Origin of the sequence: Pseudomonas sp. A-RE-22, assembly GCF_019956035.1 — a bacterium.
Classification (GTDB): Bacteria; Pseudomonadota; Gammaproteobacteria; order Pseudomonadales; family Pseudomonadaceae; genus Aquipseudomonas; species Aquipseudomonas brassicacearum.
Genome location: NZ_JAHBCZ010000001.1, coordinates 113330 through 167315 on the forward strand (window position 1 = coordinate 113330; position 53986 = coordinate 167315).

At 60.4% G+C, this 53986-nt stretch carries 64 protein-coding genes (2 of these 64 cut by a window edge); 13 read left to right on the top strand and 51 right to left on the bottom strand.

What is annotated here, in order from left to right:
- Window positions 1-1205: the end of a bifunctional lysylphosphatidylglycerol flippase/synthetase MprF gene (mprF, locus tag KGA89_RS00535; protein WP_223470197.1), read on the top strand. 1438 nt of this gene lie to the left of the window's left edge; 1205 of the gene's 2643 nt are visible here — the last part of the coding sequence; its start codon lies off the left edge, out of view; the stop codon is at window positions 1203-1205.
- Window positions 1205-2494, top strand: coding sequence for a virulence factor family protein (locus KGA89_RS00540; protein WP_003198382.1), 1290 nt, complete (start codon window positions 1205-1207; stop codon window positions 2492-2494). Before mprF ends, KGA89_RS00540 begins: the two co-directional genes overlap by 1 nt.
- A 261-nt stretch (window positions 2495-2755) precedes the next feature.
- Here the strand turns inward: KGA89_RS00540 and KGA89_RS00545 are convergent, their stop codons facing one another.
- A complete protein-coding gene (locus KGA89_RS00545) occupies window positions 2756-4597 on the bottom strand; it encodes a potassium transporter Kup (RefSeq protein WP_373557702.1) in 1842 nt (613 codons plus the stop codon).
- Between the two features lie 333 nt (window positions 4598-4930).
- Between KGA89_RS00545 and rimO the strand changes: the two genes are divergently transcribed.
- The 5 genes from rimO (at window position 4931) to tsaA (ending at window position 9156) form a co-directional block, all read left to right on the top strand.
- Complete coding sequence (gene rimO / locus KGA89_RS00550; RefSeq protein WP_003198379.1) at window positions 4931-6271, top strand: 30S ribosomal protein S12 methylthiotransferase RimO; 1341 nt, start codon at window positions 4931-4933, stop codon at window positions 6269-6271.
- Between the two features lie 228 nt (window positions 6272-6499).
- Window positions 6500-6973 carry a GNAT family N-acetyltransferase gene (locus KGA89_RS00555; protein ID WP_003198377.1) on the top strand — a complete coding sequence of 158 codons (474 nt, stop codon included), beginning with the start codon at window positions 6500-6502 and terminating at the stop codon, window positions 6971-6973.
- Between the two features lie 83 nt (window positions 6974-7056).
- Entirely contained in the window at window positions 7057-7767 is a 711-nt protein-coding gene (locus KGA89_RS00560) for an rRNA pseudouridine synthase (protein ID WP_003198375.1), read from the top strand.
- A gap of 57 nt (window positions 7768-7824) precedes the next feature.
- Entirely contained in the window at window positions 7825-8286 is a 462-nt protein-coding gene (locus tag KGA89_RS00565) for a DUF1456 family protein (RefSeq protein WP_003198373.1), read from the top strand.
- Between the two features lie 171 nt (window positions 8287-8457).
- The gene (gene tsaA / locus KGA89_RS00570; RefSeq protein WP_223470198.1) at window positions 8458-9156 is read left to right on the top strand and encodes a tRNA (N6-threonylcarbamoyladenosine(37)-N6)-methyltransferase TrmO; all 699 of its coding nucleotides are present in this window, start codon (window positions 8458-8460) and stop codon (window positions 9154-9156) included.
- Window positions 9157-9365: 209 nt separating this feature from the next.
- Here the strand turns inward: tsaA and fpr are convergent, their stop codons facing one another.
- A complete protein-coding gene (gene fpr / locus KGA89_RS00575; protein ID WP_003198368.1) occupies window positions 9366-10145 on the bottom strand; it encodes a ferredoxin-NADP reductase in 780 nt (259 codons plus the stop codon).
- Window positions 10146-10266: 121 nt separating this feature from the next.
- Between fpr and KGA89_RS00580 the strand changes: the two genes are divergently transcribed.
- Window positions 10267-11193 (top strand): LysR family transcriptional regulator, encoded by a 927-nt coding sequence (locus KGA89_RS00580; RefSeq protein ID WP_063322709.1) that lies wholly within the window; start codon window positions 10267-10269, stop codon window positions 11191-11193.
- A gap of 4 nt (window positions 11194-11197) precedes the next feature.
- Here the strand turns inward: KGA89_RS00580 and KGA89_RS00585 are convergent, their stop codons facing one another.
- The 3 genes from KGA89_RS00585 to KGA89_RS00595 form a co-directional block, all read right to left on the bottom strand.
- Complete coding sequence (locus tag KGA89_RS00585) at window positions 11198-11560, bottom strand: diacylglycerol kinase (RefSeq protein ID WP_003184792.1); 363 nt, start codon at window positions 11558-11560, stop codon at window positions 11198-11200.
- Between the two features lie 72 nt (window positions 11561-11632).
- Window positions 11633-12286 carry a response regulator transcription factor ErdR gene (erdR, locus tag KGA89_RS00590; RefSeq protein WP_223470199.1) on the bottom strand — a complete coding sequence of 218 codons (654 nt, stop codon included), beginning with the start codon at window positions 12284-12286 and terminating at the stop codon, window positions 11633-11635.
- Window positions 12287-12499: 213 nt separating this feature from the next.
- Window positions 12500-13246, bottom strand: a complete 747-nt coding sequence (locus tag KGA89_RS00595) for a tRNA-uridine aminocarboxypropyltransferase (RefSeq protein WP_003198361.1) — start codon at window positions 13244-13246, stop codon at window positions 12500-12502.
- 184 nt (window positions 13247-13430) lie between these two features.
- Here KGA89_RS00595 and KGA89_RS00600 point away from each other — a divergent pair, with 184 nt between their 5' ends.
- Complete coding sequence (locus KGA89_RS00600) at window positions 13431-13853, top strand: quorum-sensing-regulated virulence factor family protein (protein WP_003198359.1); 423 nt, start codon at window positions 13431-13433, stop codon at window positions 13851-13853.
- Here the strand turns inward: KGA89_RS00600 and KGA89_RS00605 are convergent, their stop codons facing one another.
- Both KGA89_RS00605 and KGA89_RS30480 read right to left on the bottom strand, forming a co-directional pair.
- Complete coding sequence (locus tag KGA89_RS00605) at window positions 13854-14048, bottom strand: hypothetical protein (RefSeq protein WP_003198357.1); 195 nt, start codon at window positions 14046-14048, stop codon at window positions 13854-13856.
- Between the two features lie 85 nt (window positions 14049-14133).
- Complete coding sequence (locus KGA89_RS30480; RefSeq protein WP_263292966.1) at window positions 14134-14259, bottom strand: hypothetical protein; 126 nt, start codon at window positions 14257-14259, stop codon at window positions 14134-14136.
- 255 nt (window positions 14260-14514) lie between these two features.
- Here KGA89_RS30480 and KGA89_RS00610 point away from each other — a divergent pair, with 255 nt between their 5' ends.
- Window positions 14515-15633 (top strand): TIGR00730 family Rossman fold protein, encoded by a 1119-nt coding sequence (locus tag KGA89_RS00610; protein WP_003198355.1) that lies wholly within the window; start codon window positions 14515-14517, stop codon window positions 15631-15633.
- A 45-nt stretch (window positions 15634-15678) separates the two neighbouring features.
- On the opposite strand, the gene recX is transcribed toward KGA89_RS00610, so the two are convergent.
- From recX to KGA89_RS00820, 42 genes are all read right to left on the bottom strand, one after another.
- Window positions 15679-16146 (bottom strand): recombination regulator RecX, encoded by a 468-nt coding sequence (gene recX / locus KGA89_RS00615; RefSeq protein ID WP_003198353.1) that lies wholly within the window; start codon window positions 16144-16146, stop codon window positions 15679-15681.
- Between the two features lie 8 nt (window positions 16147-16154).
- Window positions 16155-17207: a recombinase RecA gene (recA, locus tag KGA89_RS00620; protein WP_003198351.1), complete on the bottom strand. Its 1053-nt coding sequence runs from the start codon at window positions 17205-17207 to the stop codon at window positions 16155-16157.
- 83 nt (window positions 17208-17290) lie between these two features.
- Complete coding sequence (locus tag KGA89_RS00625; protein WP_003198349.1) at window positions 17291-17791, bottom strand: CinA family protein; 501 nt, start codon at window positions 17789-17791, stop codon at window positions 17291-17293.
- Window positions 17792-17862: 71 nt separating this feature from the next.
- Complete coding sequence (locus tag KGA89_RS00630) at window positions 17863-18399, bottom strand: lysis system i-spanin subunit Rz (RefSeq protein ID WP_223470200.1); 537 nt, start codon at window positions 18397-18399, stop codon at window positions 17863-17865.
- Window positions 18381-18944, bottom strand: coding sequence for a glycoside hydrolase family 19 protein (locus KGA89_RS00635; protein WP_223470201.1), 564 nt, complete (start codon window positions 18942-18944; stop codon window positions 18381-18383). The genes KGA89_RS00630 and KGA89_RS00635 overlap by 19 nt, the downstream gene beginning before the upstream one ends.
- A gap of 24 nt (window positions 18945-18968) precedes the next feature.
- Entirely contained in the window at window positions 18969-19400 is a 432-nt protein-coding gene (locus KGA89_RS00640; RefSeq protein ID WP_223470203.1) for a phage tail assembly chaperone, read from the bottom strand.
- Window positions 19401-19413: 13 nt separating this feature from the next.
- Window positions 19414-20325, bottom strand: a complete 912-nt coding sequence (locus KGA89_RS00645) for a phage tail protein (protein WP_223470205.1) — start codon at window positions 20323-20325, stop codon at window positions 19414-19416.
- Between the two features lie 111 nt (window positions 20326-20436).
- Complete coding sequence (locus KGA89_RS00650) at window positions 20437-20997, bottom strand: tail fiber assembly protein (protein ID WP_038858952.1); 561 nt, start codon at window positions 20995-20997, stop codon at window positions 20437-20439.
- 7 nt (window positions 20998-21004) lie between these two features.
- Entirely contained in the window at window positions 21005-22105 is a 1101-nt protein-coding gene (locus KGA89_RS00655; RefSeq protein WP_038858951.1) for a phage tail protein, read from the bottom strand.
- Window positions 22106-22108: 3 nt separating this feature from the next.
- Window positions 22109-22642 carry a phage tail protein gene (locus tag KGA89_RS00660; protein WP_223470207.1) on the bottom strand — a complete coding sequence of 178 codons (534 nt, stop codon included), beginning with the start codon at window positions 22640-22642 and terminating at the stop codon, window positions 22109-22111.
- Window positions 22639-23793, bottom strand: a complete 1155-nt coding sequence (locus KGA89_RS00665) for a phage tail protein (RefSeq protein WP_223470209.1) — start codon at window positions 23791-23793, stop codon at window positions 22639-22641. The genes KGA89_RS00660 and KGA89_RS00665 overlap by 4 nt, the downstream gene beginning before the upstream one ends.
- An 11-nt stretch (window positions 23794-23804) precedes the next feature.
- Window positions 23805-24404, bottom strand: coding sequence for a YmfQ family protein (locus tag KGA89_RS00670; protein WP_028237195.1), 600 nt, complete (start codon window positions 24402-24404; stop codon window positions 23805-23807).
- Window positions 24392-25432 (bottom strand): baseplate J/gp47 family protein, encoded by a 1041-nt coding sequence (locus KGA89_RS00675; protein ID WP_028237196.1) that lies wholly within the window; start codon window positions 25430-25432, stop codon window positions 24392-24394. The genes KGA89_RS00670 and KGA89_RS00675 overlap by 13 nt, the downstream gene beginning before the upstream one ends.
- Window positions 25422-25820, bottom strand: coding sequence for a phage GP46 family protein (locus KGA89_RS00680; protein ID WP_028237197.1), 399 nt, complete (start codon window positions 25818-25820; stop codon window positions 25422-25424). Before KGA89_RS00680 ends, KGA89_RS00675 begins: the two co-directional genes overlap by 11 nt.
- A complete protein-coding gene (locus tag KGA89_RS00685; protein ID WP_028237198.1) occupies window positions 25820-26329 on the bottom strand; it encodes a phage baseplate assembly protein V in 510 nt (169 codons plus the stop codon). The genes KGA89_RS00680 and KGA89_RS00685 overlap by 1 nt, the downstream gene beginning before the upstream one ends.
- A 399-nt stretch (window positions 26330-26728) precedes the next feature.
- Window positions 26729-27769, bottom strand: coding sequence for a phage baseplate assembly protein (locus KGA89_RS00690; protein ID WP_028237199.1), 1041 nt, complete (start codon window positions 27767-27769; stop codon window positions 26729-26731).
- 3 nt (window positions 27770-27772) lie between these two features.
- The gene (locus tag KGA89_RS00695) at window positions 27773-29011 is read right to left on the bottom strand and encodes a DNA circularization protein (RefSeq protein WP_038857192.1); all 1239 of its coding nucleotides are present in this window, start codon (window positions 29009-29011) and stop codon (window positions 27773-27775) included.
- The gene (locus tag KGA89_RS00700; protein ID WP_223470211.1) at window positions 28998-30572 is read right to left on the bottom strand and encodes a phage tail protein; all 1575 of its coding nucleotides are present in this window, start codon (window positions 30570-30572) and stop codon (window positions 28998-29000) included. Before KGA89_RS00700 ends, KGA89_RS00695 begins: the two co-directional genes overlap by 14 nt.
- Before the next feature lie 130 nt (window positions 30573-30702).
- Complete coding sequence (locus KGA89_RS00705; RefSeq protein ID WP_003198316.1) at window positions 30703-30999, bottom strand: phage tail assembly protein; 297 nt, start codon at window positions 30997-30999, stop codon at window positions 30703-30705.
- The gene (locus tag KGA89_RS00710) at window positions 30996-31343 is read right to left on the bottom strand and encodes a phage tail tube protein (protein WP_003198314.1); all 348 of its coding nucleotides are present in this window, start codon (window positions 31341-31343) and stop codon (window positions 30996-30998) included. Before KGA89_RS00710 ends, KGA89_RS00705 begins: the two co-directional genes overlap by 4 nt.
- Before the next feature lie 65 nt (window positions 31344-31408).
- On the bottom strand, window positions 31409-32905 hold the full coding sequence (locus KGA89_RS00715; protein WP_038857195.1) for a phage tail sheath subtilisin-like domain-containing protein: 1497 nt from the start codon (window positions 32903-32905) through the stop codon (window positions 31409-31411).
- Window positions 32905-33087: a DUF2635 domain-containing protein gene (locus KGA89_RS00720; protein ID WP_003198311.1), complete on the bottom strand. Its 183-nt coding sequence runs from the start codon at window positions 33085-33087 to the stop codon at window positions 32905-32907. The genes KGA89_RS00715 and KGA89_RS00720 overlap by 1 nt, the downstream gene beginning before the upstream one ends.
- Window positions 33084-33668 (bottom strand): hypothetical protein, encoded by a 585-nt coding sequence (locus KGA89_RS00725; protein ID WP_038857199.1) that lies wholly within the window; start codon window positions 33666-33668, stop codon window positions 33084-33086. Before KGA89_RS00725 ends, KGA89_RS00720 begins: the two co-directional genes overlap by 4 nt.
- A gap of 179 nt (window positions 33669-33847) precedes the next feature.
- Window positions 33848-34864: a contractile injection system protein, VgrG/Pvc8 family gene (locus KGA89_RS00730; protein ID WP_038857201.1), complete on the bottom strand. Its 1017-nt coding sequence runs from the start codon at window positions 34862-34864 to the stop codon at window positions 33848-33850.
- A 9-nt stretch (window positions 34865-34873) separates the two neighbouring features.
- On the bottom strand, window positions 34874-35086 hold the full coding sequence (locus KGA89_RS00735) for a tail protein X (protein ID WP_038857204.1): 213 nt from the start codon (window positions 35084-35086) through the stop codon (window positions 34874-34876).
- Entirely contained in the window at window positions 35079-35462 is a 384-nt protein-coding gene (locus KGA89_RS00740; protein ID WP_038857206.1) for a phage tail protein, read from the bottom strand. The genes KGA89_RS00735 and KGA89_RS00740 overlap by 8 nt, the downstream gene beginning before the upstream one ends.
- Window positions 35462-37639: a phage tail tape measure protein gene (locus KGA89_RS00745; protein WP_223470213.1), complete on the bottom strand. Its 2178-nt coding sequence runs from the start codon at window positions 37637-37639 to the stop codon at window positions 35462-35464. Before KGA89_RS00745 ends, KGA89_RS00740 begins: the two co-directional genes overlap by 1 nt.
- A 128-nt stretch (window positions 37640-37767) precedes the next feature.
- On the bottom strand, window positions 37768-38334 hold the full coding sequence (locus KGA89_RS00750; RefSeq protein ID WP_038857209.1) for a phage tail assembly protein: 567 nt from the start codon (window positions 38332-38334) through the stop codon (window positions 37768-37770).
- Window positions 38335-38424: 90 nt separating this feature from the next.
- Window positions 38425-38931, bottom strand: coding sequence for a phage major tail tube protein (locus tag KGA89_RS00755; protein ID WP_223470215.1), 507 nt, complete (start codon window positions 38929-38931; stop codon window positions 38425-38427).
- Window positions 38931-40097, bottom strand: a complete 1167-nt coding sequence (locus KGA89_RS00760; RefSeq protein ID WP_014336823.1) for a tail protein — start codon at window positions 40095-40097, stop codon at window positions 38931-38933. Before KGA89_RS00760 ends, KGA89_RS00755 begins: the two co-directional genes overlap by 1 nt.
- Window positions 40098-40099: 2 nt before the next feature.
- A complete protein-coding gene (locus KGA89_RS00765; protein ID WP_223470217.1) occupies window positions 40100-40327 on the bottom strand; it encodes a hypothetical protein in 228 nt (75 codons plus the stop codon).
- A gap of 86 nt (window positions 40328-40413) precedes the next feature.
- On the bottom strand, window positions 40414-40671 hold the full coding sequence (locus KGA89_RS00770) for a tail fiber assembly protein (protein ID WP_223470219.1): 258 nt from the start codon (window positions 40669-40671) through the stop codon (window positions 40414-40416).
- A gap of 9 nt (window positions 40672-40680) precedes the next feature.
- Entirely contained in the window at window positions 40681-41301 is a 621-nt protein-coding gene (locus KGA89_RS00775; protein ID WP_223470221.1) for a hypothetical protein, read from the bottom strand.
- 24 nt (window positions 41302-41325) lie between these two features.
- Window positions 41326-41856 (bottom strand): phage tail protein, encoded by a 531-nt coding sequence (locus KGA89_RS00780; RefSeq protein ID WP_223470222.1) that lies wholly within the window; start codon window positions 41854-41856, stop codon window positions 41326-41328.
- Window positions 41853-42497 carry a phage tail protein I gene (locus KGA89_RS00785; protein ID WP_223470224.1) on the bottom strand — a complete coding sequence of 215 codons (645 nt, stop codon included), beginning with the start codon at window positions 42495-42497 and terminating at the stop codon, window positions 41853-41855. The genes KGA89_RS00780 and KGA89_RS00785 overlap by 4 nt, the downstream gene beginning before the upstream one ends.
- Window positions 42494-43489, bottom strand: a complete 996-nt coding sequence (locus tag KGA89_RS00790; RefSeq protein WP_027912175.1) for a baseplate J/gp47 family protein — start codon at window positions 43487-43489, stop codon at window positions 42494-42496. Before KGA89_RS00790 ends, KGA89_RS00785 begins: the two co-directional genes overlap by 4 nt.
- Window positions 43486-43818, bottom strand: a complete 333-nt coding sequence (locus KGA89_RS00795) for a phage baseplate protein (protein WP_223470226.1) — start codon at window positions 43816-43818, stop codon at window positions 43486-43488. The genes KGA89_RS00790 and KGA89_RS00795 overlap by 4 nt, the downstream gene beginning before the upstream one ends.
- Before the next feature lie 11 nt (window positions 43819-43829).
- A complete protein-coding gene (locus KGA89_RS00800; RefSeq protein WP_223470228.1) occupies window positions 43830-44441 on the bottom strand; it encodes a phage baseplate assembly protein V in 612 nt (203 codons plus the stop codon).
- A 3-nt stretch (window positions 44442-44444) separates the two neighbouring features.
- Window positions 44445-44957, bottom strand: coding sequence for a hypothetical protein (locus tag KGA89_RS00805; RefSeq protein ID WP_027912172.1), 513 nt, complete (start codon window positions 44955-44957; stop codon window positions 44445-44447).
- A 36-nt stretch (window positions 44958-44993) separates the two neighbouring features.
- The gene (locus tag KGA89_RS00810; RefSeq protein ID WP_003198302.1) at window positions 44994-45344 is read right to left on the bottom strand and encodes a phage holin family protein; all 351 of its coding nucleotides are present in this window, start codon (window positions 45342-45344) and stop codon (window positions 44994-44996) included.
- A gap of 131 nt (window positions 45345-45475) precedes the next feature.
- A complete protein-coding gene (locus KGA89_RS00815; protein ID WP_027912171.1) occupies window positions 45476-45904 on the bottom strand; it encodes a hypothetical protein in 429 nt (142 codons plus the stop codon).
- A 545-nt stretch (window positions 45905-46449) separates the two neighbouring features.
- The gene (locus KGA89_RS00820; RefSeq protein ID WP_003198297.1) at window positions 46450-47184 is read right to left on the bottom strand and encodes a helix-turn-helix transcriptional regulator; all 735 of its coding nucleotides are present in this window, start codon (window positions 47182-47184) and stop codon (window positions 46450-46452) included.
- 554 nt (window positions 47185-47738) lie between these two features.
- Here KGA89_RS00820 and KGA89_RS00825 point away from each other — a divergent pair.
- The 3 genes from KGA89_RS00825 to fdxA all read left to right on the top strand — a co-directional run bounded on the left by KGA89_RS00825 (window position 47739) and on the right by fdxA (window position 51885).
- Entirely contained in the window at window positions 47739-48098 is a 360-nt protein-coding gene (locus KGA89_RS00825; RefSeq protein WP_223470230.1) for a DUF6124 family protein, read from the top strand.
- Between the two features lie 753 nt (window positions 48099-48851).
- Window positions 48852-51419 carry a DNA mismatch repair protein MutS gene (mutS, locus tag KGA89_RS00830; RefSeq protein WP_167331288.1) on the top strand — a complete coding sequence of 856 codons (2568 nt, stop codon included), beginning with the start codon at window positions 48852-48854 and terminating at the stop codon, window positions 51417-51419.
- Window positions 51420-51561: 142 nt separating this feature from the next.
- Window positions 51562-51885 (top strand): ferredoxin FdxA, encoded by a 324-nt coding sequence (fdxA, locus tag KGA89_RS00835; RefSeq protein WP_003198291.1) that lies wholly within the window; start codon window positions 51562-51564, stop codon window positions 51883-51885.
- A 907-nt stretch (window positions 51886-52792) separates the two neighbouring features.
- Here fdxA and rpoS read toward each other — a convergent pair.
- Complete coding sequence (gene rpoS / locus KGA89_RS00840; RefSeq protein ID WP_003198289.1) at window positions 52793-53800, bottom strand: RNA polymerase sigma factor RpoS; 1008 nt, start codon at window positions 53798-53800, stop codon at window positions 52793-52795.
- A 106-nt stretch (window positions 53801-53906) separates the two neighbouring features.
- Window positions 53907-53986: the 3' end of a peptidoglycan DD-metalloendopeptidase family protein gene (locus KGA89_RS00845; protein WP_100264191.1), read on the bottom strand. 769 nt of this gene lie beyond the right edge of the window; 80 of the gene's 849 nt are visible here — the last part of the coding sequence; its start codon lies off the right edge, out of view; it ends in the stop codon at window positions 53907-53909.

The window sequence follows — 53986 nt, forward strand, 5'->3', positions numbered from 1 at the left end:
TCCTGATCGCCAGTATCTGCGTGCTCGGCGCGTCGATCTGGCTGCTGCTGTTTGCTTACCAGGATGTGCCCTACAGCCATCAACTCTGGTGGCAGTTCACTCTCGACGCCGACGCCCCTCGCGGCCTGCGCTCCCTGCTGGGCGCCGCGGTGCTGCTGGTGGTGGTGTCCCTGACCTGGTTGCTGCGCACCGCGCGACCGGTGATCCATTTGCCGACGGCAGAAGAACTGGAGCGGGCCAAGACGATTCTCATGACGTCTTCGCAACCCGACGGCGGCCTGGCCCTGACCGGCGACAAGGCGTTGCTGTTTCACCCCAATGACGAAGCGTTCCTGATGTACGCCCGCCGTGGTCGCAGCCTGGTGGCGTTGTACGACCCGATCGGTCCTACCCAGCAACGGGCTGAAATGATCTGGCAGTTCCGCGACCTGTGTGACATCCACCATGCCCGCCCCGTGTTCTATCAGGTACGTGCAGAGAACCTGCCGTACTACATGGACATCGGCCTGACAGCCATCAAGCTGGGCGAGGAAGCACGGGTCGACCTCAAGCGTTTCGATCTCGAAGCCAAGGGCAAGGAGATGAAGGACCTGCGCTACACCTGGAACCGCGGCACACGTGACGGCCTGTCGCTGGAGATCCATGAACCGGGCCAGGCGCCGATGGATGAGCTCAAGGTCATTTCCGATGCCTGGCTGACCGGCAAGAACGTGCGTGAGAAAGGTTTCTCCCTGGGCCGTTTCAGCGATGACTACCTCAAGCATTTCCGCATCGCGGTAATTCGTTTCGAGGGCCGGCCGGTGGCGTTCGCCAACCTGCTGGAAACCCACAGTCACGAACTGGCCAGCCTCGACCTGATGCGCGCCCACCCCGAAGCCCCGAAACTGACCATGGAATTCATGATGGTCGGCCTCATCCAGCATTACAAAAACCATGACTACGCCCGCTTCAGCCTCGGCATGGTCCCGCTGTCGGGCCTGCAACCGCGTCGCGGCGCACCGTTGACCCAACGCCTGGGTTCGATGGTGTTCCGCCGTGGCGAGCAGCTCTATAACTTCCAGGGGCTGCGCCGCTTCAAAGACAAATTCCAGCCTGACTGGGAACCTCGCTACATGGCCGTGCCCGCCGGACTCGATCCGCTGGTGGCGCTGGCTGATACCGCCGCCCTGATTGCAGGCGGCCTGACTGGATTGGTGAAACGCTGATGATGCAACGCTCCTGGCGATACGTAGTGGCCGCCCTGCTGGTGCTGGCGGTAATTCTCGGTGGCGGTTACTGGTACTTGAAACGCCCGGCCCCGCAACCAACCCTGGAACAGCTGGCGCCCACCGATGGCGTGGCGATGACGCGGGTCATCCCCGGCACCAAGCCGCGCGCCCAGGTGCTGGTGGCGGTCAATGAAGACCAGAAGCTCAGCGACACGCAGTTGACGACCCTCAGCCGCAGCGGCTCGGCGCAGATCGTCCAAGTGATCCTGCCCAAGGACTGCATGTTGCAAGGTCGCGCCCTGCAGACGGGCCTGCGGCAGCTCCAAGGGCCAGCCACGCTGGTCAGCGGCATCGGCCCTGGCGCCGTGCTGGCCTGGCGCTGGCTGGCCGAGCAGAAGGATGACAAGGCCAAGGCCGTGTCGGTGGACCTGGCCCTGGAAAAACCCGGCTGCACACACTTGCTGCCCAAAAGCGCAGCCCACGGCCACTGGCTGGTGGCCTGGAACGATAACCCCGACGACACCAGCGCCGGCTTCGTACGCGATCAGCGGAATGCCGAGACCAGCATCAGCGACTACGACATCAACCTGCCGCAAGTACTGAACAACGAGCTGCGCAAGATCCTGGTCGGCACTGACAAGGCCAAGGGTGGCCTGAGCATCCCGGTGGTGGAAGTCCCAGCCAGCCAGACGCGGGATACCGTGACCCTGTTTCTCTCCGGAGACGGCGGCTGGCGCGACCTGGACCGCGACGTGGCCGATGAAATGGCCAAGATTGGCTACCCAGTGGTCGGCATCGACACCCTGCGCTACTACTGGCAGCACAAGAGCCCGGAGCAAAGCGCGGCGGATCTGACCGAACTGATGCAGCACTACCGTCAGGTCTGGGGCACCAAGCGCTTCGTCCTGACCGGCTACTCCTTCGGTGCCGACGTGTTGCCAGCCATCTACAATCGCCTGCCAGCCACCGAACAACAGCGGGTCGATGCGATCATCCTGCTGGCTTTCGCCCGCACAGGCAGCTTCGAGATCGAAGTCGAAGGCTGGCTCGGTAACGCCGGCACGGAAGCCGCCACCGGCCCGGAAATGGCCAAGCTGCCAGCCGAGAAAGTGGTGTGCATCTACGGCGGTGAAGAAGCCGACGAAAGCGGCTGTACCGACAAGACCGCCGTGGGCGAGGCCATCAAGCTGCCTGGCGGCCACCACTTCGACGAAAATTACCCGGCCCTGGCCAAGCGCCTGATCGATGAGATCAACAAGCGGCAGAACAAGACAACCGAACAGTGATCTGACGCAGAACAGAGAAAAGCCCCGGCAACCTTACGGTTACCGGGGCTTTTTTGTGCCAGCTCGACTGCACATAGGGCCCCTTGTGGGAGCGAGCCTGCTCGCGATGACGGCAGCACAGTCAACATAACTGCCAACTGACCCACAACCATCGCGAGCAGGCTCGCTCCCACAAAGGTTCACTGGTCATCTTGCATTTGTGCGACCGACAAAAAAGCCCCCGCCGCCGCAAGGCAACGAGGGCTTTTTGTTTTCTGGTCGCTACATCTCCACCTGCGTCCCCAGTTCAATCACCCGGTTCAACGGAAGATTGAAGAAGCGCAGATTGCCGTTGGCGTTCTTCAACATGAAGGCGAACAACGCCTCGCGCCAGCGCGCCATACCTTCGAGTTTCGACGCGATGACCGTTTCGCGGCTGAGGAAGTAGGTGGTGCGCATCGGGCTGAAGTCCAGGTCATCCAGATGGCAGAGCTTGAGTGCCTGCGGGACGTCCGGCTCGTCGGTGAAGCCAAAATGCAGGATCACCCGGAAGAAGCCTTCGCCATAGGCATCGACCTCGAAGCGCCGCTGCGGCGGTACCCGGGGGATGTCTTCGTACACCACCGTCAGCAGCACCACTTGCTCATGCAGCACCTGGTTGTGCAGCAGGTTGTGCAACAGCGCATGGGGCACGGCGTCCGAACGTGCGGTCAGGAACACGGCTGTGCCCTGTACGCGATGGGGCGGTTGCACGCGAATACTGCTGATGAAGATCGGCAGCGGCAGCGCGCCTTCGTCCAGGCGCTCCACCAGCAATTGCTTGCCGCGCTTCCAGGTGGTCATCAACACAAACAAGGCGATACCGGCGATCACCGGGAAAGCGCCGCCCTGAACGATTTTCGGCACGTTAGCGGCAAAGTACAGGCCATCGACCAGCAGGAAACCGATCAATACCGGCACCGCCAGCAGCGGCGGCCATTTCCACAACAACAGCATGACCGCCGAGACCAGGATCGTGGTCATCAGCATGGTACCGGTCACGGCCACGCCATAGGCCGAAGCCAATGCGCCGGAAGATTCGAAACCCAGCACCAGCAGCACCACGCCAACCATCAGTGACCAGTTCACCGCACCGATGTAGATCTGGCCCTGCTCGGCGCTGGAGGTGTGCTGGATATACATGCGCGGGATGTAGCCGAGCTGGATCGCCTGGCGCGTCAGGGAGAATGCGCCGGAAATCACCGCTTGCGAAGCGATCACCGTGGCCAGGGTCGACAGACCCACCAGCGGAATCAGCGCCCAGCTCGGTGCCAACAGATAGAACGGGTTGCGCGCCGCTTCCGGGTCACCCAGCAACAACGCGCCCTGACCGAAATAATTGAGTACCAGCGCCGGCAGCACCAGGATGAACCAGGCCCGTGCAATGGGTTTGCGCCCGAAGTGGCCCATGTCGGCGTACAGCGCTTCGGCACCGGTCAGCGCCAGCACCACGGCGCCGAGGATCGCCACGCCCATGCCCGAATGGACGACGAAGAAACGCACGGCCCAGACTGGGTTCAACGCCTGCAACACTTCCGGGTGTTGGCTGATGCCGTAGACACCGAGCGCGCCGAGCACCAGGAACCAGGTGACCATGATCGGGCCGAACAGGATGCCGATCCGTGCGGTACCGTGGCGCTGGATGATAAAGAGCCCTACCAGCACGACCAAGGACAGTGGCACGACCCAATGATCGATGCCCTCGAACGCCAGGCCAACGCCTTCGATCGCCGAGAGCACGGAAATCGCCGGGGTGATCATGCTGTCGCCATAGAACAACGCCGCCCCGATCAAGCCGCAGACCACCAGCAATTTGCGCAACCGCGCCCGCCCCGCCGCTGCCCGCCGCGCCAGGGCGGTGAGCGCCATGATCCCGCCCTCACCCTGGTTGTCGGCGCGCAGGACGAACATCATGTACTTGATCGACACGACCCAGATCAGCGACCAGAAAATCAGCGAGAGGATCCCCAGCACCCCATCGTGGTTGACAGGTACGCCGTAGGCACCGGAAAACACTTCCTTGAGGGTGTACAGCGGGCTCGTGCCGATGTCGCCATAAACCACTCCGACCGCCGCGACCAGCATGCTCAGCGGTTTCGCTGCCGAATGCTCGGCACCCACCGCCTGACTACTTGCATGACCCATCCAACACTCCTGATTCCAGACCTGGCTTCTTGAACGAAGCACTATGCTTTGTTGAGGCAGCATGCGCTGTTTTACGTATTGTTACAGACGTTTTGTTGACTGTAGCAATCGTCAGAACGCAAAGGCGCGAAGCATAGCGCAGCACTCGTCGCATTTCCCGGTATAAAGCTGGTCAAGCAGCCCGGCCACAGATAGAATTGCGCACTTTTTGATCAGAGGCGCGCCAGGCGCCCTGTCTCGGCAAGAGACGATCCCCCTACACCGAGGTTAGACATGTCCACCACTACCGCGCCAGCCAATCCGAAGGTTGGCTTCGTATCCCTGGGTTGCCCGAAGGCTCTGGTCGACTCCGAGCGCATCCTGACCCAGTTGCGCATGGAAGGCTATGACGTTGTGTCCACCTATCAGGACGCCGACGTGGTTGTGGTCAACACCTGCGGCTTCATCGACTCGGCCAAGGCCGAATCCCTGGAGGTGATCGGCGAAGCCATCAAGGAAAACGGCAAGGTCATCGTCACCGGCTGCATGGGTGTGGAAGAAGGCAACATCCGCAACGTGCACCCGAGCGTGTTGTCCGTGACCGGTCCGCAGCAGTACGAGCAGGTGGTCAACGCCGTGCACGACGTGGTGCCGCCACGCCAGGACCATAACCCGCTGATCGACCTGGTGCCGCCACAAGGCATCAAGCTGACCCCGCGCCACTATGCCTACCTGAAGATTTCCGAAGGCTGCAACCACAGCTGCAGCTTCTGCATCATCCCGTCGATGCGCGGCAAGCTGGTGAGCCGCCCGGTGGGCGATGTGCTCGACGAGGCCCAGCGCCTGGTCAAGGCCGGCGTCAAGGAACTGCTGGTAATCTCCCAGGACACCAGCGCCTACGGCGTCGACGTGAAATACCGCACCGGTTTCTGGAACGGCGCGCCGGTGAAAACCCGCATGACCGAACTGTGCGAAGCCCTCAGCACCCTCGGCGTCTGGGTTCGCCTGCATTACGTCTACCCATACCCGCACGTCGACGAACTGATCCCTCTGATGGCCGCCGGCAAGATCCTGCCGTACCTGGACATCCCGTTCCAGCACGCCAGCCCGAAAGTCCTCAAGGCCATGAAGCGCCCGGCGTTCGAAGACAAGACCCTGGCCCGCATCAAGAACTGGCGCGAGATCTGCCCGGACCTGATTATCCGTTCGACCTTCATCGTCGGCTTCCCCGGTGAAACCGAGGAAGACTTCCAGTACCTGCTGGACTGGCTGACCGAAGCCCAGCTCGACCGCGTCGGCTGCTTCCAGTACTCCCCTGTCGAAGGCGCACCGGCCAACGACCTGGACCTGGACGTGGTGCCGGACGACGTCAAGCAGGACCGTTGGGAGCGTTTCATGGCGCACCAGCAGGCCATCAGCTCGGCGCGCCTGCAAATGCGCATCGGCCGTGAAATCGAAGTGCTGGTGGATGAAGTGGACGAGCAAGGCGCGGTGGGCCGCTGCTTCTTCGACGCTCCGGAAATCGACGGCAACGTCTTCATCGACAATGGCAGCAACCTCAAGCCGGGCGACAAAGTCTGGTGCAAGGTGACCGACGCCGATGAGTACGATTTGTGGGCTGAGCAGATCGGTTGATCCGCGGCTTCACAGATTCAATGTGACACCTGTGGGAGCCGAGCTTGCTCGCGATAGCGGTGCATCAGCCAACATCAACATTGGCTGACACGACGCCATCGCGAGCAAGCTCGGCTCCCACAGGTGTTTTCACAAGCCGAAAAATTGAAAAGCCCCGTCATCATCACAAGATGCGGGGCTTTTTTGCAGCTATCGTATGGAGATATCCAGCACAAGGAACAGGCGGGCATGCGTCAGCATTCGGTCATCCACACACCGAAACCGAGCGATTACCAGGAACTGACCCAGGTGTGGGAGGCATCGGTACGAGCCACTCACGACTTCCTGCCGGACAGCTACATCGAGCTGCTGAAAAACCTGGTGCTCACCCGTTACCTGGATGCGGTGATGCTCATCTGCACCCGGGACGCGCGCCAGCGGATCACCGGTTTCGCCGGCGTCGCGGCCGGCAAGATCGAGATGCTCTTCATCGACCCGCAGCACCGTGGCCAGGGCCTGGGCAAGCAACTGCTGCGCTACGCCATGGAACACCTGAACGCCGATCAACTGGACGTCAACGAGCAGAACCCGCAAGCCCTGGGCTTTTACCTCAAGCAAGGCTTCGAAGTGGTCGGGCGTTCGGCAAAAGATGGCATGAACCAACCCTACCCGCTGCTGCACATGCGCTACAAGCAGCCCGACCTGAAGGCTGGGCGCGGCTAAAAGCGGCATGAGGCAAATGGACCCGCGATTAACCGGCGCCAGGCAGGTACAATGCCCACCCTCTTTTTGTTACGGCCCCCGTCATGACTGACCCGATTCGTCTCTCCAAACGCCTCATCGAACTCGTCGGCTGTTCCCGTCGGGAGGCTGAGCTGTTCATCGAGGGCGGCTGGGTCACCGTGGATGGCGAAGTGATCGATGAGCCGCAGTTCAAGGTCACCACCCAGAAGGTCGAACTCGACCCCGAGGCCAAGGCCACCGCGCCGGAACCGGTGACGCTCCTGCTCAACGTCCCGGCCGGCACGGATGTGGACACTGCCATGGCCTCCCTCGGACCGCAGACCCTGAGCGAAGAACATCGCTTCGGCAAACGCCCGCTCAAGGGCCATTTCCTGCGCCTGACCGCCAGCGCCGACCTGCAGGCCAACGCCAGCGGGCTGCTGGTGTTCACCCAGGACTGGAAAATCTTGCGCAAGCTCACCGCCGACGCCGCCAAGATCGAGCAGGAATACGTGGTGGAAGTCGAAGGCGAGATGGTCGCCCATGGCCTCAATCGCCTGAACCATGGCTTGACCTACAAGGGCAAGGAGCTGCCGGCGGTCAAGGCCAGCTGGCAGAACGAGAACCGCCTGCGCTTTGCCATGAAAAACCCACAGCCCGGCGTGATCGCTCTGTTTTGCCAGGCGGTCGGGCTCAAGGTCGTCGCCATTCGCCGCATTCGCATCGGCGGCGTGTCCATCGGCAAGGTGCCGCTGGGCCAGTGGCGCTACCTCTCTGCCAAAGAGAAATTCTAATTTTCCGGCGCCGCACCGAACCGGGGCGCCCACTGCCGATTGATCAGGACTGCACACATGATTCACAACGACGTACTGCGCAGCGTGCGCTACATGCTCGACATCAGCGACAAGAAAGTCATCGAGATCATCAAGCTGGGCGGACTGGAAGTCTCCCTGGCGGACCTGACGGGCTACCTCAAGAAAGACGAGGAAGAAGGCTTCGTGTTCTGCCCTGACGAGGTCATGGCGCATTTTCTCGATGGCCTGGTGATCTTCAAGCGTGGCAAGGACGAAAGCCGTCCGCCGCAGCCGATCGAAGTGCCGGTGACCAACAACATCATCCTCAAGAAACTGCGAGTGGCCTTCGAGCTGAAGGAAGACGACATGCACGCCATCCTCAAGGCCGCCGAGTTCCCGGTGTCCAAGCCGGAACTGAGCGCGCTGTTCCGCAAGTTCGGCCACACCAACTACCGCCCGTGTGGCGACCAGTTGCTGCGCAATTTCCTCAAGGGCCTGACGCTGCGCGTGCGCGGCTGACCTTGAAGGGCTGCTGAACCTGATCGTTCCCACGCTCTGCGTGGGGAACGCAGCCCGGGAACGCTCCGCGTCCCCAAAAGCGTAACGCGGAGCGTCACTAGAGGCGTTCCCACGCAGAGCGTGGGAACGATCGATCTACTATCTTCCCGACTACCGCATCGATCCCAACCCATGACTTACAGCGTCTCTCCCATCGGCTTCGTCCGCTCCTGCTTCAAGGAGAAGTTCGCCATCCCCCGCCAACCGCAGTTGGCGCCGGCCGCACGTGGTGTGCTGGAGCTGGTGGCGCCGTTTGATCAGGGCGAGGCAGTGCAGGGGTTGGAGCAGGTCAGCCATGTCTGGCTGCTGTTCCTGTTCCACCAGGCGCTGGAAGACAAGCCGCGGTTGAAAGTGCGCCCGCCGCGCCTGGGCGGCAACAAGTCCATGGGCGTGTTCGCCACCCGCGCCACCCACCGCCCCAACGGCATCGGCCAGTCGGTAGTTAAGCTGGAGCGGATCGAAGCCGGGCGGCTGTGGATCTCGGGTATCGACTTGCTGGACGGCACACCGGTGCTGGACATCAAGCCCTACGTGCCCTACGCCGACATCATCGGCTCGGCTTCCAACAGCATCGCCAGCGCAGCGCCTGAATTGATTCCGGTGCAATGGGCGGACACTGCCCTGCTTCAAGCCCGCGAGCACGCCATGCGCCTGGGAGAGCCCCTGGTGGAACTGATTGAACAATGCCTGGCCCAGGACCCGCGCCCGGCGTACCAGGTTCCTACCGCCGAACGGGAATATGGCGCGCAGTTCTGGGACCTGGACGTTCGTTGGCATTACCCGCAGGCGGGGTTGATTCGGGTGTTGGAAGTGATTCCGGCGAAACCGTAGACACCAGAAACGAAAAAGCCCGCGCGGCCTTTATCAGGCGGCGCGGGCTTTTTTTGGTCTGTCATTTGGACCGAGTCGCTACCATCGCGAGCAGGCTCGCTCCCACATTTGATCTGCAGTGACTACAAGAGTGTGTGGTCACACATGCTCCATTGTGGGAGCGAGCCTGCTCGCGATAGCTTTCGGTCAGCCACCGCATAAACCGAGGCTTACTTCTCTACAAACGCCCGCTCGATCAGGTAATCACCCGGCTCGCGCATACGTGGCGAAACGGTCAGGCCGAAGCTGTTGAGCACCTCGCTGGTCTCGTCGAGCATGCTCGGGCTGCCGCACAACATGGCGCGGTCGTCCTGCGGGTTGATCGGTGGCAGGCCGATGTCGCGGAACAGCTTGCCGCTGCGCATCAGGTCGGTCAGGCGGCCTTCGTTCTCGAACGGCTCGCGCGTCACGGTGGGGTAGTAGATCAGCTTTTCACGCAGCGCTTCGCCGAAGAACTCGTTCTGCGGCAAGTGTTCGGTGATGAACTCGCGGTAAGCGACTTCATTGACGTAACGCACGCCGTGGCACAGGATCACTTTTTCGAAACGCTCATAGGTTTCCGGATCCTGGATGACGCTCATGAACGGCGCCAGGCCAGTACCGGTGCTGAGCAGGTACAAATGCTTGCCAGGCTTGAGATCGTCCAGCACGAGGGTGCCGGTGGGTTTCTTGCTGATGATGATCTCGTCGCCTTCCTTCAGGTGTTGCAGCTGGGAAGTCAGCGGACCATCAGGCACCTTGATGCTGAAGAATTCGAGATGCTCTTCCCAGTTCGGGCTGGCAATCGAGTAAGCGCGCATAAGCGGGCGGCCATTGGGCTGTTGCAGGCCGATCATCACGAACTGACCGTTCTCGAAGCGCAGGCCCGGATCGCGGGTGCACTTGAAGCTGAACAGAGTGTCGTTCCAGTGATGAACACTGAGGACACGCTCGTGGTTCATGTTGCTCATGTACGGGGACTCCTGGGAATAATGCCTGCGCCGATAATCTGCGCAATTGCATCGCATTCTAATGGCGGCGACAATATCTGTTAAATGGATTATTAAGATAAGGGTTATCGGTTATATCGATATGCGATTTACTCTCCGTCAACTTCAAGTCTTTGTCGCCGTCGCCCAGCAGGAAAGCGTGTCTCGCGCTGCGGGCCAACTCAATCTGTCGCAGTCGGCGGCCAGCACCTCCATCACCGAACTGGAGCGGCAATCGAGCTGCCAATTGTTCGACCGTGCCGGCAAGCGCCTGAGCCTCAACGCCCTGGGCAAACAACTGCTGCCCCAGGCAGTGGCGCTGCTGGACCAGGCCAAGGAAATCGAAGACCTGCTCAATGGCAAGTCCGGTTTCGGCTCACTGGCGGTCGGTGCCACCCTGACCATCGGCAATTACCTGGCGACCTTGTTGATCGGCGGTTTCATGCAGCGCCATCCAGAAAGCCAGGTGAAGCTGCACGTGCAGAACACTGCCAATATCGTGCACCAGGTTGCCCACTATGAAATTGATCTGGGTCTAATCGAAGGTGACTGCAGCCATCCGGACATCGAGGTACAGAGCTGGGTCGAGGACGAACTGGTGGTGTTCTGCGCCCCTCAACACCCGCTGGCCAAGCGCGGCCAGGCGACCATGGAGGAGCTGACCCATGAGGCGTGGATCCTGCGGGAACAGGGTTCCGGCACGCGCCTGACCTTCGACCAGGCCATGCGCCACCACCGCAGCGCGCTGAATATCCGCCTGGAGCTGGAACACACCGAAGCGATCAAGCGCGCCGTGGAATCCGGCTTGGGCATTGGCTGCATCTCACGCCTGGCCCTGCGCGACGCTTTCCGCCGCGGCAGCCTCGTCGCAGTGGAAACCCCGGACATGGACCTGGCGCGGCAGTTTTATTTCATCTGGCATAAACAGAAGTACCAGACCTCAGCCATGCGCGAATTCCTCGAACTGTGCCGGGCTTTCACCGCCGGGGCCCAGCGCAGCGACGAAATCGTGCTGCCGACCATTGCCTGAGCCGTTACAACAGCACCACGCCCCACACCAACGCGATCATCGTCAGGGCGACGAACTGGGCGGCGCTGCCCATGTCCTTGGCGTTTTTTGACAATGGGTGCAGCTCCAGGGAGATGCGGTCGATAGCCGCCTCCACCGCCGAGTTGAGCAATTCCACGATCAATGCCAACAGGCACACGGCAATCAGCAGTGCCTGCTCGACGCGACTGACGTTCAGGAAGAATGACAACGGAATCAGCACGACGTTGAGCAGCACCAACTGACGGAAAGCCGCTTCGCCGACAAAAGCTGCACGCAGCCCGTCCAAGGAATAGCCGGAGGCGTTGAGGATGCGTTTCAGGCCGGTCTGGCCTTTAAAAGGTGACATAGAGTGGGCAACTGATCGAAAAGGAGTGGAGAAGCTAATGCAAACCCGGTCAAAAAAGCGTGAACCGGAACACTAAACCTGCGGCGAAATTGACTCAAGTTGTTGCAACAGCAAGGCCGCCTGGGTCCGGGTACGCACGTTCAGTTTACGAAAAATCGCCGTGACGTGAGCCTTGATGGTGGCCTCCGACACGTTCAGTTCGTAGGCAATCTGCTTGTTCAGCAAGCCTTCGCAGACCATGGTCAACACCCGGAACTGCTGCGGCGTGAGGCTGGCCAGCCCTTCGCTGGCGGCCTTGGCTTCCTCGGACACGCTCACCGCTTCGAACGCCTGGGGCGGCCAGCAGACATCGCCGTCCAGGACGGCCTTCACGGCCTTCTGAATCATCTCAAGGGAACTGGACTTGGGTATGAATCCACTGGCGCCGAACTCGCGGGCCTTGACCATCACCGAAGCTTCTTCCTGGGCCGAGACCATGACCACGGGGATCTGCGGGTATTGGCCCCGTAACAGCACCAGCCCTGAAAAGCCATAAGCGCCGGGCATGTTCAGGTCCAGCAGCACCAGGTCCCAATCGGCCTTCGCCGTCAACTGGACCTCCAGTTCCGCGATACTGGCCACCTCCGTCAACCGGACAGCCGGGCCGAGGCCCAGGGTCACAGCCTGATGCAACGCGCTGCGAAAGAGCGGGTGGTCATCGGCAATCAGGATTTCGTATGTGGCCATTTTTCAAATGATCCTGTTTTTAATGGCAGGCCCGAAGCATTCGCACCTCGCCAAGACAACTCAAGACACCGCCGTTCAGCGGCATCCACAGGGGCACATTCAACGCCAAACACGGCGTTTCAAACATTGGCGGCGCCCTGGTCGGCGCCAAGCATGCCCAGCGAAGCCGGGGTGGTCAAGCAGCACGGCCGCCACAGTGTCCAGTATGGGCCACTATTGGGCCAATACTGCTTGCGGGGTACGGATAAAGGGTTGCAACTCGGCGTGGGCCGGGGTCGACACGTTCACCTCCTGCTGGCCCTTGGCGCCCAGGTAATGCTGGCTGAACACATCGAAATAGGCGTCCAGGGCCGAAGCGGCATCGCTGTCCCCCGCCAGCTCCAGACACAATGCCGCCACTTCGGCGGTGCACAGGTGCTCGCTGCGGGTCGAACGGCGCAGACGGTAACGCGACAGTCTGTCGGGCAGCAGGCTCAGGATCGGCAGTCGGTCGAAATACGGGCTTTTACGAAAAATCTTCCGCGCCTCGGTCCAGGTCGCATCCAGCAGAATGAACAGCGGGCGCTTGGAATGATCGAGGTCAACCGTGTGGGTAACTCGCGATGGCTCGACGTATTCGCCCGGAAACACCAGGTACGGTTGCCATTGCGGATCGTTCAGCAGCGCCAGCAGTTGCTCGTCGACGTCGGTGCGCGACCAGATGAACGCGTGATTGTCGCGCACCACATCGGCAATCAGCCAACCGGTGTTGCTCGGCTTGAACACTTCCTTGTTGGTCATGATCAGGCAGACCCCGGAGCGGGTCTCGACACTCGGACGCCAGGCGCACAGGCAATGGCTCTCGATCACTCGGCAGGCGCTGCAACGGGGCGCGCGCCAGCCACGGGCCTGGATCGGCCTGATCCCTTCATCGATGCGCTGGTCGCGCAAGCGGGCTACGGCGTTAGGGGCGTGATTCATCATGGGCAACGCCGGCAGGCAGGAAAACTCGACACGAACAACACTCGGCAGGGCAATAAAGGCCGGCAGTCTACCAGAGCGCACGAGCCTGTACCGTCCGCCCGGGCTCCCCTATAATTCCCCGCCACTGAACGCACAGTCATGTGATCGGTCGAACCACCAGTCACTGAACCAGGAGAGTTTCATGCTGCGCCTTATCGTCCCTACCGTTGCCGTTCTGCTGGCGACGTCCTTCAGCGCTCAGGCTGCTTCGCTGAAAGAACTCGAACTGAACAAGATGCTGCAGAACGTCGCCAAGGAAAGTAGCGTCGGTACGCCGCGGGCGATCAACGAAGACATTCTCGACCAGGGTTATACCGTCGAAGGCACCGAGCTGATCAACCACCTCAGCGTGCAAAGCAGTCACGCCCAGAAAATGCGCGCAGACCCCAAGGCTGTGTATTTCCAGTTGGGCTCTACGGTGTGCACCAATCCAGGTTTCCGCAAGTTGATGGCCAAGGGCGCAACCATGCGCTACGAGTTCACCGAGGTTAAGACCAACCGCCCAGTCGCGACCGAGCGCTTCCAGGAATCGGATTGCCCGAAACCGGCCAAGACGAAGAAGTAATCAACCTGAGCTTGCGCGCCGCTGCTCATCGTCGGCGCGCAACTCCGCCACCAGCGCCTGCAAGTAACGCGAGCGCCATGCTCGCCCTCCCAGCCGACGACAGCATTCTTCCTCAAGACTCACCCGATTGGCCTGTGCCGATTCCAACAGCATCAAGTACAACTGCCTGTCGAGCTCCAGAGTGACCCTGGTCATTTCTCCCGCCTCCCTGCCCCGATCCGCTTCAATCCATCACGTGGCACCCAACCCTGGGCGTCAAATTGCATTGGCACGCTTGTTATCAGTAAATCAGAGCGGCACGCACCCGGCCGGCGATCTGACGAGCGGTGCGATAGTCCAGGGCATGTATCAGCGGTTGCCAACGGTCACTTTTGAGCGCCATGATCAGGGCAGCAAAGATCGGCATGACGGTCTAGATTCAAAAGTATCCATAGTATTTTCATCGGGCAGAAAGAGGCTGCCCGGCCAACACCTTGGCGCGTGATTGTTTTTATCAAAGGGAAAAGCAGAACCCGCTGGATGGCTTGGTCGCCTTGCTGCAGACCGCGTCAAGCCAGGTCACCCTCCAGGCCGATGCCTGGGCTGACAACGACACACGGAGTGTCGTGGCCTCGATGAATCTCTCGTCCGGGCCGGGGTCCTGTTAAGAAGGAGAAGCTGAATGCCTTACAAACCGAATGACCTGCTCAGTCGTCATTTTGAGAACCACGGCCACGACCTCACCCGCAAGGTCGAAGAACAACTCAACCTGGTCTCCCCCAACAGCCCCAACCTCCCCATTTACCGAGACATGATCCTGACTGTGCTGCGCATGGCCCAGGAAGATCACAACCGTTGGAATGCCAAGATCACGCTACAAGCCCTGAGGGAACTGGAACACGCCTTCCGTACCCTCGAGCAGTTCAAGGGCCGGCGCAAGGTCACGGTCTTCGGCTCGGCCCGAACGCCTATCGAACATCCACTGTATGGCCTGGCCCGAGAGCTGGGGGCTGCACTGGCCCGCTCGGACATGATGGTCATCACCGGCGCCGGCGGTGGCATCATGGCCGCCGCCCATGAAGGCGCAGGGCGTGACCACAGCCTGGGATTCAATATCACCCTGCCTTTCGAGCAACACGCAAATCCGACCGTTGAAGGCACGCCGAACCTGCTGCCGTTCCACTTCTTCTTCACCCGTAAACTGTTTTTCGTCAAAGAGGCCGACGCACTGGTGCTCTGCCCCGGCGGTTTCGGCACGCTTGATGAAGCGCTGGAAGTCCTGACGCTGGTACAGACAGGCAAGAGCCCGCTGGTGCCGGTGGTCCTGCTGGATGTCCCGGGCGGCAAGTTCTGGCAAGGAGCCCTGAACTTTATCCGCGAGCAATTGGAGGAAAACCGCTACATCCTGCCCACCGACATGAAGCTGATGCGCCTGGTATACAACGCCGAAGAGGCCGTGGAAGAGATCAACCGGTTCTACCGCAACTTCCACTCCAGTCGCTGGCTCAAGCATCAGTTCGTGATCCGCATGAATCACAAGCTAAATGAACAAGCGCTGCAACAGATGCAGAGAGAGTTCGCCGATTTGTGCCTGAATGACTGTTTTCATCAACATGACTACAGCGGTGAAGAGCACGACGAAGCCCAGTTCAGTCATCTGACGCGACTGGCGTTTGCCTTCAACGCTCGGGATCACGGTCGCTTGAGGGAGCTGGTGGATTACATCAACCTGCCGGAAAACTGGGCCCAGCCCGCCCAAAAACCCCATCCCCTCACATGGGAGCCGATCAAGGTAACCTGAGCCCATAAAAAACGGCCTGCTATCGAAATAGCAGGCCGTTTTTGTTTAGTCATCCATACCGCGACCGCTGAACAAGCGGTTGATCATTTCCATGGAGTAGCCTCGATACGCCAGGAAACGCCCTTGTTTGGCTCGTTCCCGTGCATCGATGGGTAAATGTCCTGAGAACTTGCGGCGCCAGGTGTCCGTCAGTTGCTCCTGCCAATCGATACCGCTTTCGCGCAAGGCAAGTTCGATATCCGGGCGTTGCAAACCACGCTGGCCCAGTTCCTCACGAATTCGCAAAGGACCATAACCGGAGCGAGCGCGATAGGAGACAAAGCTTTCCAGGTAACGGGACTCCGACAGCAAGCCCTCTTCGGTCAAACGGTCGAGGGCTGTGTCGATCAACTCATCGGGAGCGCCGCGCTGACGCAGCTTACGCGTCAGCTCGACTCGACCGTGCTCGCGCCTGGCGAGCAGGTCCATTGCTGTTCGCCGCACCGCGACGAGGGTATCGAGTACGACGGTCATCGAATCGATCAGATGTCAGCGTCAGCCAGGTCGTCAGCGGTCTCGCGATTGGCCACGGACTTGACGTCTGCCACCGGGCTCAACAGCTTGTCACGCAGTTGCTTCTCAAGGGCGGCGGCGACTTCCGGGTTATCCGCCAGGAACTTGGCCGAGTTGGCCTTGCCCTGACCGATCTTGGTACCGTTGTAGGCATACCAGGCGCCCGACTTCTCGACGAAACCGTGCAATACGCCCAGGTCGATCATCTCGCCATTGAGGTAGATGCCCTTGCCGTAAAGAATCTGGAACTCGGCCTGACGGAACGGCGAAGCCACCTTGTTCTTCACGACCTTGACGCGGGTTTCGCTGCCGACAACCTCATCACCTTCTTTCACCGCGCCAGTACGGCGGATGTCGAGGCGAACCGAGGCGTAGAACTTCAACGCGTTACCACCGGTGGTGGTTTCCGGGCTGCCGAACATCACGCCAATCTTCATACGGATCTGGTTGATGAAGATCACCAGGCAGTTGGCATTCTTGATGTTACCGGTGATCTTGCGCAGGGCCTGGGACATCAGGCGAGCCTGGAGGCCGACGTGCATGTCGCCCATTTCACCTTCGATTTCAGCCTTCGGAACCAGTGCCGCCACGGAGTCGACGATGATCACGTCAACCGCGTTGGAACGCACCAGCATGTCGGTGATTTCCAGGGCCTGTTCGCCGGTGTCCGGCTGGGAAACCAGCAGGTCGTCGACGTTGACCCCCAGTTTGCCGGCGTATTCCGGGTCCAGGGCGTGTTCAGCATCGACGAAGGCGCAGGTCGCACCGGCTTTTTGGGCCTGGGCGATCACGGACAGGGTCAGTGTGGTTTTACCGGAAGACTCAGGACCGTAGATTTCAACGATTCGGCCTTTTGGCAGGCCGCCGATGCCAAGCGCAATGTCCAGGCCCAGGGAGCCGGTGGAGATGGAAGGAATAGCCTGACGGTCCTGATCGCCCATACGCATTACGGCACCCTTGCCGAATTGACGTTCGATCTGACCCAAGGCCGCAGCCAAGGCTTTCTTCTTGTTGTCGTCCATTAAAGTCCTCACGTAATCAATAAGGCCTGACGGCCAACACCTGTATAAGTAGCCAGTATTATTCCACAGCGATTGAGGATCGCCTACCCCTGATTTGAGATTTCTACAGCGGCATGTTGCAGCAGCCCCTCTAGCGCGGCCTTCACCGTTTGTCGGCGGACCTCGTCGCGGTTGCCTGCAAAGAAGCGCTGTTCGCTGATCACCGTCTCGCCAACGCCCCAGGCCAGCCATACGGTGCCCACCGGTTTATTCGGTGAACCTCCATCCGGCCCTGCTACACCGCTGACCGCCACGGCAAAACGCGCCAGGCTTTTATGCTGGGCGCCTCGCACCATGGCCTCGACCACCTCGCGGCTGACCGCCCCCACCTTCCCGAACAATTCGGCCGGCACATCCAGCTGCTGGGTCTTCTGGCGATTGGAATAGGTGACATAACCGGCCTCGAACCAGGCCGAACTCCCGGGAATCCGGGTAATTGCCTCGGCAATCCCGCCGCCCGTGCAGGATTCGGCCGTGGTGACGTGGGCATTGAGCAACTGCAGGTGCCTGCCCAATTCAGCGGCCAGTTCGGTAATGTCGTCCATGGTGCTCTCCTGATTCCACGCAATTGAGGCCTACCGTACACGAGCATTCGAAGCTTGCAAGGCTCGAGGGATTACCGACCCAGCGCTCTGATATAGGCCTGACAGGTCTGCAAGGCAATCAGTCCGCGATCACCGGCATCGGTGATGGCGATAATTCGTTGAGCATGCGCCGGGTCAAGTCGGGCGCGTGGGGCGCCATGATCCAGGCCGCTGGCGCGGGAGGCGGCAGGCACTGCACAACCGGTGGCAACATCGTCGGCGTCGAGGAGGACTGACAGCCGTACATCGGCAGTAGCAAGGCGATCGCGCAGGCGATCCTGGTCACGTTGGGCATCGTTCAAGGCTCGGTAATGGGTTTGTTCGCTGGTGGAGAGTTGTTGTTCCAGGGCCAGGCGTTTGTCTTGCTCGGCCTTTTGCTGCGTCGCGGCCGCTTGGGTGATTTGATTAAGCGTCTCGGCCTGGGACTGTGCGAGTCGGGCCAACTGCTGTCCGTAACGCCAGTCCTGGAACTGCCACGCGAGCATCGCCGAACCGCCGGCTAGCAGCGCGAGCAACACCACAATGCCCAGGGCGCGAGACGAAAAAGGCATCAGGTCGAAGGTTGGCATAGCACCGCCCTCGCCCGGGCCCAGAGTTGCAGCCGCTCCTCCAAGCCGTTCAAACCGCCGTTGATACGGCGGGTGATGGTGTTGAACTGATCGCGGTCGGCCAGTTCGTTCAAGCCGTTCTGCTCCCAGAACCAGGCAGCGGACTCGGTGGCCCATTGCGGCTGCTCAAGAAGCTCAGGCAAGGCCAGCAAACGTGCATCACCGAACAGCCCCTGACTGCAGCGAAGGTAATTGTCATGGCCGGTAATCTGGATCAGTCCTCGGCCGCGATACTTCTGCCCGTCGCCGTCAGCCTGGGGCGAGTTGCCCAGGCGAACGGCCAGGGTTCCGGTATCGTATTTGCTCAGGTATTGCTCACCGCCCAGCTCGCGTACATAACGCAATTGTCCCGACTCATGACCGACCTGGGCCAGGAACGCGGCCATGCGTTTGGGTGTGTCGATACGATGGCGCGACATGGCGGTGTTCAGCGCGGAAATAAAAACGCCCGCTTGGACACGGGCGTTGGGCATGATGTTGATGAGTTGCTGTTGCGTAAGGTCCATATTCAGGTCATCGCAAGTGCATGATCAAAGGTGTCCGGCCAGCCAGGACGGCGCAACCGGACGATATTCAGTGGCTGGAAAGTGCTCATCCTGCGGCCAATCCCTCAGAGCCCGGCGATAAGCCTGGAGCTGTGTGTACTGTGTTTGATCCAGCGTCGTACCGCCGCCGTCGTCCATTTCGTCGCGATCTCTCGCTATGAGGCGGTCGGTTGCTGAGAGCGATGCATCACGCCAATTCTTTTCATTGGTCATTCGTACCGTGAGCTCATTAACGGACAGCTCCAGGAGCACCGGACGACCTTTGGCGTCCGACTCGATACGTTTGTTCAGGAAGGGAGCGGCAAATAAGGTTCGATATTCTTCATCGGTGATCTTGATCGCGTCTTCAGGAAGACTGCCAGAGTGATCGATAGAGTTGTAGAACCCACCCGTGGATTGAGCGTAATAAATCAACATATTCACCTCCCCTTCAATAACCTATCGCTCGCCATAGTCCCGTCCAATTTGAATAGGCGCCATTGTAGTCCCGCCCATAAAGTCTGAACTGGCTCAGCGAGCCTGTGGAGACTCCAAAAGACGCACAGGTAGGGCCTCCATCGGTCACTACGATGTTTCTAACGGCGTTAGGGAAGGACATTGGGAACGTTACGATAACGCCGTTGGCATCCGCCCCGCTGGAAGAAACACCCCACTGCTCGATAACATATCCGGTCGGGCTCGTTGTATCGGGCGTCCGCTTCCAGCCATTGGGCTGCAATGACGAAGTGGACATAGCCGAATATTTCAACGCCACCGTACCGCCAATAAGACGCCATTGGTTATTGAGCTTGATGAACTCCGCCGTTTCGCCCAGACCGATAGTGATTGTTCCCTGCGCACCATTCGATGCGCATAGCACATCAACAGCGGATGCCGTCGAAACTGTAACGATGCCCGATCCCGCATTGACAATTGTTACTGTAGCGGCATGTATGATTTCGGCTGTAGCCGGCAGCCTCGCGGCAACCGGTGTATTGCTGGCGAAACTGACAACTCCGCCAACATCCGATAGGGTCAATGTCGTCCCGGTGTTGTAAACATCGAATCCGCCATACTGCATCCCGCTGCGGAGTACGTATTCAGTCGTTGCGACGGCCCTGCTGTTATCGAATAGCGGCGCGGTAAGAAACAATCCGCTGCCACGCAAGGCTGTGAGCAATTGGTTATAGAGGGCTTCAGACGGCACTATCCCCGCTGCTTGAATGACATTGAGCAATTCCTGTGTCACACCATTGCCCCAACTAGCGGGAATCAAGGAACCCGGCGTACCCGCCAAGGGATCCTCATCCACGAACCTGCCGTTCGACAGACCTGCGCTGGGCACACTTTTTGGATAATCCAATTTTTCGCTCCTGATTGACCAGCGATCAAAATGAAGGCGATATAAAGCCTCACCGTTAATGCGCAGTGGCACGATAAATTAAGGGAATTCTGATGTTTTGCCGTGGGTTGCTTAAGCGGCAGGCTCAGGCATGACAGGCCAGTTGATATCGGTAGGAAAACCGATCTGATGCTGGATACGATTCAATTCAACGCTATAGAGTTTCCACTCCATCAGCGCCAGTTGTTCCTGGTCGCTGGCGTCGCCGATGTCTTCGGCGTATTGGAAGGGAGCAATCCTTTGAACGGCCGCACGCAGTAATTTATCGCGTTTTGCCAAGGCTTCGAGTTTGAGATCAGCCCGCTGTAGCGCCTCGTCAAACACCCACATGTTCTCTCGCCACACATAGTAACTACCCGGCCAAGGTTCGGCTGTCCAGGTATCCGGCAACTCGCCAAACTCGATCCACTCCCAATGAGCGCCGTTGTCCTTGCGATACACCGAACCGCGCCAGTCCACCATTTCTCTCGGAACACCGTTCACCATGACCCAGGAGTGATGTTCTTGGGCCGGGGGTAGTTCGAAAGAAAGTTGGATACCATTACTGGGGATTTGAATGCCCATCCCAGGGGTTACGACAAGGTCTACCGGACCTGATAAAACACCGGTGTCGTCAAACAGGTAAATAAACATAGTCACCTCAGATCAGTTTGATTCGGGCGGGATAGGCGATATTTCTGGGACGGGTTTCAGTGCTGAAACTCCCGATATTGCCTACTATCTCTGGACTGGAAAAGAACAGGGGATTGGGATAAGTCGTACCGACTATCCCTGTTGCAGGCGCAGCATTGACGTCACGGGTGACGTCCCAAGAAGCATCAGCAATAGCAGGGCCAGGGCGATTGGCACTACCTGAGCTAGTGGGCAAATAATGGTTGTGGCTTTCAAGGGCATACATCTGTCTGCTGCCCGCCGAACGGTCAATATCCACCCCTCGTGCCTCATCCAACACGCGCAAGAACTCACCGCGAATATCGGGCATCCGAAACGTTGTCGCCCCATCACCGCTTGTCCACGTGCCTTCATTTCCCGGCCGGCTGGCTTCGCTCACTAACGCACCGGACAATTGCGCGTGATCCCACAACCACGGCCAATCGCTACGCACCAATAGGTTTCCGTTAAGTACTGCATACCCACCCGGAATGACTTGGCGCGTACTCTCGAAAGAAACCCGTCCCAGCGCCGTTGCATCAAACCGGCTCATCGGCCACCAAGCTCCGGTTTCATCACTGCGCAAATGCCACCAATCGCCACTGCCCATCAACACCAGGAATGGATAGCCGCTAGCCGCCAAATGGGTATGAAATCGGATCCGGTCGCTACCGGAAGCGCGCACCGTCAGACGGTTACCACTGTTATCCACACGTCGCACAATCACATCGCGAACACCGAGCGTCGCATTGGTTGCGGGTAGAGTTACAGTGCTTGCACCCGCACTTGCATCGATCAACACCAGACCCAACTCATCGGCGGCCAACACCTTGGATGCCGTGAGCCGCGTGATGACTGAGCGCATCGGACTACTACGCCCGAGAATGGTTTGCAGTGCCTTGATCAACTGGCCGTTATCCGCCTCGGACGGCGCCATACCGGCCGAGGAGATCACGCCCAGGATTTCTTGAGTGACACTGTTCCCCCATACGGCAGGGATCAACGACCCAGGCGTACCCGCCAGTGGGTTTTCATCCACGAACCGGCCGTTCACCAACCCGACGCTGGGAACACTTTTTGGATAATCCATGTTTTATTTCTCTCTGTGAGGCGGAGCCCAAGCCTGAGGAGTTAGCGCCCGGATAGCCGCAAGCACGTCATCAGCGACTTGGGCCGCGAGATCCGCCTTGCCTTTGGCCATGTGCGCGCGGATCTGTGTCTTGGCCTTGAGGCGCAGTTCGCGAAGTGCCAGCAGGTTCGCTTCGAATTCGGCGGCCTTGGCGAGAATCTGATCCGCCGCCTGCCTGGCTGTGCGCCCTTTGACAACCCACGCCGAAACGGCCAGTGGAACGGCTTTTTTCGGGTAGCCCTGATCCTTGAAGGCCTGTGCCTCCAGGGCGGCTTGTTGGTATTCCAGGGCGCGTAGTGGATCACCGGCCAGCGTGCGACGTGCGCTGTCAGCAGCGGCATCGACCTTGGTGCACAAGCGTTCGGCTTCCTGGCGCAACAGCTCAGCAGCATTCTCTTCAGTCAGCACCCAGGTGCCGTCCTCCCAGGCATGGGCGAAAGAAGGTGCAGGCGGGCGAAGTCCATCTTCGTACTGGTGCAGTTCTTGAATGACTTTCATCGGATCAGCTCCCAGGACAGGTGAACATTGATTGCGTTGGTAAAATTGACGCCGATACCCACGCTGTAATCGGTCAATGCCTGGTGCCCCTTGATTCCCATGCTCAGCAACAGTTCGTCACTATCGGCATTGGTGGCGCCCAATGTGTGCTCGGCCTGAAAGCACTGCCAAAGCGAGCGAGATTGAGAGTGATCAAAGCTGGCTGTGACGGTAGAAACCGTAACGTCGTTGACAACGTTATTGGAAAACAGCACACACATGTATGGGCCGCTCCAGCCCACCGCATTGTTACCGATACTTTGTAAGGCGGGTGACAGATAGCTGTAGTTGCCCCCAACCCACCCGGCCTGAACAAACGCCAACGAAGTCACGGCGCTCGGAGAGGGTGTTGGATTACCCGCCACAAGCCGCGCCGCACGTGCATGCGGATCCAGCGGCAGATAAACCACCCCCGTGCCATTCACAGTTTGGGTCCAGGTCAATTGAGCACGGTTGTAGATCGTGCGAATCGTCGGCAAGGAGCCCGGCGCCCCGGTCATCACCCAGGCCAGGCACATGTCCAGGGGCGTGGATGCAAACCCGCCGCCGGACGCTCCGTTGACAGTCCCCTTCAACGATTCCGGCGAGAGGTCATACAGGCTTCCACGCTGCATGTAGAACGTCAGCGCGCCGCCTATGACCTGCGCCCTAAGAAAATAGCTGGCGCTGGGCAACAAATCGGCGCTGCTCCAGGCCGTCGTCACGTAAGTACGGGATCGACCCAACCGCCCACTTACCACCTCTTGTCCAATGCTGATGTACACACCCGCCGAAATCGAGACGCGACCGCCGCTGGTTGATAGTGCCGTTGGCGTTACTGCCAGACGGGCGTCTGCCGTTGCAATCGTTGGCAGCGGTAAAGCGGCGATCGGAAGCGCGATATCCTGGTTCCAGCCCTTGGCGGTAACTGACTGAATCGCCTCGAGCAGTTGATCGTTTTGGGTTTCATCAGGGGTCAGATCCCCCGCCTTGATGACATTCACAATCTCTTGCGTTACACCATTTCCCCAAGCTGCCGGAATCAACGACCCCGGCGTCCCGGTCAATGGGTTTTCATCCACGAACTTCCCATTCACCAACCCGGCGCTGGGCACACTCTTCGGATAATCCATCCGTTTACTCCCTAGTCATAATTGATGTGAACCTTGGTATGCGCCGGCGCACTGCGGTGGATCAGGCACTCCAGAGCCGAGCCCGGGTTGACGCCAAAACGTTCTCCCCAATAGCTCGCGCCAAAACGTCGGCCCAACAGCAGGCGACCGCCGGTGTTGAGGGTCCACATGAATTGCGCCTGCCAAGTGCCAAAGTGAGCCTCGCCGAATCGTGCGCGGCCCATGCGCGGGGCCTTCAGTTCAGTGATCGTTGCGTTGGGGTAACCCTGGCTCTTGGCGATTTCCACGTAATAAGCGATGGCCTGGCTGCCCACCGCCAACAACCGCCGACGCACCGCCAAGCGACGATCGTCATACAACGGTGTGGCGCCCAGGCACGGATCAGGCAGGTTCATCACCCGCTCCCAATCCGGCACCAGTTCACTCACTCCCGCCGGGTCCATTTCGTTGAGCAAGTCGGCGGCACGGGCGTCGAGGCGGCCCAGCTCCTGGGCGATGCCTTCAAGCACTTGCTCAAGTTCCGGCACGCGCTCCGGATCCCACGCCGGGCCGCTGGGCAGCAGGCTGCGCAGTTGGGCCTGGTACTGTTCGGCGGTTCTTATTCCAGCCATGTGCAGCCTCCGAACGTCAGCAACTGGTTGCTGGCGGCGACTACATCGGCGACGGGGGCGGAGAGTTTGTGGTCGGTTTCGCCGGTAGCGCTGCTGATGGCTTCAGTGATATGGCTTAGCAACAGCGTTTCGCCGAGGCCGGCTTCGCGGTTGTGCAGGTCGCGCAGTTGCGCCTCGACGGCCGCGCGCACGGCGCTGGTGTCCGGGGTGATGCGCAGCCTGTAGCTCACCGGCACCTGCGTTGGCGCCAGCACGTGCAACTCGGCGGTCACCGGGCGCAAGGGCTCGATATAGGCCCGCACCTCTTCCAATTGCTCGGCATTGGGAATCGGCTGCAAATCGTCGTCACGCATGACGAACAAGCCGACAGTGCCGGGTCCCAGGTAGCTGCCGCGACACCAGGCGCGGGTAATGCCGGGGCACTCCAGGGCCCAGGTTTCATAGTCCTGGGCCGAGCCGCCGTGGGGGATGATGCGGTAGGAGCGGATCACCCGGGCCCGCAGCGATTCGAGGCTTTCCCGAGCAACACCGCCGGTCAGCCCCGGCGCCAGCACGGTGAAGCTGCTGCCAATGCCGAGGATCGGTTGGACTGGCGTCAGCACCAGGCCGGCGTCGGCGTTGCCCAGGCTGCCAGCGTCCAGCGCGGCGATGGTGGTGCTGTTCAGGCCATTGCTGGTAGTGCGAGCAGTGGTCACTTTGAATGTGCGGCCATCGGTGGATTGCAACAGCGTGTCGACATCCAGTACCGCGCCGGCGGTAGCGCTGAAACTGACACTGCCGCTGGCCACCTGGGCCGCTTTGCGCGCCTGGTTCAGGCGCAGGGCGGCGATGCGTTCAAGGGTGGATTCATCGGCCTTGTCCGGCAGGATCTGCTCGGCGATCCAGTCCAGGTAGCCATACAGGCCATAGGCGGCGCCACCGAGGGTGCGGGCCAGCACTTGGGCATCGGACTGGCGCAGCGAATCGCTGGCCAGGTCGCTTTGGGCGCGCTTGATCAGCACCGGCAGCGAAGGGGTTTCAAACGGCATAGGTCACCTGCCAACTGTTATCGGGGTTGATGTCCAGGCGCTCGCCGTCAGCCAGGGTCAGGACCGTGCGCAGGTTCAGGCGCTGGGCGTCGAGGCGTTCGCTGATGATGTCGATGGCGCTGCAATGGCCGTCGTCGATCAACCATTGCAGGGCTTCGCGGGCATAAAATTCGGCGTCGAGTTGGGTCTGGCGGGTCAGCTTGACCCGGCGCAACAACCACAGCCGCGAGCCGATACGGTCGTCGGCAACGGTCGGAAAGGTGTCGCCCCACCAGCCGAAACGTTCTTCATCATCGACGGCATCGTCGTCAGCGGCGCGGCGCCAGGTGAACAGGCTGATCAGCACCGAGCGGGTCAGTGCGGCGTGCAGGTTCTGGCTGATGAACATCATTGACCTCCCGCCGGCGCGCCGGTCTGACCGTTGCCGGCCTGTACACCGACATGCACGTGTTTGATCTGGCTGATGCCGCCGGCGATCTGGTCGCCCTGGGAAACGATCTTGCCGGTGTGGTTGATGACCGGGCTGTCGATGTTCACCGCGCTGCTGGCGCGGATGTTCAGGGTTGCGGTCTGGATGTCGATGACACGACCGCGCTTGAAGTGGAGCTTGTCGCCTTCGTCGGTGTAGAGCGCCACTTCACCAGGGGCCAGGGCCTGGAGGCGAAAACGGCGATCGGCGACCACCAGCACCACCGCATGGGAACGGTCACCCCCCAGGAACGTGGCAATGCCCTCGGCACCGGCCAACGGGTTGCTGGTGAAGCCGTAGGGTTCGAAGTGCTCCATGTCGTCGTTCACTTCGCCGGCGGTGAGGCGCATTTGCAGCGACTGCAACTTGGTGGCCGAATTGGCGAGCACGACAGTGCCGCGCGCCAGGAGGCGGGTCAGTAGGCTCATTGAGGTTTCCTTGAGAATCGGGGACTTGAACGCGGTGTTCGGATCAACACCTCTATTGGCTGCGCTGCCGCCATCGCGAGCAAGCTCGCTCCCACAAGGGATTTGCGGTGGGCAGAAACTTGGAGACGGTCTCGAAATACTGTGGGAGCGAGCTTGCTCGCGATGGCGGTAGCACATCCAACATCGATGCAAGCTGACCCACCGCTTTCGCGAGCAAGCCCGCTCCCACAAGGGATTTGCGGGTGGGCAGAAACTTGGAGGCGGTCTCGAAATACTGTGGGAGCGAGCCTGCTCGCGATGGCGGCAGCACATCCAACATCGATGCAAGCTGACCCACCGCTTTCGAGAGCAAGCTCGCTCCCACAGGGGATCTGTGGTGGGCAGGCATCGGTGCCGGGCTCAGGTTTTGGGCGGTACCGGGTTGGCGTCGAAGGTATGCGGCGGAGCGACTTGCAGGGTGGTGACGGAGCCTTGTGCCGACAGCGAGTACGTCACTTTGGAAATCAGCATGTCACCGTCGAACCCCAGCACCGGGTCGATCACTCGCACCAAGGTGTTATGCCGCCACAAGTCGCCATTGGCCTGGCGCCAACCCTGCACGCGGTAGGTGGTGGTCAGGGCCTTGCCGGTACGGATGGCGCTTTCCCAGTCGGCCCGTTGCTGGGCCAGTTCGAAGGTCAACTGCGCGCTCTCGCTGATCACTGTCACCCGCTTGCGCTTGAAGCTCAGGTCCGTGGCGGTGCCGGAGACTTCACTCACCGCCGCCCCGCTCTGCTGGTCATTGCCCTTGTGCTGGCCGATGACCCGGTATTCAGAGAACACCTGGCTGTAGTCCATCGGTGCGTTACCGGAGAGAATGTTCTTGCCCAACTCCAGCACATCACTGGCCCGTCCGCCGCTGCCGGGTTTGGCCAGTAGCACGCGCCCTTGCGCGTCATCAGTGGAGAACACCCGGAACAACGTCAGCAAACGGTCGATGGATTGAAAGACCGTTTCCCCCGGTACGATGCTGTGTTCGCTCAACCGCGCGGTTTCAGGGATTTCACTGATGACCCCCACGCCGTATTGCGACGCCAGGGCCTGGACGATGCTCAACACCGTTTGCCCACGCCATTGAGTCGGGCGGTTGATCGCCGCGCAGTCCACCAGATCCTGGGTCTTGGAACCGCCTTCAATGCTCAGGCTGATCTGCCGACCGTCATAGCTGACCGGTGCCTTGAACACATAACCACTGAGGACCAGGTCGGCACCAATGCGCACCTGGCATTCATCGCCCGGACGGATCGGCACTGCTTGCGTCTGCCCCGGCCATTGCCAGGTGATGTCGAGTTTGAAGGTGCGGAACTGACGCTCCAGGTCCGCACTGATTTCCACACTTTTCCAGCCGCCGTAATCCAGCCCGCCGACGGTAAGCGAGACAGCGTTGTCGAGCTCGTTCATGGCTTACTCCCCGGAGACTTTCAGGTCATTGGGCGGCAGGAAACCAGGATGGGCTACGCCGTTACGCTGGGTCACTTCAGTCACCCGGGTGGCATCGGCAAATTGCTGATACGCCACCACCAGCGCTGGCAGGCTTTGCTTGAACGACAGGTTGATCAGCCTGACACCCGACGACGCCACCGCCGTCAAGTGCGCGGCCATTTGCTGGCGCAGGTTGTTCATCGCCTGGTAGTGCTCCGGATCAGCCTTGAGGGAGGCCTGCCAGATCGCATCGTTAAGGGCATCGCGCAGGGCCAGCACATCGTCGGCCACCGGCACGTCCCGGCGCTGGACCGGTTGCACGGCCTGTTGCGCCACCGACGGCGTGGCGCCCAACTTGACCACAGGCGCCGCCACCGGCATCGCCGCAATCCATTGCGCGGCCTGCACCAGCAGCGTGTCCTGCACCAGATCGGCCACGGCCTGGGCCGCCGCCGTGGTGTCCTTGCCTGTGGTGAGTTTGGGCGCGTCGGCCTTGCGAATGGCCTCCACCTGTTGCGACACGCTGGCAATCACGCCGCGATAGCCGTCACGGGCAAAGTCCTTCAGCTCGCGGATGTCCCCCAGCAATCCCTTGAACTCGGCCACCACGTCCTTGGGCAGCTCTTTCACCGCCTTGACCAGATCGCTGAGTTGCCGATAGGTCTCGATCAACGGCTTGAGCTCCTGCTCGATCACGCCGTAGATGTCCTTGAGGCTGTTGCGCAGATCCGCGATACCGATCCGCGCGGCCTTGATCAACGTCATGGCATCTTCAAAGCGCCGCACCGCCGAACCGAGGAAGCTGTCGGCCGAGACCAGCAGCAGTTTCTGGCTATTGATCGCGGCGGAAGGGAATTGCAGCGGCTGGTCGGGGTAGAACTTCAGGGCGAATGTCACCAGCCCACCGTCCTGGCGGGTCTGGGTCATGTCGCACTCGCCGACCTTGACCTGCATGCGCCCCAGCCACGGATGCACCAGTTCGCCGCTGCCCTGCTCCAAAGCTTTGAGCAGCTTGTCGCGCTGCTCCAGGCAATCGGGGCCGACGATGAACGCGGTCAACTCATGAATCTTCGCCTGCTGGCCGAGCCCTTCGAAAAACGGCTGGTCGCGCTGTGGATACTCATGCAACTGGCCCTTGTGGCCGACCGGGGTTTTCGCCTGATCGACCCAGAACCCGACGCCACGAAACGACGCCGGCAACAAACGATCACGCCAGCTCATAGGAGCCTCCTGTGGAAAGTGAGCGATAGCCGATGCGCGAACTCACCGCCAGGGCCGGTTGATTGGTCTGGGGCGGATCGGCGCGCAACCCGGCCGGGGCATTTTCGAAACGCACGGTCAGGCCGCCTTCGAGTTGCGTGCGGTTGTTGGCAGCACTTTGTTGCACCAGGGCACTGGAGGTTTGTGGCAACGCACCCGGCGCCAGCGAGGTTTTCGCTGGCCCGTTGGCGGACGCTGGCGCCAGACTGGAGGACAGGCCCGGAGGCTGCTCGCTGGCCCCGCCAAAAAACGCCGGCGCCAGCTCTCCCTTGCCTTCGGCGTTGGTCTGTCGCTGCGCCCCGGTCAGGCCTTCGACCTTGCCGGTGAACGAGGTGATCATCTCGCCGAAGCCGCCGTTGAAAAACGCCTTGATCGGCGCGATCACCTCCTGCAACTCGTTCCACCACTGGCTGAACCACTCGCCCACCGGCCCCCACTGCTGGGTGAGGCCCTCAATGGGTGACCAATCGAACAGGCCGCTGAATACCGCCAGCATGATCGACACCTGATTGCGGATGCCCTCCCAGATCCCGGCGAAGACTTCACCGATCGTGCCCCAGTTGGCCATGATCAGTCCCAGCGGCGTCCAGTCGAACAGACCTTTCAGAGCGTCCATTACCGGCACGGTCAAGGCCTTGAGCAGGTCCCAGATCGCCGCGAACAACCCGGTCAGGGGCGTCCAATTGGTAACAATCAAACCCAAGGGTGACCAGGCGAACAGCGTCTGCATGAAACCGATGATCGGCGTTGCCGCCGCCACGATCACATTCCAGAGCGCGCCAAAAAAGCTGCTGATCGGGCCCCAATTACTGATCACCAGCCCCATCGGGGTGAAGGCGAACATCGTCTTGAAGAACTCGACCATCGGCAGCACGATGGGCGCAAGCCGCTGCCAGAGCCCGGCGAAGAACGCCGAAATCGGCGTCCAGTGGGCGATGATCATTCCTGCCGCCAAGGCGACGCCCATTGCAATCAAGCCGATGGGATTCATCTTCAAGGCCAGGTTCACCACCTCGAACGCCTGGCTTGCGCCGCTGACCGCCATCTGGATCGCGTTGAACGCTACGACGCCATTTGCCAGGCCCTGTACCAGTTGCGGGTTGTCCTGCAGTACCTGGGCCACACCGCTGACCATGGGCTGCAAACTGACCGCCACCGCGTTGACCGCAGGCCCCAGGGCCGAGCCGAACTGCACCGACACGTTGCTGATGGAAGTCTTCAATCCATCCAGGTTCTGTGCCGCTACACGGGGCGCGTCAGGCGCCTGGACGGCACTGGCCGCCGCGCTCGCTGAGCCCGCTTCGTCCTTGAAGGCCAGCGCCGACTTGAGCCCGTCCATAAACGGTTGGGCCAGGCCGCCACTGGGCAGCAGACCGGAAATATCCAGGCTGCCCAGGCCCGTGGCGTCGAGGTTCTGCTTGAAACTCGCGACCTTCGCACGAAGGCCTGCGAGCTTGGGTGACAGCTCATCGATGCCCGTGAGCAGCACCGCTTTTTTCTCTACCGTTTGTGTGTCTGCCATCACTGCACCTGCTGCATCGCATTGATCCGTTGCGCGTGCTCCAGGGATTCGCGGAGCACATCCAGTGGCCTGGCCATCATCTGTTCGGGGTCAACCTTCCAGAACCAGGCCAGGTCATAGGCGGCGGCGATCAGGTCGCCGATGGCTGCGACGCCGCACTCATGAAAAAACTCGCGACGGCCCAGCTCAGGGCGTTGAGGTCAGCCAGGTCCAACTGGTTGACGGAGGACGGCGGGATACCGGCGCACACCGCGATGTATTTGGCCGCGACGTCCATGTCCAGGCTCACCTCCTCGCTCTTGTCGATCTTGTACGGCAGCGCCTTGATCGCCCGGACTTCCTGCACCGTCGGACGGCGCAGAGTCAGTTCGCTCACCGGCTCACCGTGGGCCTCGATGGCCACGCGCAGCGTCACGACATCGCTCATTGCCAAGTCCCCTTGATGCCTTCGAATTTCAGCTCGATGGTGGCGTCGTCACCCTTGGACACAGGCTCTTCCACCAGGTAGGCGCCGGCCAGCACGTAGACCTTGCCGTTGTTGAATTCGCAGGTGACGGTCATGTCGGTGCCCGCAACCAGTTGCTTGAGCGGGAAGTCCGCGGTGTGCAGCGCCGTCACCTTGAAGGACGGGGCGATGTCGGTTTCCTTGTAGAAACCCGGTACGACGGTTTCGCGTTTGGTGAACATCAGTGGCGCTTCGCAGCCACCGTTGATGGTCAGTTGAGCGCCGTCCACTTTGACGTAGCAGGTGCCCGCAATCAGTTGACCCATGGTGTTTCTCCCTTCAATAAAAAGCCCACGCGAAGTGGGCTGAATTCATGCGATTGACGCGACCTTCAGGCGGCGTCGTCGTATTGCAGGCGGAATTGGTTGAGCAGCGCGAACACCCGCAGGCCGTTGATGTAGTCCGGCGGGAACAGCACATTGACCCGGCTCGGGTCCTGGCTGTCACGCTCGACCACCAGGTGCTCGGCGAACAGCTCGGCGTTTTCCACATGGCCTTCCAGTTCGAGCTTGGCGTATTGAGCGATCAGCTCGCCGCGAATCGTGCTCGGGGTCACGATGGGCTGGCCGGCGCCGAAACGGGTGCCGTCGGCGGCCAGTTTGTGGCGACCGTACTTGCTGGTGATCACGCTTTGCAGGCGACGGACGATGAACGCCGACTGGTGCATGGTTTCGCTGTCCAGGTAGGAGTTGTCAGCTTGGCCGAAGGCATTCTTCTGATACGTGGTGATGGAACGCTGGATTCGCACGTAGCCACCTTCGTAGTACGCGGTCGCGATGCCGTAATTGAGCAGCGACTGGCGCTCGGTCAGGGTGAAACGTTCACTGGCCGGTGCCGGGTCCAAGCCTGGCAGGCTGCCGCTCTGGGTCGGACGGCTGGCGTCGGCGGAGATGAACACCGCCGTGCGCGCAGCCAACGCAGCGGCCTGGACCCAGAACGGTTGCGGTACGCCCAGTTCCAGGGCCTGGATGGTCATGTGCTGGTCGTTGCGTGCCTGACCGGCGGCAACCAGGGTGCCAATAGTGCCGCGCTTGGCGCTGTAGACATGGCCGAACAACTGCTTGGCCCAGGACCAGCGACCGGTGTTGTCGTCCATGACCGCTTGCCAGGTGTTGAGGCTCGCCACATCGGACCAGGGCATGGCGATGAACTCGAACGGTTCGTCACCCAGGGCCGCAACGGCAGCGGTCTGGTCCGGCACACCGGCGCCGCCCGTCATCGCAGTAATGGCGGTGGTCAGCCCCGCCGGGGTGTTTTCGCCATTGCTCTTGCCCAGGCGATTGAATTGCAGGCTGATGTCGTTGCCGCTGTCACCGGTCCATTTGGCGCGCAGGGTCACGACACCTTCGGCGGCCGCAGCAGTCACCGGCAAGTCGGCGGCCGCGTTGATTTTCAAGGCCAGCGCAGAGGCGGCCTGGGCTGCAGTGGCGCCGTTGACGATGGCGGCCTGGACGCGTACACCGCCAACGTACAGGTTGAGCACACCGCTTTCAGTCGCGGCGCCGGTGAAGGTCAGCACGCCCTGGGCGATGGCGCCTTCGACGTTGTGCAGCGGCAGGCACCAGACTTCACCGAGCGGGTCGGTCTTGCGCCAGGTCTCGTACATCGAGGCGAGCATCGAGCCCTGCCCGCCAATGTTCTTGGCCAGCGCGACGCTGGACACCAGCACCAGTTTGCCGACTTCCGCCGGGGCGACGTTGTCGTTGACCTGGGCGACGATCAACCGGCGCATGGCCGATGACGCGCTATTGGCGGCCGAGTTGTCCATTTCGGCGTAGAACAGCGGCACACGAATGTCCGCGGGAATATTGCTGAATCCGATCGCCATTATTTGGCTCCCTGTGGTTTTGCCGCTTTCACGGCTTTGGTAGTGATATCGCCATCGGCCAGACGTCGACGCCACCAGGCGTTGTCTGGCACTTCACGGCCTTCGAGGGGCAACAGATCGCCCGCTTCCGGGTCCGGCACGGCACGGCCCGGGGCCGGCAGCACGGTGATGCGTTTGCTCATGGGGTTACGTCTCCAGAGAAAGTCAGTTCCACGCGCCCGTCGGGGCCGGGACGTTTCAGGTTGGGGTCCGCCGGATCGATGGCATCGACCCGCACGGTGACCCCGGTAAAGGACGACAAGCCGTCCAGTTCACGCTCGTGCCAGCTTTCGGCAGGCTGGCTCGCCAGATTGCGGCCCAGCTGGAACTCGGCGAAAAAGTGCAGCCGGTACAACACACGGCTGCTATTGATGGAAACCAGTTCGCTGCCGTCGTACTCGATGCCGGTGTACTCGGCGCCCGGCTTGAACCCCACCAGCGCGCGCCACAGTTCGGCCCGCAGGTCGTGCAACAGGTCCAGCGCTTTTGTCGCATCAGTGGCGTCGAGCACCAGCACGGCATCGAAGCGATCACGCACCGCTTGCAGCGTGACGTTCTGAGCCGCGTTCTTGCTGGCAGTGTCGGCGGTGGGCAGGACATAGGCGCAGGGGGTCTGCAGCGGGGTCTCGGCTTGCAGCGTGACGAGGTCAAAGCCTGCGGCCACGCGATGGGCGAGCGTCGGACATTGCTCACGCAACTGCGTGAGGATCGGCGTGATCTTCATGGGGGGACTCCAGTATCTGAAGGTGCGAGTCATCCCTGTGGGATCGGGCTTGCTCGCGAAAGCGGTAGGTCAGGCAACATTGATGTTGGATGTACTGGCATCTTCGCGAGCAAGCTCGCTCCCACAGAGGGACCCAGTTGGGCGCTGGATATGTGCAACGCCCACAGAAGGTGGTGGGGTCAGGCCTTGGCATCCAGGCAGGTTGCATGAATCAAGCAGCGGTAGCTTTTTTCCCGGTCGCCACTGGCGGTGACCTTGTCGATCGACCAGCGACCGCGCATGAAATCCGGCCAGGTGGGATCCAGCAATACGATGCCCTCGGCGGACAGCCCCGGGTTGCCAGGGCACTCGATGGTCACCTTGAGTGCTTCGCGCTCCATCCGGCGTACCTCGCCTTCTCCAGCGGCACGGGCATCGTCTGCGCTCTGGAAGCGCTGGCGCAGGGTCTTGAACGGCGCGATGCCGCTCTCCTCGACCTGCAGCTCGCCGGCCGCCGCATCCCACCACCGGGTCTTGCAACCCTGGTACTTGGCCCGGGCGGTTTCATCAAACTTGGCCGAAATGAAGGCGTGGTCGCCCGGGCGATTATTCGTCGTCACCGACAGTTTCATCTCGGGCAGGACCTTGCCTGACAACGACTTCGCCTGACCGCGCCGAGCCAGCACATACAACTCGTTGATCGGCTTGGCGACGGCGTCATAACGATGGGCCAGGCGCGTGAGGAAACCCATGTCGGTTTCGTTGGTCTGGTCGATGTGCTCGATTTTGATCAGCGACAGGTCCGGCGCCATACGGGGGGAAAACCCGTGCCTGGAGGTCAACTGACGAAACAGCGCCCCCAGTGTGGTCGGGCCATGACTGACGGATCGGCGCTGCTTGAACCCGGTCTGGTCCGTCGCACTGAATGGCGCCGCCATGGCCACCAGCACGAGTTGCAGCGGAAACAGGAACGGTGTGCGCCGGGTGATGACGAACTCGCCTTTATCCACCAGCCCCGACTCCAGGTAACCGACCCGCAGACCGATCTTCCCGCCCAGGCTGGGCAACCCTTCGAGCCCATCCAGGCTAATGGTGAGCGTCAGCTGATCGGACTCGATACCCGCCGCGTCGACATGCTCCCACTTGAGCAGGCGTTCGTTGAGCAGTGCGGCGTTCGCACCATAAATTTCCACCGCAGGCGTGAAACCCAGTGACATGTTGCCTCCTTAATCCCAGGCCGAAACCGGTGTGGGTGCAACAGGTTTGAGATCCACTTCCGGCAGGACCACCCAGACACCCGCAGGCAATACCGGGCCCCATTCGGCCAGCTCCGGATTGAGCAGCCAGAGCGCCTCCTCGACGATATCGTCACAACGCCCAAGCTCGCGGTACAGCAACAGACTCACCGAATCACCGGCGATACTTCGAACCCTACGCATTGGCGAACTCCGTCAATTCAACCACCCAGCCGACCACCATCGCCGTACCGTCATCAATGATCTCGGTCTGGGTTTCCGTCACCTTGTTGATCTGCCACAAGCCCCAGTTGCGACCGATGCCGTCAACCAACGGCACGGGCACGCGCTGCGCCTGCAAGGCGCGCAACTCATCGAGGCGATCCATGGCGGTCGCGTACATCGACTTGCCGGTGATCGTCAGCCCTTGCAGGCCTTGGCCGACCTGGCTGGACTTGGGTTTGCTGGTGAGGATGTCGATGCTCTTCCAGCCACCGTCCGAGGTGCGTACCAGGCTGTGGTACGCAAAGTTTCTCGACAGACCGAAAATGAAACTGCCAAGTGCCATTTGCTGACGCATCACGTACCTCCGTCGGTCAGGGCCGCGTCACTGCGCATGGCGAGTGAGTCGGGCATGGTCGTCAAGCCGAATTGGCCCGAGAGCTGCTGCACGACCAGGTTGGCCAACTGAGTCGCGCTGGCCTGGTCCTGGCCGTTGATGTAGATGTTTGCGGTCATGGTGTTCTGTTGCGTGGTTGTCTGGGTGCTGGCCAGGTCCTTGCTGACCTGTTCTGGAGCGGCGAGTCTGTCGGCGGGGGCGACGAGCTTCTCACCCAGGGACGCGCCGGCATCGCTCCCCAGCCAGCCGCCCAGCAGTCCGCCAATCAGCCCACCAATGGCAGTGCCGAGCACCGGAACAACACTCCCCAAAGCGGCACCGGCCGCAGACCCCGCAGCAGCGCCTGCCCAGCCGCCACCTGCGGCGCCCAAGCCTGCGCCCATCATTCGTTTGTCGCCGGTAAGGACACCCTCGGCCACATCAGCGACGGCGCCGACTACTTTCAATGGGCCGGGCGCCCTGCGAGTCATCGAGCGTAACGAGGCCGTTGGCCCGAGTGAGAAACGCCTTGCGGCCCCCTGTGAGCCTCGTGTACTGACACGTATTTTCGGCCTGTTCGTGGATTCGGGACGCTGGTTGGCATTGCGTGTATCCAGCTTGTCCCCACGAGGATTTCTGAAATCGTCGGAGATCACCTCACCCAATCGGCCGGGAAGGTGCGGAGCGACCCTGCCCAACACCCGCTTGGCCACCTGATTGGACATCTCATCCCCTACAGCCTTGAGCAACGCGCCCACCAGCGGTTTGATAGCTGCGCCAATCAATACGATGGCTGCGGCGGCTTTAGGTGAGGACTCAGCCAACTCACTCATGCCATCGGCCAGCGAACCCAGCCACTGGAACGAGGTATCCGCCGAGGGCATCAGGGCATTTCCCGTGGCCACCGACAAACGCTCGCTGCGGGCGTTGAGGACGTTCAGCTGGCCCTGCCGGGTGTTCGACAGGGCCAACGCGTCCTGCCGCACCGAACCGTTGTTACCCAGTTGCGATGTAGCGTATTGGCCTGGGTCTTTCACCTGCCAGAACGCCGCGTTCACATCGTCGAGTTTCTGCGACATGCGCAGTACCGCCGCATCCCCAGTGCCAAACAGCGAAGAGGCCAGGGTCGAGCGTTTTTCGGCCGGCTGCGCGTTCAAGGCCGCCAGGACCGACATCACTGTCCCCGGCGCGGCATTCTTGTCACGCAAGCCGCTCGCTACCTCTTTGGGATCAAGCCCCAGTTGCTTCCAGGCCGCTTGCTCGGTCGCGGAGGCCTGATCGCCCTTGCCTAAAGCGGTCGTGAAGTGGTCGAGCGCCACACCCGCTTCAGCTTGTTGCGCGCCGGTATTGAGAAGTGCCGCCGTCAGTGCCGCAGCTTGGGCAGGCTGCAGGCCCGCCGAGGTCGCGGCCGCACCGTCACGCTGCAGCACTGTGCCGATCTCACTCGCTTTCGCACCACCGGGAATCTTGCTCAGGTGGTTGGTTGCATCCGCCAGATCAAATGCTTTCTCTGCGCTGAGCTTCATGGAAGTGCGCCAGCCGAGCACCATTTCAGCGGCTTCTATGGCCGGCATTTTGAACGTCGATGCTGTGACGCCCGCATCACTGGCGAAGCGCAACAGTGCCAATTGCCGGTCCGAGGCATTGGGCAGGTCGCTGCCGATTCCCGCCCTGGCCGCCAGACTTTCCATCCTCACTAACTCAACCGCCGTGGTCCCGCCGGCCGCCACCAATGGCGCACTGGCGATACGCTGGGTTGGTTCTGCCATCTCTGCAATCTGGCGAGGCGTGAGTTGGCCGGCCTGCTTCAGATCGGCCACGGCCGAATCCATCGCTATCGCGGGTTTGAGCAGCACCGGTGGTTCGATGCCGCCACCCGACTTACCCTTTGACTCATTGGCCGACTCGCCCTTGGCGCCAGCGCCCATCGTTTGAGAAAACAATCGTTGCGCCGAAAGCTTCACGGTCAGCGACTCGATCGCCGTGGTCAGCAGGCCGAGCTTGAGCCCGAGTGTTTCCAGCGCCAGATCGAGGCTCGCCAGTTGATCCCTGGCAAACGCGCCTTGTGCCGACACGCCACTGGTGAGGCTGGTATTGCCGAACGCCAACCCACTGTCATTGAAGGCTGCGTATTTGAGCGAATATCTATCGTCCGCCATCCCGCTCTACTCCTGTTTCACGCCAAGGCGAGTGATCGCGATGTCGTAGCGGCGCAAGGCCTTGCCGGCGTCCCATTCCAGGATTTCCGCCTCACTTACCGAGTAAATGAGCGGCACCACATCGAGGATCACTTCGATGTCGCGCTCCGAAAGAAGTCCGCCGGTTTGTTTAAAAAATCGTCGATGCGCACCTGAAGTTGTGTCCAGTCGGGCACGGTCAGCAGGTCCAGATCGGGAATCATCAGGCCGGTGCAATGGGCCGTGATGAACTCGGCGCGCTCCTTGGCCGTCTTCAGTTTTTTCATCGCCTTGGTCGCACGCAGCACCGGCATTTCCAGGGTCAGCGCGGTCAGGCTGCGGCCCGCGACGTCGAGCGGTTGCAGCAGTTGCACCTGGTCGGGATCGGCCTGTGGGTCATCCAGAAAGTACGACGCCGGACGCGTGGACATTTCGTGCACGTACTGGGCAATGCTCACGTAGTCCGGGCGCTTGAGCTGATCGAGTTCCTTGACCGACAGGCCGGTGGCCAGTTTGGCCAGCTCGAAGAACTGGTCGTCTTCATCATCACCAGCGCGGGCCAGGGCTTCTTTCTGCGCGGCGTAGAACAGTGGTTTGAGTGGGAGCTGCTCGATCTGCGAGCCGTCGTCACCGGTGATCGGCGACAACAGCTCATGGGTAGGAGGCATCCAGGACATGAAATCGGTTCCTTGGTGAATCAGAGGACATCCTGTGGGAGCGAGCTTGCTCGCTCCCACAGGGATTGCATCTAGCCGGCCGGTAAGGGCTTAGGGCAACAACACCGCACGGCGCGCATCACCGAGAATGTCGACACCGTTGAGCACGAACTTCTGGGTGCGCACGTCGATGTCGATCACCGGAACGCCGTTTTCCAGGCGGTTGTAGGTGCGGCAGGACAGCTCCAGGTTGGTCTTGGGCTTCTCGGTCATTTTCAGCGGAGTTTCCTCGAGGGACTTCAACTTGCCGCCCACCGTGTGGTAGGTAAACCAGGTGTTGCCGTCCTGATCCTGGCCGGCTTCACGCACGTTCAGCAGAATGTCGTCGCCCACGCTCACGCCCAGCGCCAGCATGACTTCCGGACCGAGACCTTGCAGCGTCAGCTTGGCCGTCAGCACCTTGCCGCCCTTGGCCATTTCCTCGCCAATGAAACGGCCGCCGCGCATCTCTTCCATGTCGAATTCGATCTTCGGCGGGGTGAACTCTTCTACGGTCGCCGACAACGGCAGGCCTTGCAGGGTGGCCGCGATGGCCTGTCTTACGCGGTTGGTAAACATTAGAGAACGTCCTCCAGGAACTGCTCGATGATTTCATCGCGGGCATTGAGTTGATAAATCATGTGTTCGTTCGGCGCGTAGCGGCCGTAGTCGATGACCACGTACCAGGTGCCGTTCTTGTACTTCTCGACGCTGTTCAATTCCGGATGCAGGTACACGCTGCCGCCAGGGATGGTTTCGTCGGCGACCAGGGTCTGCAGCCAGTCGTTGATGCGCTTGACCTCCTGGTCCATGAACGACTTGGTCAGGTTCTTGGCCATGGCCTTCTGGCCGGCCTTCACCAGCTTGCGGCTGATGGCATCTTCGAGGCCGACGTAGCTGATGAACTTGCCGGTGATGGAACGGTTGCCCAGCAGCGAGAAGCCGCCGAGGATGGTCCGGGCGTAGTAGCTGACGCCGTAACGGTTGAGCAGATCGCCTTCGGTGGAGGTGTCGAGAATGTTGTATTCGACGGTACGCGAGACGTCTTCGGCGTAGGTGACCTGGTTGCCCGGGCTCTCCCATTGCTTGACCTTGGCGAGGGCGGCGATGGCCAGGCTCGACGGGGCCAGGAAGACGTTTTTCTTCGCGGCCTTGGAGTACACCGCCGGCATGTTGTGTACCACCAGGCAACGGTCGAAACCGAGGTCCGCGCCGCCCAGTTCCTGGCTGTAGGTCACTTGATCAGCGACCGCGGCGTCCTTGCCATCGAGCACCACACGGGCCTTGATGCGCTTGCCGAACGAGGCGAACTCGCTGGCCACCGCCTTGGTGCCGGTGAAGCCCGGCGCGCCGATGATGGTCAGGTCTTCAGCGACCCCACTCAACGCCGCCAGGCCGAGTTTGCGACCGGTCTGCGCTTCGATACCGCCGATCACGTTGTTCTGCGTATCGGCCAGCGTGGCGCCCTCTTCGACGATGACGACGTAGACCGGCACCTTGACCACTTTGAGGATCTGGTAGACCGCCTGGAACAGCGTCCCCGCTTCGGCACCGGTTGGGTCCAACTGGGCCTGGGTGGTGAAGCTGTTGATGCGGAACGGGGTGTTTTTCGGGATCAGCAGGTTGGCATTCGGCGCGGTGCCGACCAGCCCGATGACGTTGTCACCCAGGCCACCCATGGCCTCGGGAGATTCGGTGGCATTGACGGTAATGCCGTTGTGCTCGAAGTTCAAAACCTCAGCCATGGTTATTCAGCCTTTTTGGTGGCGGCCTTCAAGGCCTTGGTGGTTGGGGTGGCTTGCGTGTCAGCTGCCGGTTGCTGCGTATCCAGGACGCTGGTCAGCTCGAGACGACCGGCACTGCGCAAGGCACTGGCCTCGACATCCAACAGCTCCAGTTTCTGGCCGGCGCTCGACCAGTGGCCGCCACCGGTAGGAAATGGCAGCAGCACGGTGTATTGCTTACGAATGGGCATCTACGGTCTCTCCAGATGCGAAAAACACAAAAGCCCCATGGCGGGGCTTGGTGCGGGCGAAAAAAAACCGCTCTCGCGGTCGTGGTCTACTTGATGAAATCTGGCAGTACAGGCCAGAGCAGCCTGGACGGCTCCGCATCCGTTTCGGGGATGTCTCGCAAGGCCTGACGATAAGCCTTGATCTCGACCAGCTGGGCTTCTGTTGCGGGAAAGTCCGCTAATTGGGTGAAGTCCGTGTCTCGCAGCAGTTGGTTGCGGCGTGTGCGAATGGCGGCCCATTCGATTTCACGCGACGGTACGGCGATTGGATTTTCGGGAGTGTCATTGTTGGACAGATCAGACATGTTCATTCCTTAGCTGAAAACAACGGTTTCGGCCAGCGACAACCTGGTGGTCAAATCCCCAAGATTGAATAACCGACCATTGCCCACGCGCATGGTGTCAATGCGCACGGTGGTGTAATAAACGTTGGGAATCAGAATTCGCATGACGATATTGCCGTTTGTGTCGGCATAGACAGCAGGAGTCATATTCCCAAAGGTCGAGACGCTTTGCAGAACCCGAGTGGGCTGATAGCAATACCCCACCAACGTTTCGTCGATTATTTTGGCTGTGCCGTAGCTGTAGCCCTTGATGTTGAACCAGAACATCTCCGAATGAACATTGATGTTAAGCGGCACTTTGAAATGCATGTACACATTTGCACTGGCACCCAGGTTGGTGGAAACAAAATCACCCTGTGCCGTTGCGCCATAGACGCCGCCAGTCCCGTAGACGTGTCCCTGCAAAACGTTGCGACGAATCGTGCCCAGGGCGCTTGGGTCCCCTTCCACATCCTTCAGGCTTCGCCACTCATTGAACTGGGTCAAAGCCGTGGCCATGGTCGTGTTGATACTGCCGATCTTTCCATTGACCACCGTGGTCAAGTTGTTGGCCGCCGATACCAGCGACGCGATAGTGGTTTCCAGACTCACATTCAGGTTCCTTGTACTATTTGATTATTTGGCTTCGAGCGCCATCACTCGAAACATCAGGCCCACGTGCCGCGCCATGTTGTCGATATTGGCGGTAGCCAACGTGGCGATTTCTTCACTCAATAGGATGTTCAGGTTGTCGGCCCCCACCACCACCGTGACGCTTTGCGCCGGCAACGGTGATATATCCAGCGTGAACTTTTGCAATACTCGCGCTGCAGCGGCTTTGTAGGTCAGCAGCTTTCCAGTCACCGAATACACCGCCAACAGCGTGCCGGTGGAAAGATAGAAACCGAACTCGCCAATTTCATATTCATCCGGCCCCTCAAACAGAGCGGCCATTCTCAGTTGCCCTGGATCCAGATCTTCGTAATCCACGATTGGCACACGCTGTCGCTCATTGCGAAGCGCCGTTTCCGACCCATTGGGATCGTAGCGGGCGGTGCCGGCACCGATGTGAGTGATCTCACCTTTCAAGCCTTGGTTCTTTGCCTGCAACACTTCGGCCAGGCCGGCGGAAGTGAAGCGAACCAAGCGCGTAATGTCTTCTGTCATGGCTGCGCCCTGAGGTCGTAATCGTTAATGGTGTAGCGCTGGGAAATCCCAATACCGGGAAGTCGCGCAGCGAGTTCAAGTAGCGGCAATGCCCCGCACAAAGACAGCTCACCGTCGCTGATTGGTCCATGCATCGCTGCCGTCGCTGCCAGGCCGCCACTCGTTTGATGCACCAGGGTGATGGTGGCTTGATCGCGCTCGCTCTTTGCCGCATTGATCCGCTGAATCAAGCGGTTGTGATCGCCGCTGGACCAGTCCTGGCCAATGATCGCCTGTACATCAAAGGTGTAGGGGTGAGCACGAGGTTGCTGCTCGTACCAAGCGGTGACGTGAGGCGTGAACCCCAATGATTCAACGGCGTGATTCAAGGCTTGACGGGTGCCCGCCTGACGCTGGATTTGCCAGGACAAAGAAACGGTCAGGCGTTTTTCCAGGTCACTGGCTCCCGCATTCCACTCACTGACCCCACGATCCGCCGCGAGATACGGCAGGAACGCCAAGGGCGTGGTCGCCGGGTTCATCAGCTCGGGAAACGGCGGATCGATGCGTTCGAGCAACCGTGCGAAACCGAGATCAAGCGCCCTTTCCAGCGGCGAACTGTTGACCGGCAGCAGGCTCGGGCGAGGCGTGTCGTCACTCATAACGTATCCACCTCGACTTCGATGCCCGTGCAGTACGGGGCTTGAAAAGCCGTCGTCACAATCGGCGCAAGCGGTTCGAGAATCTGCAGTTGAACCGCGCCCGCGCTGTGCAGCGTGTAGTCGATCCAGCTGGGGTCCACCCGCCCTTCCAGGCGATGACACGCCTCGGCATACGCCTGCAACTGCTGTTCGGCGGCAACCTGGGTCAACCCTGAATCCGGGCCGGCATTGATCTTCGCCACGACGCGGATTTTGTAAGGTTTGATCTGCGCGGCCTGGACGATGACCAGGTCCGTTTCCGGGCGTACATCCGGCCGGGCGAAATGCTGGCGAACACCGTCGAGCAGTTCCTCGGCGGGCGTGCCGTCGCCGTCACGGGACAGCACCGTGACCGTGACTTCGCCCGGCGCGGTGCGGCGTCCGTTGCCATCCTTGACCTGCGCCGCATGACCATCCGGGTCGAAGGTGTAGGTGACTGTCACCACGCCCGCCGAACCGTTTTCCACCTTCACCGCTGGACGTTCGCCCAGGGTAAAAATCTCCCGCCGATACTGCATGCGCGATCCGGCCGCCGGGGCATGGGGCGCCAGGTAGTAGCGCAACCGCGCATCGTCATCGCTCTCGTAGACCGGGGGGATGGGCGGGAACGCCACCGGGTCGCCCGGATCGAGCAACTGACGCTCAAGGCCCATGTCCGCGAGGCGAGCGTCGAGGTTGGTGCCCGTGGCCCACCACGCCAACATCTGCTTGATGCGGGCGTTGTATTTACGCTCGTGGGTTTGCAGCCGGACACAGAACGCCTCAAGGGCCAGGGTCAGCAGTTCGCTTTCGTTTTCGAGGCTGTCCACCAGCTTCGCCGCGCTTGCCGGAGAGCGTGCGCCGACGTACTCGACCACGAAGGTCTTGAACTCTGCGAGCAAGTCCTCGAACGCTTCGACAGTGACGATGGCCGGTTCGGCCAATTGGTTCTGGCCGGGTATCAACATGCTCATGTCACCACCTCGAAAGTCTGTTTGCGGTTTTTCCAGGTGCCTGCGAAACGCAACAGCAACCCGGCCCCCTGTCGGCTGGCGACAATGACCTGCGGCTCGAAATCATCGATGCCGTTGTCCGGGTTGTAGAACGCTTGGGCCGCGTGGCTCTGGGCAAGGATCAGCAGGTCATCACCGAGGTTCTGCCCCAGCAACTGCGTGAGTGCGCAGCCATACAACGGGCGCTTCTGGCGAGCGCCCAACGGCGTGGTCAATGCACGGGTGGCGCGCTGCACGAACTGCAGCCAGTCGTCGACCATGGCGCCGGTGTTTCGATCGATTCCAATCATGAGGAAATCTCTTATGCGGTACTGATGACGCGTCCCTGGTGATCCACTACCGGGCCGCTCAAGTGCACACCGGAGGCGTCGAGCCGAATGCCGACGGCGCCGACTTGCAATTCGATGGCCTCGGGTGTCATCGCCAGCCGCGACAGGCCAATGTTCAACTGCAGGGCTTCGCGAGAACCGCTGAACGTCGCCGGGCCGTTTTGCCAGTGCAGGACATGGCTGGCGTGGTCGTAGCCGTTTTCCGTACCGTCCTGATAGAGGCGCCGCGTCAGCGAGGCCTGGGTCGAGACGGGCGGGAACTGACCGCCGTTGAGGCCGAACAACGCCACCGCCTGTCCGCCGCTCTCGCCGCCGCCATGATTCAGCAACAGGCATTGCTCACCCACGGACGGAATCCGCGACTCGCTCTGGGCCCCGGCGCTCGGGTTGAAAAAGCGGATCGCCGGGGTCAGCAGTCCGCCATGGCTGACCTTGCAGGTGTTGCTGGCCGCGTCGACTTCCTGGCAAACGCCGATGCGGCAGAAACTCTCCGCCCGCCGGTGCATGTCTTCCAGCTCGGTTTCCATCTGCGCCAGACGCTCGATGATCGGCCCCAGATGCATCCGTAACAGCGCATCAAACATGGGTCAGCCCTCGAGAGCGGTGTATTGGTCCGGGTCGTCGATGTTCGACACTTCCCAGGTGCGGGCAAACTTCGGGATGCCCAGCGGGTCTTCCAACAGCGTCGGGCCCAAGTACAGGGTTTGGTTGAAGGAAAGGGTCCAGGCGGTGTACGCCCGCGCCGGGTTAATGAACGTGGATGGCAGGCCATCGAGCTCCGTGGGCAGGTCGCATTGATCGCCCGATAGCCCCCAGCGGTTATCCATGACCAGGTGTTTCAGCTCCCCGGCCAGATCGCAGGCATCCCATCCTGGAATGGCCATGACCACTTGCAAGGAAACCGTCAGGACATGGGCGATACGCCCGTCATTGGCGCGGTTACCGGGCGCATCACGCTCAAGGGCAATCAGCACCCAGGGTTGATCGTCGGTGCCATCGAAATCCTGGGGGCTGCCGACTTTCAAGGCGGGATAAATGGCGCGCAGCGTCTGGGCAATGGCCGAGCACAACTGCGACGGTTTTTCGATAAGGGCAGGCATTGATCGCCTCCGTTGGTATGAATCAGCGCTGTCGCTTCACTGCTGGTCGGGAGGAACGTCCCGCGGAGGGACTTCGCAAACGCCGAGCCGCTTGGCGACCCAGCGCTCGTAAAGACCGATCGCCACATCGGCGCCAGCCATGGCGGTCAGGCAACCCAAGGCGCAGGCGCTCCAGATCGACATGCCGAGGGCGTACAAAAGCATGGTTGCCGATACGCCGCAGACCACGCAGGCACCTGAGCGCAAGGCCAGGCGTCGCAATAACGACCAGCCACGGGCCCCCTCCTTGTCAGCGCGCCACATCTCGCCGGACACCCCGCCCACCAGGGCGAGCACGATGACCAGCCAGATCGGCATGTCCAGCAACGCTTGTTGCTCGTTTGTCATGTCTCGTTTCCTGGGGGTGATTAAGATTGGGCGGGTAAGTTGTTTGAAGTTGAATGAGATGCGGGTCGGTGAAACCCATTAAGTCGCTAGAAACGGCGTTCAAACGTTTGTCAGGCAATTGGGGGCTGACATCACTTTGGCGCAGCGCAGGTCGCGCCTTTGTAAGTCATGGTGTAGGTGTAGTGCCTGTCCCAAGACAGCGGTAGCGCACTGGGTGCGGCCCATTCCGCGTAGTTACCCGACATCGAACCAGCGACAGCTAACTTACCCATGGCAATGGTCGCGAGATTGTTGGCGCTCCCTGCACCCGGCATTGGCACACTCCCATTCCATTGGAGATCGTCCCCGTTCTGGAACCATGCGCCCTTCCAGCCGGCCTGCGAACTCGAGTACCAGGTATTGTCCGCTTTGAAGCAGATCGTTTGGTTGGCATAAAAACCACCGCCCGGAACGTGGTAGTAAGCGAATTGCCAGGAACCGACAGGTGAGGTTTCAGCAAACGCATGGAGGGTCTGGGTAGCCAGGACGGCTGCGATCAGCACGCTGAGCACTTTTTTCATCAGTTTTCTTCCTTTAAACGAGTGGTTTTTTTGAGAACGTCGATACACGTTTTTATCTGGACACCTCCTTACCCTTCACGAGTGAGCGCATGGAAATCTCTTTACTTAATTTGAAGTGCCTCGCGGCACAGGCATTCCAAAAAGCCCGGTTGCCCAGGCTTTTCAGTAATGCGCTTGATCTTTCGGCGCGACTGGCGCGGTACGGATCCATTCAAATTGTTCCTCCGACCGCGGTCCCTGCCCGCCGGATAACTGCTTCTGGTGCTTTACGCTGCACACCCGGGTCAGTTGCCAACCCTCTGAACCGTTAAGGCCGGTTCATCGCTGCCTGTTGGTGGAACTAAAGAGCCTCGTTGCCAGCCGCTTTGTCGAGCGGCTTGGACACAGAATATGCATCGATGCATATACAGTCAATGCGTAAATGCATTTATTTATGCGCGACCAATGCGCAAATGCATGAAACCCTTGGGAACACGGGGGTTGCGGCTTTTCAGGAGGCGAAAAAAAACCCGCACAACGGCGGGTTTTATCTGACAGCGGAGGGGTTAGCGGGCGTACATGCCCCACCAGAAGACGTGTCCGAGGATGACGATTTGCTCGTCCTGCATTTCCTGGAAGGTGTAGTCCTCATCCGGATGCTCATCACGGTTGAAGCTGCGCAGGCGGATGCCAGTGGGCAGGCGATAAAGCTGCTTCACCCGCAATTGGCCGTTGTGATTGATGGCGTAGAGGTCACCGTCGACGATGTCGCCAATCCCACACTTGCCTGCGTTCACCCCAACCGTGGCCCCGTCGCGCAGCACCGGCAACATACTGTTGCCGCGCACCGTCACGCATTTGGCCTGGTCGAACTGCACGCCGTTATGGCGCAGGCTGCGCTTGCCAAAGCGCAGGCTTGAGCGCTCGCTTTCCTCGATGACGAATCTTCCTGATCCAGCAGCCAATTCAACCTCGCGCAGAAAAGGGACCGACACTTCGTCTTCTTCGACGGGTGTTTCGTCGTCCCACAGGCTTATGTCCTTGAGTTCGGAATGCGGCTCATCGCGGCGGGCATTGCCGGCGGGCACAACGTCCGCGCGCCCGCGCAACTGATCGGTACTCACGGCAAAATATTCGGCGATCTTCGAGATGTGTTTATCCGAAGGATCGACGATCTTGCCGCTGAGGATCCGCGAGAGGGTGGACTGAGGCACGCCGGTACGCCGGTGAAGCTCCGTGGGGGAGATCCCGTGCTGATCGAGCAATGCTCTTAATACGGTCGAAACGTTGCGTTTTTGCATAACGCGCATAGTGCTTGTTCTTTTCGCAGAAGACAAATGCTGTTTTGCATAAATATGCAATGTGTAGGAGCTGTCGAGTGCAACGAGGCTGCGATCTTTCCCCAGACACTTGAATCTCAAGCGAAAGATCAAAAGATCGCAGGCTTCGCCAGCTCCTACAAAAGCCAAACTCTCCCGCCCGGGATTTGCCCTACACGTCCCTAAGAAAAGGCTCCAACCCCGTCCTTCAAATGTGCGACGCAAGGCTACGTTTTCTTGCGCCTCTGCCTACAACTACGCCAGAATCCGCCGGCTTGTGCGCCTTGGAGCCCCTCGGTACTTTTGATCCTGTCACTGTCCATCAGTGATCGGGTTTAGTAGCTCGGTATCTCCAAGATGTACATCGCTCCATCCAGTCAGGTGTTCCTACTCCTGCATTCGATGGTAGCTGTGCGCAGGGCGCCTTCGGGTGCGCCGGTTTCTTGGATCCCCGGTCTACTAACCTGCGTACAGCTGCCACCCATTTCGTTTAGTAGCGAATCGGTGATGGCTCCCACTTCGAGGATCCAAGAATCATGAGCAAGCACACTCCAAATCCCCCAACCCCAGACGATCACGTCTCCCGCAGCCAATCGGCCAACGCCAAGAAACTCGACGACGCGGCCACTCGCGCCCTGGACTATTACCTCAAACCCAAAGCCGACAAAGAAACCTCCGACACACCCGACACCCTTTTCATCATCGCCCCCAACATCGACGCCGAATGCCTGCTCGCCAACCTCAGCGAAACCCTGGCCTCGGCAAACGCCATGGTCAGCGACCTGGCATTCGACCTGAAGGGCTCGCGACGGAATATAGCGCTAGGGGTCCAGCAAATGATCGAGCTGAGCCAGTTGCTGGCGAATCGGGCGTTGGATGTGGTTGAGGTGAGGTAGGCATCCATGATGCAAGCCGAGACCTAAGAGAAGCCCGAGTAATCACTGTGGGAGCGAGCTTGCTCGCGATAGCGGTAGTCCAGTGACAACTAAGTTGTATTGGCTGCCGTCATCGCGAGCAAGCTCGCTCCCCACAATTGATCGGGTATAGCCGGAGAGACTGGCCGACTGTCAGGCCACCTTCGCGAGCAGGCTCGCTCCCACAATGGGCCGCAGTGAACACAGAACTCATGGACACCCAGGATCACCTGTGGGAGCAAAGCTTGCTCGCGATGAGGCCAGCAAACCCAACATCCATGTGACTGAGCCACCGCCATCGCGAGCAAGCTTTGCTCCCACAGTTCTGATGGGTGTACGACCGGGAGAACCAGGTCGGCTATCAGGCCGCCTCGCGGTGGACGTTGATCTCGGGCGCCCCGTTAACCACGCTGGCTGAACGAAGGTATTGCGCAGTGGGCAACCCGGCAAGGATGCCGAGCCTAGGCGAGGCACCAAGTGGCGGGGCAAAAGCGTTTTGCTTACTTTTGACTGGGCCGGCTTCCGGGCTTTTCAAAAGTGAGCCGCCGTCAGGGCGAAACCCTAAGCAGCCGTTACCGAAAAAACGGATAAGTCCCCAATCCCAAAAACCACTCACATATGGGTAGCACAGACCACCCATGTTAACCTTGCGCCCATCGCGGAAAAGCCGGGCCAATGCCCCTCCTTTTGCCCCACACCTTTCAACGAGCTTGCCTGACACCCATGAATACCGCCGTGAACGACCTCTCCAGCCACACGCCGATGATGCAGCAATACTGGCGCCTGAAGAACCAGCACCCCGATCAGCTGATGTTCTACCGCATGGGCGACTTCTACGAAATCTTCTACGAGGACGCAAAGAAGGCCGCCAAGCTGTTGGACATCACCCTGACGGCACGTGGGCAATCGGCGGGCATGGCCATTCCGATGTGCGGGATTCCTTACCACGCGGCAGAAGGTTACCTGGCGAAGCTGGTCAAGCTCGGCGAATCCGTGGTGATCTGCGAACAAGTCGGCGACCCGGCCACCAGCAAAGGCCCCGTGGAACGCCAAGTCGTGCGGATCATCACCCCGGGCACGGTCAGTGACGAAGCCTTGCTGGACGAACGTCGGGACAACCTGATCGCCGCAGTCCTGGGCGACGAGCGCCTGTTCGGCCTGGCGGTGCTGGACATCACCAGCGGTAACTTCTCGGTACTGGAAATCAAGGGCTGGGAAAACCTGCTGGCGGAACTGGAACGGGTCAATCCAGTAGAGCTTTTAATTCCTGATGACTGGCCCAAAGACCTGCCGGCAGAAAAACGCCGTGGCGTGCGTCGTCGGGCGCCGTGGGATTTTGAGCGCGACTCGGCGCTGAAAAGTCTCTGCCAGCAGTTTTCCACCCAGGACCTCAAGGGCTTCGGTTGCGAGAACCTGACCCTGGCCATCGGCGCTGCCGGTTGCCTGCTGGCCTACGCCAAGGAAACCCAGCGCACCGCCCTGCCCCACTTGCGCAGCCTGCGGCACGAACGCCTGGATGACACCGTGGTGCTGGACGGCGCGAGCCGCCGCAACCTGGAGCTGGACACCAACCTGGCCGGCGGGCGCGACAATACCTTGCAATCGGTGGTCGATCGCTGCCAGACCGCCATGGGCAGCCGCCTGCTGACTCGCTGGCTGAACCGGCCGCTGCGGGACCTGACCGTGCTGCTGGCGCGCCAGTCCTCCATTACCTGCCTGCTGGATCGTTATCGCTTCGAGCAGTTGCAACCACAGCTCAAGGAAATCGGTGACATCGAGCGGATCCTCGCCCGCATCGGTTTGCGCAACGCCCGTCCCCGCGACCTGGCGCGCCTGCGCGATGCCCTCGGCGCGTTGCCCGAACTGCAGGTGGCGATGACAGACCTCGAAGCGCCGCACCTGCAGCAACTGGCGCGCACCACCAGCACCTACCCGGAGCTGGCCGCGCTGCTGGAAAAAGCCATTATCGACAACCCACCGGCGGTGATCCGTGACGGTGGCGTACTGAAAACCGGCTACGACGCCGAACTCGACGAGCTGCAAGCGCTGAGCGAGAACGCCGGCCAGTTCCTGATCGACCTCGAAGCCCGAGAAAAAGCCCGTACCGGCCTTGCCAACCTCAAGGTCGGCTACAACCGCATCCACGGTTATTTCATCGAATTGCCGAGCAAGCAGGCCGAACAGGCTCCGGCCGACTACGTCCGTCGCCAGACCCTCAAGGGCGCCGAGCGTTTCATCACCCCGGAACTCAAGGCGTTCGAAGACAAGGCGCTGTCGGCCAAGAGCCGCGCCCTGGCCCGGGAAAAGATGCTCTATGAAGCGTTGCTCGAAGACCTGATCAGCCAACTGCCGCCGTTACAGGACACTGCTGGCGCCCTGGCGGAGCTGGATGTGCTGAGCAACCTGGCCGAACGCGCGCTGAACCTGGACCTCAATTGCCCGCGCTTCGTCAGTGAGCCGTGCATGCGCATCAGCCAGGGTCGTCACCCGGTGGTCGAGCAAGTACTGACCACGCCGTTCGTGGCCAACGACCTGAGCCTGGACGACAACACCCGCATGCTGGTGATCACCGGCCCGAACATGGGCGGTAAATCCACCTACATGCGCCAAACCGCGTTGATCGTGCTGCTGGCCCATATTGGTAGTTTCGTCCCGGCGGCCAGTTGCGAATTGTCCCTGGTGGACCGGATCTTCACCCGGATCGGTTCCAGCGACGACCTGGCCGGTGGACGTTCGACGTTCATGGTGGAAATGAGCGAAACCGCGAACATTCTGCACAACGCCACCGAACGCAGCCTGGTGCTGATGGACGAAGTTGGACGCGGCACCAGCACCTTCGACGGCTTGTCCCTGGCCTGGGCAGCGGCCGAGCGCCTCGCGCACCTGCGGGCCTACACGCTGTTCGCTACCCATTACTTCGAACTCACCGTGTTGCCGGAAAGCCAGCCTTTGGTGGCCAACGTCCACCTCAATGCCACCGAGCACAACGAACGCATCGTCTTCCTGCACCACGTGCTGCCCGGCCCGGCCAGCCAGAGCTACGGCCTGGCGGTGGCGCAACTGGCCGGCGTGCCAAGTGAAGTCATTACCCGTGCCCGCGAGCACCTGAGCCGCCTGGAAACCACCAGCCTGCCCCACGAAGCGCCGCGCCCGACCAAAGGCAAACCGGCCGCACCGCAGCAAAGCGACCTGTTCGCCAGCCTGCCGCATCCGGTGCTCGATGAACTGGCCAAGCTCGATCTGGACGACCTGACACCTCGTCGGGCACTGGATTTACTCTATACATTGAAGACACGGATCTAACACACAGGCTTTCAAGCTGTTAGAATCGCGCGCGGTTTGGGATGCTGCGGACTATTAGCCTGGTTCGCAGACTATCGCTCCCAAACCTGGCGACCCTACCGTGAAGGGGCTTCGCTGCCGCCGCCTGAGGAGAGAATTAGAAATGACCTTCGTCGTCACCGACAACTGCATCAAGTGCAAGTACACCGACTGCGTAGAAGTGTGTCCGGTGGACTGCTTTTACGAAGGGCCGAATTTCCTGGTCATTCACCCGGACGAGTGCATCGACTGCGCCCTGTGTGAACCGGAATGCCCGGCGAACGCCATTTTCTCGGAAGACGAAGTGCCGGCCGGCATGGAGAACTTCATCGAGCTGAACGCAGAACTGGCGGACATCTGGCCGAACATCACCGAGAAGAAAGATGCGCTGCCGGACGCCGAAGAGTGGGATGGCAAGGAAGGCAAGCTCAAGGATCTGGAACGCTGATCGTTGCTGCTTTCGTGGAAAAGGCCCCTTGCGGGCCTTTTTGCTTTTTCGGGTCAAGAAATCGCAGGCAAAAAAAGGGGCGGTTTGACCCGCCCACATTTTTTCCCTAATCCCTTTAATCCTTTTCATCATCCTGATGAATCGCGTCCTGCGATATCCTTCCTTCCCATCGTCCTTGACGGGTGTGTCTGTCCGTCGACACAGGACTGATATTAGTATTTTCCCAGGCGAGTGCAACGCGACTGATACAGGTGGCTTGCTCTGTCACGCTACGTTCATCAACAAATTTTCGTTATAAATCAGTCAAATACAAAAGGATCACGGTATTTATAGCGGTCTGTCCGGCCGATGAGGAACTGAACGCTTACGTAACACTAGGCAAAGGCTTACACGCTGAAACTACAAATAGAACGGGACTGGAAAACGCCCCCTCAGAAACGCTTAGGTTCCAGACCAGTCGTAATGATGATGATCTATAGTTTTTACGAGGGGGGTGTATATCCATTTCTTCGGTAACGGCCACTTACGGTTCCGCTCTTACCGCGGCTCACTTTTGAGAAGCCCGGAAGCCGACCCAGTCAAAAGTAAGCAAAACGCTCATGCCCCACCACTCGGCAACTCGCCTAGGCTCGGTGTGCCCTCACTCCGGCATTGCTCCGTGGGCCCTTCGCCCCCTTGAATGATCGAGTCGATCAACAGTGGTGACAGGTAGGCTGACACGGGGGGCTCTGTCCAAAAGTGACCCGCCGTAAGGGCGGAACCATAAGTAGCCGTGACCGAAGAAACGGATATACCCCCAAACCCAAGCCAAAAAAAACGGCACTTTCCATTTCTGAAAGAAGCACCGTTTTTTCCAAGTGAACAGCATCACAGCCAATCAGGGCCTTTCTGCTGCACTCGCCTTGGGTTATTGAAACAACGACTCGCTCGACAAGCCGTTCTTCTCCAGGATCTCTCGCAGACGCTTGAGACCTTCAACCTGGATCTGCCTCACCCGCTCACGGGTCAAACCAATCTCCAGGCCCACATCTTCAAGCGTGCTGCTTTCATGACCGCGCAAGCCGAAGCGGCGAATCACCACTTCCCGTTGCTTGTCCGTAAGTTCCGAAAGCCACTGGTCGATGCTCTGGGACAAGTCATCGTCCTGGAGCAACTCGCAAGGATCGGTCGGACGATCGTCGGTCAGGGTATCCAGCAGGGTCTTATCCGAGTCCGGCCCCAGCGAGACGTCTACCGAAGAGACCCGCTCGTTGAGCCCAAGCATGCGCTTGACCTCACCTACCGGTTTTTCCAGCAAGTTGGCGATTTCTTCGGGTGAAGGTTCATGGTCGAGTTTTTGGGTCAACTCACGGGCGGCCCGCAGATAGACGTTCAGCTCCTTGACCACATGAATCGGCAACCGGATGGTCCGGGTCTGGTTCATGATCGCCCGTTCGATGGTCTGGCGGATCCACCAGGTGGCGTAGGTCGAGAAACGGAAGCCGCGTTCGGGGTCGAATTTCTCGACGGCGCGAATCAGGCCCAGGTTGCCCTCTTCGATCAGGTCCAGCAGCGAAAGCCCACGATTGACATAGCGTCGGGCGATTTTCACCACCAGGCGCAGGTTGCTTTCAATCATGCGTTTTCGACCGGCCGGGTCGCCACTTTGCGACAGCCGCGCAAAATGAACTTCTTCCTCGGGGGAGAGCAGTGGCGAAAAACCGATTTCGTTGAGGTACAGCTGAGTGGCGTCCAGCGCCCGGGTGTAATCGATGTACTTATGTTGTTTAAGCGAAGCGGAGTGTTTGGATTTGGCACGAACGGAAGGTGGAGTCGCCCCTTCATCATTCGACATCGAATCCATAGCGATGCCGGTCTCCATAAGGAGAACCTCATCGTCGATGTCAAACTCCGGCACTTCTTTACTGAGAGCCATTGTTATAGTCCTTTGGTGAGTTCGACCTCAAGCTCAAGCGACGCCTTTATCCTTGGCAACGCTGGAGCCTGTTCCCTCTACGTGACGGAACAGGCTGACAATCAAATCAACGCCGTGGCAGGAATTGCAGCGGATCGACTGGTTTACCTTGTCGGCGAATCTCAAAATGCAGTTTCACCCGGTCTG

What these genes read in the sequence shown, in the direction of transcription:
- KGA89_RS00540 (WP_003198382.1), top strand. Translation starts at nt 1,205, where the DNA reads ATGATGCAACGCTCCTGGCGATACGTAGTGGCCGCCCTGCTGGTGCTG.
- KGA89_RS00545 (WP_373557702.1), bottom strand. Translation starts at nt 4,597, where the DNA reads ATGCTGGTCGCGGCGGTCGGAGTGGTTTATGGCGACATCGGCACGAGC.
- rimO (WP_003198379.1), top strand. Translation starts at nt 4,931, where the DNA reads ATGTCCACCACTACCGCGCCAGCCAATCCGAAGGTTGGCTTCGTATCC.
- KGA89_RS00555 (WP_003198377.1), top strand. Translation starts at nt 6,500, where the DNA reads ATGCGTCAGCATTCGGTCATCCACACACCGAAACCGAGCGATTACCAG.
- KGA89_RS00560 (WP_003198375.1), top strand. Translation starts at nt 7,057, where the DNA reads ATGACTGACCCGATTCGTCTCTCCAAACGCCTCATCGAACTCGTCGGC.
- KGA89_RS00565 (WP_003198373.1), top strand. Translation starts at nt 7,825, where the DNA reads ATGATTCACAACGACGTACTGCGCAGCGTGCGCTACATGCTCGACATC.
- tsaA (WP_223470198.1), top strand. Translation starts at nt 8,458, where the DNA reads ATGACTTACAGCGTCTCTCCCATCGGCTTCGTCCGCTCCTGCTTCAAG.
- fpr (WP_003198368.1), bottom strand. Translation starts at nt 10,145, where the DNA reads ATGAGCAACATGAACCACGAGCGTGTCCTCAGTGTTCATCACTGGAAC.
- KGA89_RS00580 (WP_063322709.1), top strand. Translation starts at nt 10,267, where the DNA reads ATGCGATTTACTCTCCGTCAACTTCAAGTCTTTGTCGCCGTCGCCCAG.
- KGA89_RS00585 (WP_003184792.1), bottom strand. Translation starts at nt 11,560, where the DNA reads ATGTCACCTTTTAAAGGCCAGACCGGCCTGAAACGCATCCTCAACGCC.
- erdR (WP_223470199.1), bottom strand. Translation starts at nt 12,286, where the DNA reads ATGGCCACATACGAAATCCTGATTGCCGATGACCACCCGCTCTTTCGC.
- KGA89_RS00595 (WP_003198361.1), bottom strand. Translation starts at nt 13,246, where the DNA reads ATGAATCACGCCCCTAACGCCGTAGCCCGCTTGCGCGACCAGCGCATC.
- KGA89_RS00600 (WP_003198359.1), top strand. Translation starts at nt 13,431, where the DNA reads ATGCTGCGCCTTATCGTCCCTACCGTTGCCGTTCTGCTGGCGACGTCC.
- KGA89_RS00605 (WP_003198357.1), bottom strand. Translation starts at nt 14,048, where the DNA reads ATGACCAGGGTCACTCTGGAGCTCGACAGGCAGTTGTACTTGATGCTG.
- KGA89_RS30480 (WP_263292966.1), bottom strand. Translation starts at nt 14,259, where the DNA reads ATGCCGATCTTTGCTGCCCTGATCATGGCGCTCAAAAGTGACCGTTGG.
- KGA89_RS00610 (WP_003198355.1), top strand. Translation starts at nt 14,515, where the DNA reads ATGCCTTACAAACCGAATGACCTGCTCAGTCGTCATTTTGAGAACCAC.
- recX (WP_003198353.1), bottom strand. Translation starts at nt 16,146, where the DNA reads ATGACCGTCGTACTCGATACCCTCGTCGCGGTGCGGCGAACAGCAATG.
- recA (WP_003198351.1), bottom strand. Translation starts at nt 17,207, where the DNA reads ATGGACGACAACAAGAAGAAAGCCTTGGCTGCGGCCTTGGGTCAGATC.
- KGA89_RS00625 (WP_003198349.1), bottom strand. Translation starts at nt 17,791, where the DNA reads ATGGACGACATTACCGAACTGGCCGCTGAATTGGGCAGGCACCTGCAG.
- KGA89_RS00630 (WP_223470200.1), bottom strand. Translation starts at nt 18,399, where the DNA reads ATGCCAACCTTCGACCTGATGCCTTTTTCGTCTCGCGCCCTGGGCATT.
- KGA89_RS00635 (WP_223470201.1), bottom strand. Translation starts at nt 18,944, where the DNA reads ATGGACCTTACGCAACAGCAACTCATCAACATCATGCCCAACGCCCGT.
- KGA89_RS00640 (WP_223470203.1), bottom strand. Translation starts at nt 19,400, where the DNA reads ATGTTGATTTATTACGCTCAATCCACGGGTGGGTTCTACAACTCTATC.
- KGA89_RS00650 (WP_038858952.1), bottom strand. Translation starts at nt 20,997, where the DNA reads ATGTTTATTTACCTGTTTGACGACACCGGTGTTTTATCAGGTCCGGTA.
- KGA89_RS00655 (WP_038858951.1), bottom strand. Translation starts at nt 22,105, where the DNA reads ATGGATTATCCAAAAAGTGTTCCCAGCGTCGGGTTGGTGAACGGCCGG.
- KGA89_RS00660 (WP_223470207.1), bottom strand. Translation starts at nt 22,642, where the DNA reads ATGAAAGTCATTCAAGAACTGCACCAGTACGAAGATGGACTTCGCCCG.
- KGA89_RS00665 (WP_223470209.1), bottom strand. Translation starts at nt 23,793, where the DNA reads ATGGATTATCCGAAGAGTGTGCCCAGCGCCGGGTTGGTGAATGGGAAG.
- KGA89_RS00670 (WP_028237195.1), bottom strand. Translation starts at nt 24,404, where the DNA reads ATGGCTGGAATAAGAACCGCCGAACAGTACCAGGCCCAACTGCGCAGC.
- KGA89_RS00675 (WP_028237196.1), bottom strand. Translation starts at nt 25,432, where the DNA reads ATGCCGTTTGAAACCCCTTCGCTGCCGGTGCTGATCAAGCGCGCCCAA.
- KGA89_RS00680 (WP_028237197.1), bottom strand. Translation starts at nt 25,820, where the DNA reads ATGTTCATCAGCCAGAACCTGCACGCCGCACTGACCCGCTCGGTGCTG.
- KGA89_RS00685 (WP_028237198.1), bottom strand. Translation starts at nt 26,329, where the DNA reads ATGAGCCTACTGACCCGCCTCCTGGCGCGCGGCACTGTCGTGCTCGCC.
- KGA89_RS00690 (WP_028237199.1), bottom strand. Translation starts at nt 27,769, where the DNA reads ATGAACGAGCTCGACAACGCTGTCTCGCTTACCGTCGGCGGGCTGGAT.
- KGA89_RS00695 (WP_038857192.1), bottom strand. Translation starts at nt 29,011, where the DNA reads ATGAGCTGGCGTGATCGTTTGTTGCCGGCGTCGTTTCGTGGCGTCGGG.
- KGA89_RS00700 (WP_223470211.1), bottom strand. Translation starts at nt 30,572, where the DNA reads ATGGCAGACACACAAACGGTAGAGAAAAAAGCGGTGCTGCTCACGGGC.
- KGA89_RS00705 (WP_003198316.1), bottom strand. Translation starts at nt 30,999, where the DNA reads ATGAGCGATGTCGTGACGCTGCGCGTGGCCATCGAGGCCCACGGTGAG.
- KGA89_RS00710 (WP_003198314.1), bottom strand. Translation starts at nt 31,343, where the DNA reads ATGGGTCAACTGATTGCGGGCACCTGCTACGTCAAAGTGGACGGCGCT.
- KGA89_RS00715 (WP_038857195.1), bottom strand. Translation starts at nt 32,905, where the DNA reads ATGGCGATCGGATTCAGCAATATTCCCGCGGACATTCGTGTGCCGCTG.
- KGA89_RS00720 (WP_003198311.1), bottom strand. Translation starts at nt 33,087, where the DNA reads ATGAGCAAACGCATCACCGTGCTGCCGGCCCCGGGCCGTGCCGTGCCG.
- KGA89_RS00725 (WP_038857199.1), bottom strand. Translation starts at nt 33,668, where the DNA reads ATGAAGATCACGCCGATCCTCACGCAGTTGCGTGAGCAATGTCCGACG.
- KGA89_RS00730 (WP_038857201.1), bottom strand. Translation starts at nt 34,864, where the DNA reads ATGTCACTGGGTTTCACGCCTGCGGTGGAAATTTATGGTGCGAACGCC.
- KGA89_RS00735 (WP_038857204.1), bottom strand. Translation starts at nt 35,086, where the DNA reads ATGCGTAGGGTTCGAAGTATCGCCGGTGATTCGGTGAGTCTGTTGCTG.
- KGA89_RS00740 (WP_038857206.1), bottom strand. Translation starts at nt 35,462, where the DNA reads ATGCGTCAGCAAATGGCACTTGGCAGTTTCATTTTCGGTCTGTCGAGA.
- KGA89_RS00745 (WP_223470213.1), bottom strand. Translation starts at nt 37,639, where the DNA reads ATGGCGGACGATAGATATTCGCTCAAATACGCAGCCTTCAATGACAGT.
- KGA89_RS00750 (WP_038857209.1), bottom strand. Translation starts at nt 38,334, where the DNA reads ATGTCCTGGATGCCTCCTACCCATGAGCTGTTGTCGCCGATCACCGGT.
- KGA89_RS00755 (WP_223470215.1), bottom strand. Translation starts at nt 38,931, where the DNA reads ATGTTTACCAACCGCGTAAGACAGGCCATCGCGGCCACCCTGCAAGGC.
- KGA89_RS00760 (WP_014336823.1), bottom strand. Translation starts at nt 40,097, where the DNA reads ATGGCTGAGGTTTTGAACTTCGAGCACAACGGCATTACCGTCAATGCC.
- KGA89_RS00765 (WP_223470217.1), bottom strand. Translation starts at nt 40,327, where the DNA reads ATGCCCATTCGTAAGCAATACACCGTGCTGCTGCCATTTCCTACCGGT.
- KGA89_RS00770 (WP_223470219.1), bottom strand. Translation starts at nt 40,671, where the DNA reads ATGTCTGATCTGTCCAACAATGACACTCCCGAAAATCCAATCGCCGTA.
- KGA89_RS00780 (WP_223470222.1), bottom strand. Translation starts at nt 41,856, where the DNA reads ATGACAGAAGACATTACGCGCTTGGTTCGCTTCACTTCCGCCGGCCTG.
- KGA89_RS00785 (WP_223470224.1), bottom strand. Translation starts at nt 42,497, where the DNA reads ATGAGTGACGACACGCCTCGCCCGAGCCTGCTGCCGGTCAACAGTTCG.
- KGA89_RS00790 (WP_027912175.1), bottom strand. Translation starts at nt 43,489, where the DNA reads ATGAGCATGTTGATACCCGGCCAGAACCAATTGGCCGAACCGGCCATC.
- KGA89_RS00795 (WP_223470226.1), bottom strand. Translation starts at nt 43,818, where the DNA reads ATGATTGGAATCGATCGAAACACCGGCGCCATGGTCGACGACTGGCTG.
- KGA89_RS00800 (WP_223470228.1), bottom strand. Translation starts at nt 44,441, where the DNA reads ATGTTTGATGCGCTGTTACGGATGCATCTGGGGCCGATCATCGAGCGT.
- KGA89_RS00805 (WP_027912172.1), bottom strand. Translation starts at nt 44,957, where the DNA reads ATGCCTGCCCTTATCGAAAAACCGTCGCAGTTGTGCTCGGCCATTGCC.
- KGA89_RS00810 (WP_003198302.1), bottom strand. Translation starts at nt 45,344, where the DNA reads ATGACAAACGAGCAACAAGCGTTGCTGGACATGCCGATCTGGCTGGTC.
- KGA89_RS00815 (WP_027912171.1), bottom strand. Translation starts at nt 45,904, where the DNA reads ATGAAAAAAGTGCTCAGCGTGCTGATCGCAGCCGTCCTGGCTACCCAG.
- KGA89_RS00820 (WP_003198297.1), bottom strand. Translation starts at nt 47,184, where the DNA reads ATGCAAAAACGCAACGTTTCGACCGTATTAAGAGCATTGCTCGATCAG.
- KGA89_RS00825 (WP_223470230.1), top strand. Translation starts at nt 47,739, where the DNA reads ATGAGCAAGCACACTCCAAATCCCCCAACCCCAGACGATCACGTCTCC.
- fdxA (WP_003198291.1), top strand. Translation starts at nt 51,562, where the DNA reads ATGACCTTCGTCGTCACCGACAACTGCATCAAGTGCAAGTACACCGAC.
- rpoS (WP_003198289.1), bottom strand. Translation starts at nt 53,800, where the DNA reads ATGGCTCTCAGTAAAGAAGTGCCGGAGTTTGACATCGACGATGAGGTT.